Here is a 55,512-nt window from a genome sequence, read left to right on the forward strand (position 1 = left end):
GGACTAATACAAAACGTTTCCAAAAATATTTTAAATGAACTGATGATTTTAACACAGCCGGGTTTTCTGCAGCAGTATTCAGGTACTGGACTGACACCGGATGAGCGGGATATCCGCAGAGCCGCATTAATTCGTGAACGTTTAAAAATGGAGATAGATGGAGGCTGATAGGTATGATGTTCGGCAGATTTACAGAGAGAGCGCAAAAAGTACTGGCACTGGCTCAGGAAGAAGCCGTTAGACTGGGACATAACAATATTGGAACAGAACATATCCTTCTTGGTCTTGTACGCGAAGGAGAAGGAATTGCTGCAAAAGCTTTGAATGCACTTGGATTGGGTTCAGAGAAAATTCAAAAAGAAGTGGAAAGTCTGATTGGCAGAGGCCAGGATATTTCTCAAACCATCCATTACACTCCGCGTGCCAAAAAGGTCATTGAGCTTTCAATGGATGAAGCGCGCAAGCTTGGTCATTCCTATGTAGGAACAGAGCACATCCTTCTTGGGTTAATCCGCGAAGGTGAAGGAGTAGCAGCTCGAGTACTTAATAATCTGGGTGTAAGTTTAAACAAAGCAAGGCAGCAGGTTCTTCAGCTGCTCGGAAGCAATGAGTCCTCTTCCGGCCATCAGGGCGGAGGGATGGCGAATGCCAATACACCTACTTTAGATAGCCTGGCACGCGATTTAACGGTGATTGCACGCGAAGGAAGCCTTGATCCGGTTATCGGACGCGGGAAGGAAATTCAGCGTGTTATTGAGGTGCTAAGCCGCAGAACGAAGAACAACCCTGTCCTTATCGGGGAACCGGGTGTAGGTAAAACGGCGATTGCTGAAGGCCTTGCCCAGCAAATCGTTCAAAATGAAGTTCCGGAAATTCTTCGGGATAAGCGGGTAATGACACTTGATATGGGTACGGTTGTTGCCGGAACGAAATACCGCGGAGAATTTGAGGACCGCCTGAAAAAAGTGATGGATGAGATTCGCCAGGCAGGCAATATCATTCTTTTCATTGATGAGCTTCATACACTGATCGGTGCAGGCGGAGCAGAGGGAGCCATTGATGCTTCCAACATTCTGAAGCCGTCCCTTGCACGCGGTGAGCTTCAGTGCATCGGTGCTACAACTCTTGATGAATACCGTAAATATATTGAAAAAGATGCAGCGCTTGAAAGACGCTTCCAGCCTATTACAGTGGATGAACCGACTGTAGCGGAAAGTATTCAAATCCTGAGCGGCCTCCGCGACCGCTATGAAGCACATCACCGTGTTTCAATCACAGATGAAGCGATTGATGCAGCGGTTAAGCTTTCCGACCGTTACATCTCGGACCGATTCCTTCCGGATAAAGCAATCGATTTAATTGATGAAGCGGGATCTAAAGTGAGACTGCGTTCCTTCACTACACCTCCTAATTTGAAAGAATTAGAGATGAAGCTTGAAGAAGTAAGAAAAGAAAAGGATGCAGCTGTACAGAGCCAGGAATTTGAAAAAGCTGCTTCTTTACGCGATACAGAGCAAAGACTTCGTGAACAGCTGGATGAAACGAAGAAAACGTGGAAAGAAAAGCAGGGCCAGGAAAATTCTGAAGTGACGGTTGAAGATATTGCAATGGTCGTATCCAACTGGACAGGAGTTCCTGTATCACGCCTTGCCCAGACAGAAACAGATAAGCTTCTGAACATGGAGCAGCTTCTGCACTCCCGTGTAATCGGCCAGGATGAAGCAGTAGTCGCAGTAGCCAAGGCTGTCCGCAGAGCGAGAGCCGGCTTGAAGGATCCTAAGCGTCCAATCGGTTCATTCGTTTTCCTTGGACCAACGGGTGTTGGTAAAACAGAACTTGCACGCGCACTTGCAGAATCCATTTTCGGCGATGAGGATGCGATGATCCGCATCGACATGTCCGAATACATGGAGAAGCATTCAACCTCCCGTCTGGTTGGTTCACCTCCCGGATATGTAGGGTATGAAGAAGGGGGCCAGCTGACTGAGAAGGTTCGCCGCAAGCCATACTCCGTAGTCCTTCTGGATGAGATTGAAAAAGCTCACCCGGACGTCTTTAACATCCTGCTTCAAGTTCTTGAGGACGGCCGTTTGACTGATTCAAAAGGAAGAACTGTTGATTTCAGAAATACCATTCTGATCATGACATCCAACGTAGGAGCAAGCGAACTGAAACGGAATAAATATGTCGGCTTTAACGTTCAGGATGAAAGTCAGAACTACAAAGACATGAAGGGGAAAGTAATGGGCGAGCTGAAAAAAGCGTTCCGTCCTGAATTCATTAACCGGATTGACGAGATTATCGTGTTCCATTCCCTGGAGAAGAAACACTTGAAGGAAATCGTTACACTTATGTCCGGCCAGCTTACTAAACGTCTTGCAGAACAGGACCTATCCCTGTCGCTCACAGATGCTGCCATTGAAAAGATCACAGAGGAAGGCGTAGACCTTGAATATGGGGCGAGACCTCTTCGCAGAGCCATTCAGAAGCATGTAGAGGATCGTTTATCTGAAGAGCTTCTCAGAGGCAATATTGATAAAGGGCAAAGCATTACGCTTGACGTAGAAGGCAACGATTTTGTGGTGAAACAAGCAGAAAAATTAAATCAATAGCATGTTGAAGCAGAGGCATACATTTTATTCCGTATGCCTCGCTTTCTATTTTAAACAGAGCTGGAAAAAAGAGAGGTTGGACCATGGCAAAAACGAAAACGAAATTTATGTGCCAGTCATGCGGCTATGAGTCTGCGAAATGGATGGGGAAATGTCCCGGATGCGGCGCGTGGAATACGATGAACGAAGAAACGTTTAAAACAGGCACCGGAACTGGCTCAAGAAGAGCTGCCTTTCAGCATACCGCTCAGACCGCTCAAAAGGCATCTCCCATAACAAAAATTGAAACATCATCAGAACCGCGCATTATGACAAAAATGAAGGAATTGAACCGTGTCCTTGGCAACGGAATTGTAAAGGGCTCTCTAGTTCTGATCGGGGGAGATCCCGGTATCGGGAAATCCACGCTGCTTCTCCAGGTATCCTCCCAGCTCGCTGATTTGGGTAACCGGGTTCTTTATATTTCCGGGGAGGAATCCGTTAAGCAGACAAAGCTTCGAGCGGACCGCCTTGATGTTTCATCAGATGAGCTGCTCGTTTTAGCTGAAACCGATATGGAATTTATCACGAAAGCCATTGATGAATCCGGGCCGGCTTTTGTCGTTATTGATTCCATTCAAACCGTATATCAGAGCGAGATTACCTCTGCACCTGGAAGTGTTTCGCAAGTAAGGGAATGTACAGCAGAATTGATGAGAATTGCGAAGACGAAGGGAATCGCAATTTTTATCGTAGGCCATGTTACAAAGGAAGGCTCCATAGCGGGTCCGCGTCTGCTTGAGCATATGGTGGATGCTGTTCTGTATTTTGAAGGCGAACGCCATCATACATATCGGATTCTCCGTGCAGTAAAAAACCGCTTCGGTTCCACCAATGAGATGGGTATTTTTGAAATGAAGGAAGCGGGCCTTGCTGAAGTTTTGAATCCATCGGAAATTTTCCTGGAGGAGAGGTCAAAAGGGGCTGCAGGCTCAACAGTTGTTGCATCGATGGAAGGAACGAGGCCTGTCCTCGTCGAAATACAAGCATTAATCTCTCCGACAAGTTTTGGAAATCCAAGGAGGATGGCAACGGGGATTGACCATAACCGGGTGCCGCTTTTGATGGCGGTTCTCGAAAAGCGCGTCGGTCTGCTTCTTCAAAACCAGGATGCCTACTTGAAAGTAGCGGGCGGAGTGAAGCTGGATGAACCGGCAATTGATCTCGCTGTTGCAGTAAGCATTGCTTCGAGCTTCCGCGATGTGCCGACCAATCCGATGGATATCATTATCGGCGAAGTGGGTTTGACTGGAGAGGTGAGAAGAGTTTCAAGAATTGAACAAAGAGTTCAGGAGGCCGCCAAGCTTGGCTTTAAGCGGGTGATTTTGCCTGAAGCCAATATCGGAGGCTGGACGCCGCCTGATGGTATTAAGATAATTGGAGTCAAAAGCGTAGCGGAAGCCTTGCAGCATTCACTGGGGGGATGATCAGCATGTTGGATAAGCAGAAGTCTGCCAGATATTTGAAAGATATTTTGAGATTCATAGCTCCAGGAACACCAATCCGCGAGGGGATTGAGAACGTGCTCAGAGCCAAAACCGGCGGATTGATTGTGTTAGGTTACAATGAAAAAGTAAAGGATCTTGTGGACGGCGGTTTTTATATTCATTCTCCTTTTTCTCCTGCTCATCTGTACGAGCTGGCCAAAATGGACGGCTCCATCATTTTAAGTGATTCAGGACAAAAAATTCTTTTTGCCAATGCCCAGCTCGTGCCCGATTCGTCGATTCCCTCATCTGAGACCGGTATGAGGCACAGGACAGCTGAAAGAGTAGCAAAGCAGTCCGGATGCCTCGTAATTGCGATATCCCAGCGCAGAAATGTCATTACCCTTTACCATGGTGAGCATAAATACTCTCTTAGGGATATCGGGGTCATTTTGGTGAAAGCCAATCAGGCAATCCAGACCCTGGAGAAATACAAAACGGTTTTCGATCAATCGATAGCAAGCCTGAATGCACTGGAGTTTGAAGAGCTTGTGACCTATGGAGAAGTGCTGCATGTTCTCCACCGGATTGAAATGGTGCTTCGGATTAAGAACGAAATCATTACGTATGTGAATGAGCTTGGGACAGAGGGCCGTCTGATCCGCCTTCAGATGAGTGAGCTTGTTACGGATATCGAGGGCGAGACGATGCTGCTTATTAAGGACTACAGCTTGAACCGTCTTCAGGATCCCCGCTCCGTTCTTAAACAGCTTCAGGAATTGGCGAATTTTGATTTGCTGGAAGACTCCGTGCTTTTCAAACTGCTTGGCCATCCTCACTATACAAACACAGAGGAGCAGATTTTGCCGAGGGGCTACCGGATTCTCAGCAAGATTCAGCGTCTGCCCCCATCCATTATTGACAATCTTGTGACAAAGTTTCTCAATCTGAAACTTATCTTTCACGCATCCGTAGAACAGTTGGATGAGGTGGAGGGCATTGGTGAAATAAGAGCGAGAAAAATAAAAGAAGGCCTGAAAAGAATGCAGCAGCAGTCTTTGATTGACCGGTAAGGTTTCTAATTATTTGAAAAAGGGTATTAAAGTTTTGTTTAACCAAATGAAATGTCAGTCTATTTTCATTCTTATTACAAATTTTGAAAATATGACGGCTGAACGTTTTAATTCTTGTATTCTGTTTATAATGGTTAAAAGGAGGTGAAGGTATGTTACAGCGAATCGTTCAAATCTTCTTTCTGATTACAGGAGGAGTATTGGGAATCTTTTTTATGCCCGCATTACTAAAACTTATGAATCTACAGGACATACCTTTTTTGAATACACCGTATACACTCGCGATTTTAGGAGCCGTCATTTTCTTCCTGGCAACTTTCTGGCTTGTGGATTACGCTGTTAATTGGATTAAGAAGTGGGAAGAGTCCCTTGTAAAAGCTCCGGTAACAGATGTACTTTTCGGAAGTCTCGGATTGGTTTTTGGACTCATAATTGCTTTTCTTCTTGTTAATGTTATTCCGTTTAAAGATATTCCGTATCTGTTCAGCACGATCATTCCTGTGTTTCTGACCCTGCTGCTTGGCTATCTAGGATTTCAGGTAGGGTTTAAGAAGAAGGATGAACTGATTGGTCTATTCTCATTGCCGGCCCGCATTAATAAGAAAAAGGGAACCAGTGAAGATGAACCAGAGTATGAGGAGAAGAAGCTGAAAATCCTCGATACAAGCGTCATTATTGACGGGAGAATTGCAGATATCTGCCAGACCGGTTTTCTTGAAGGCACCATTGTCATCCCTCAATTCGTACTTGGAGAGCTTCAGCATATTGCTGATTCATCCGATGTGCTGAAAAGAAACAGAGGCCGCAGGGGTCTTGATATTTTAAACCGCATACAAAAGGAATTGGCTATTAAAGTTGAGATTTACGAAGGCGATTTTGAAGAGATTCAGGAAGTGGACAGCAAGCTTGTAAAACTGGCTAAGCTGACTTCAGGTGTTGTTGTAACCAATGATTTCAACTTGAATAAGGTTTGCGAGCTTCAAAATGTAGCGGTATTCAACATTAATGATTTAGCTAATGCTGTGAAGCCGGTTGTTCTTCCGGGTGAAGAGATGAAGGTACAGGTCATCAAAGACGGGAAAGAACACAATCAGGGCGTAGCTTATTTGGATGATGGAACTATGATTGTCGTAGAAGACGGACGCAATTACATCGGCAAGCACATCGATGTCCTTGTAACATCCGTATTGCAGACTTCTGCAGGACGAATGATTTTTGCCAAACCAAAGCTTCTTGAAAAAGCGCTCTAAATAAGGAGAAACGAAATGAACTATGAAGTTGTCATCCCGGCTGCGGGACAAGGAAAGCGAATGAATGCGGGAAAGAATAAGCAATTTATCGAGCTTGAAGGCAAGCCGGTTATTGCCCATACCCTATCCGTTTTTGAAGCAGACCCTTCCTGTACGGGAATCATCCTCGTGATCAACGAGGCAGAGCGGGACGAATTCATGGACATGATTGAGCGCTATTCCTTTTCCAAAATCAAAAAGATGGCAGGCGGCGGCGCCGAGCGTCAAGAGAGTGTATACAATGGGCTAAAACATGCATCGGAACCGATTGTTTTCATTCATGACGGTGCCAGACCCTTCATCGAGTATCCGATTCTGCAGGAACTTGCAGCAGCAGCCGAGCGGGAGGGTGCTGCTACACTTGCCGTACCTGTTAAAGATACGATTAAGCGGGTGGAACAGGGAGAAGTGCTGGAAACAGTTGAACGATCAAGCTTGTGGGCGGTGCAAACCCCACAGGCTTTTCGTCTTTCTGAGATCCTTCATGCCCATGAAGATGCCGAACTGCACCATTATCAAGGAACAGATGATGCCAGTCTGATTGAAAGACTGGATAAGAAAGTACAAGTTATAACAGGGTCTTATGCTAACCTGAAGCTGACTACACCGGAAGATCTGCTCATTGCAGATGCTATTCTTAAACAAAGGAAAGGGGAAAAACTTCATGATACGAATCGGACAGGGATTTGACGTTCACCAGCTTACAGAGGGGCGGCCTTTAATTATTGGAGGAATCGAAATTCCCTATGAAAAAGGGCTGCTTGGACATTCTGATGCAGATGTTCTGCTTCACACAGTAGCGGATGCTGTCCTTGGAGCGATAGGCGAAGGGGATATCGGCAGGCATTTCCCTGATACAGACCCGGAATTTAAAGATGCGGACTCAGCGAAGCTGCTTCAGTATGTATGGAATCTTGTGAAAGAGAAAGGCTATAAACTCGGAAATGCGGACTGCACAATCATTGCTCAGAAACCAAAAATGGCTCCATATATCGGCCAGATGAGGGATCGAATTGCATTTCTTCTGGAAGCAGACCCTTCCCAAGTGAACGTGAAGGCAACAACCACAGAAAAACTCGGATTCACCGGACGCCAGGAAGGAATTGCAGCACAGGCTGCCGTCCTGCTTATTAAGGAATAATCCGCTTTGTGCGGCATTCCAAATAATGATAAGATAAGGGTATTCATTGCGATTTTAGACATTATTGTGAAAGACAATAAGGGATCTGTGGAGGTAAATAAGAATGACAAGTGAAATTCGTGTGCGCTATGCACCAAGTCCGACCGGACATTTACATATTGGCAATGCAAGAACAGCTTTATTTAATTATCTTTTTGCAAGAAGCCAAAACGGAAAGTTCATCATCCGTATTGAAGATACAGATAAAAAAAGAAACATTGAAGGCGGCGAAGAAAGCCAGCTGAAGCATTTGAAATGGCTTGGCATGGACTGGGATGAAAGCATTGATGTAGGCGGAGAGTACGGGCCTTACCGCCAGTCTGAACGGACAGAAATTTATAAGAAGTATTATGAAGAGCTTCTAGAGAAAGATCTTGCCTACAAATGCTACTGCACAGAGGAAGAGCTTGAGCAGGAGCGCGAAGAGCAGACAGCACGCGGAGAAATGCCGCGCTACTCCGGAAAATGCGCGAATCTGACAGATGAAGAACGCGCGAAGCTTGAGGCAGAGGGACGCCAGCCGAGCATCCGTTTCCGTGTTCCAAAAGCACAGGTTATTAAGTTCAACGATATCGTCAAGGAAGAGGTTTCCTTTGAATCAGATGGAATCGGCGACTTTGTTATCGTGAAAAAGGATGGAACGCCTACTTACAACTTCGCGGTTGCGGCTGATGATCACCTAATGGAAATAACCCACATCCTGCGGGGAGATGATCATATTTCCAATACACCTAAACAAATCATGATTTACGAGGCGCTGGGCTGGGATGTGCCTGTATTCGGCCATATGACGCTGATTGTGAATGAGGGCCGCAAAAAATTGAGCAAGCGGGATGAATCCATTATCCAGTTTATTGAACAATACAAGGATCTAGGGTATTTGCCGGAAGCGCTTTTCAATTTTATTGCCATGCTTGGCTGGTCTCCGGTCGGGGAAGAAGAAATCTTCTCCCGCGAGCAATTCACTGAAATCTTTGATCCAAACCGTCTTTCTGTATCTCCGGCTGTTTTTGACACTCAAAAGCTGACGTGGATGAACAACCAATACATGAAGCAGCTCGATCTTGAAACGGTAACAGAGCTTGCGCTTCCTCACCTTGTAAAAGCAGGAAAAGTGAGCGGGAATCCTTCTGCCGAAGAACTGGATTGGGCGAAAAAGCTGATTGCCCTTTATCAGGAGCAAATGAGCTTTGGAGCTGAAATTGTTGAGCTTTCTGATCTATTCTTTAAGGACGAGCTTGAATACAACCGCGAGGCAAGAAGCGTACTTGATGAAGAGCAGGTGCCGGAAGTAATGGCCGCCTTCAAAGAGGAGCTTGAAAAGCTTGATGCCTTCACCGCGGATGAAATTAAGGCATCAATTAAAGCAGTCCAAAAATCAACAGGCCATAAGGGCAAAAAGCTCTTTATGCCAATCCGTGTTGCGGTTACAGGCCAAACTCATGGTCCTGAGCTCCCTCAATCGATTGAATTAATCGGCAAGGATAAAGTTTTATCTCGTCTTGCAAGTTTAATGCGTTAACATTTTGAATAAAATATAATATAGTATAGATAATATTTTAAAACGTTGAAGAGGATAGTAGAGAACGGAATTCCTTTCCAGAGAAAACCTCCATGGCTGAGAGAGGTTGATGTGAAGCTGTTCTTGAATTGCACCTCCTGAGTCTTTTGCCGAACCGTTCAGTAAGCAAAAGCGTTCGCTCCGCGTTAAGGAGTCTAAAGTTGAGGGCAGGATTTTAAAATCGCCCTAAACAGAGTGGAACCGCGCAAAAAGGCGTCTCTGTCCGTATACAGAGGCGTCTTTTTTTATGCCGAAAAATGAGCGGAATCACGTTCTGGTTCTGCATTCAGGTTTTTGGAGGATGCCGGTTTAACCGAACACCATCGCTTCAAGATGCTTATAAATAAAGGGGAAACAGGAGGGGAGACATTGTTCAAGCTGCTGAAGGAAGATGTAGACGTTGTTTTTGATCAGGATCCGGCCGCACGAAGCTATCTGGAAGTCCTTCTGACCTATTCTGGATTGCATGCCGTATGGGCGCACCGGCTTGCCCATGCATTTTATAAGCGGAAGCTGTATTTTGCGGCAAGGGCTATTTCACAGATCAGCCGTTTCTTTACCGGAATTGAAATTCATCCCGGAGCTAAAATCGGTCGGCGTTTTTTCATTGATCACGGCATGGGGGTCGTGATCGGAGAGACATGTGACATCGGGAACAATGTAACGGTTTTTCAAGGGGTAACGCTGGGCGGAACAGGGAAAGAAAAAGGGAAGCGCCATCCGACAATTATGGATAATGCCCTGATTGCAACAGGAGCAAAAGTTCTCGGTTCGATTACAATAGGAGAGAATTCCAAGATTGGAGCGGGATCAGTCGTCCTTCAGGATGTGCCTGATCATTCAACGGTCGTCGGAATACCTGGGCGCGTCGTGATCCGCAACGGCCAAAAAATAAAACGGGATTTGAATCATACGGATCTTCCGGATCCCGTTTCTGATAAATTTAGAACATTAGAAGCTGAAATACTGAAATTAAAAGCTGAACTTGAAATGGTAAAAGAAGGGAAGAACGAAAATGGGCATCAGGCTTTACAACACGCTGACACGCGCAAAGGAAGAATTTGAACCGCTTGAGGAAGGCAAGGTAAAAATGTATGTGTGCGGTCCGACTGTATACAACTACATTCATATTGGAAACGCCCGGCCGGCTATCGTATATGACACCGTCCGAAAATATCTGGAGTTCCGGGGCTACGACGTCCAATTTGTTTCAAATTTCACAGATGTAGACGATAAACTGATTAAAGCAGCCAATGAACTTGGCGAGGATGTCCCGACAATTGCGGAACGCTTTATCGATGCCTATTTTGAAGATGTAACCGCCCTGGGCTGCAGCCATGCGGATGTTCACCCGCGTGTTACCGAAAACATGGATATCATCATTGAGTTTGTAGAAGCACTGATTGAGAAGGGGTTTGCCTACGAGTCCGGAGGCGATGTTTATTATAAGACCCGTGCCTTTGAAGGGTATGGAAAGCTTTCTCACCAGTCGATTGACGAACTCCGTTCCGGAGCAAGGATCGAGGTTGGCGAGAAGAAACAGGATGCTCTTGATTTCGTCCTGTGGAAAGCAGCTAAAGAAGGTGAAATCTCTTGGGATAGCCCGTGGGGTAAAGGCCGTCCTGGCTGGCATATTGAGTGCTCAGCGATGGCACGCAAATATTTGGGCGACAGCATCGATATTCATGCAGGAGGGCAGGACCTTACCTTCCCGCATCATGAAAATGAAATCGCCCAATCTGAAGCTTTCACAGGAAAACCTTTCGCCAAATACTGGCTTCATAATGGATATATCAACATTGATAATGAAAAAATGTCGAAATCTCTCGGAAACTTTGTCCTGGTGCACGATATCATCAAAGAATACGATCCGCAGCTGCTCAGGTTCTTCATGCTTTCCGTACATTACCGTCATCCGATTAACTATTCGGCGGAATTGCTTGAGAACACGAAAAATGCATTTGAGCGCCTTAAAACGTCTTATGCCAACCTGAAGCACCGCAAAGAGAGCAGTGCGAATCTTACCGGGGATAACAGTGAATGGCTCCTTAAAACAAAGGACCTGCGCGAAACCTTTATTAAGGAAATGGACGATGACTTTAACACGGCGAATGGCATCTCTGTCCTATTCGATCTAGCGAAGCTGTCAAACTATTACCTGAAGGAAACGAATACATCCGAGGAAGTCATTGATGCGCTTCTTATGGAATTCAATTCGTTAGCTGAAGTAATTGGGATATCATTTGGTGAACAGGGACTGCTTGACGAAGAGATTGATGCGCTGATTCAAAAACGGATCCAGGCCCGGGCAGATCGTGATTTTGCTTTATCCGATCAAATACGCGACCAGCTAAAAGAAATGAACATCATTTTGGAAGATACAGCGCAAGGAACCAGATGGAAAAGAGGATAACGGAATGCTTGAGCTAGAAAAGATAAAAAACGCGAGGCAGCTGAACAGCCTTGCCCTTGCCTATATAGGAGATGCCGTATATGAAGTATACATACGGCATCACCTTCTTGCTAAGGGACTGGGACGGCCGAACGATTTACACCGCTATGCGAAGGCTTTTGTATCAGCAAAAGCGCAGGCAGAGGCATTAAAAGTTATGAGTGAAGCAGCTTTCTTTTCAGAGGAGGAGCTGGAAGTCCTCCGGCGGGGAAGGAACGCGAAATCTGGCACTGTGCCTAAGAATACAGATATGATGACGTATAAATACAGTACCTCCTTTGAGGCGCTGATCGGATTCCTGTTCTTAGAAAAAAAAGAAGGCAGGCTGCACGAAATTGCTGAAGAAGCCATTAAATTACTGGAAGAGAGGAGGCACAAATGATGAATCATGAAGATTACATTATCGGGCGGAACCCGGTGCTTGAAGCATTAAGGTCAGAGCGGGAAATCAACAAATTGTGGATGGCAGAGAATTCTGTTAAAGGATCAGCCCTTCAAATCACAGGTATCGCGAAAGAAAGAGGCATCATCATCCAAACAGTGCCGAAAAGAAAGCTTGATCAAATGGTAGAAGGAAACCACCAGGGGTTTGTGGCGCAAGTTGCGGCCTATGAGTATGCCGAAATAGATGACATCCTCAAAGCGGCTGAAGAAAAGGGAGAGGCTCCATTTGTCCTGATCCTGGACGAGCTTGAGGATCCGCATAACCTTGGATCGATCATGAGAACTGCAGATGCAGTTGGCGCTCACGGCATCATCATTCCGAAACGGAGAGCGGTCGGCCTGACGGCAACTGTAGCAAAGGCTTCAACAGGAGCCATTGAATATGTGCCCGTTGCAAGAGTAACGAACCTTGCCCGCGCCATTGAAGAACTAAAAGAAAAGGGAGTATGGATTGCCGGAACAGATGCGAAAGGTTCGGATGATTACCGGACATTGGACGGTACCATGCCGATTGGTCTTGTCATTGGAAGTGAAGGAAAAGGAGTCAGCCGCCTGGTGAAGGAAAAGTGCGATTTTCTGGTTAACCTTCCTATGGCTGGACATGTTACTTCTCTGAATGCTTCTGTCGCAGCAAGCCTGCTGATGTACGAGGTATTCAGGAAGCGTCATCCGCTAGGGAGCTAACGGAAATGAACATTCTGCTCGTGGATGGATACAACATCATCGGTGCCTGGCCTGAGCTAAGAGTCTTAAAAAAAGACTACTTTGAACAGGCCAGAGATCTTCTCATTCAAAAAATGGCGGAATACCAGGCTTTCACCAAATACAGGGTTATCATCGTCTTTGATGCACACCTTGTTAAAGGAATTGAAAAGAAACACAGAAATTATCGGGTAGAAGTGATTTTTACGAAAGAAAATGAAACGGCTGATGAAAGAATCGAAAAGCTTGCTTCTGAACTGAATGATATCCGGACACAAATCCATGTAGCCACTTCGGACTATACAGAACAATGGGCCATTTTTGGGCAGGGGGCCTTGCGCAAATCGGCAAGAGAGCTGCTGAACGAAATGGAAGCGATCGAAAAAAGCATCAAGAAAAAAGTGAAGCGCATGGAAAATGAACGGCCTCCTTCGAAAATTTCTTTGTCGGAAGATGTCATAAAAACCTTTGAGAAATGGCGTCGCGGAGACCTGTAATCATATTGCGGTTCCAAATTTTGTGCTGTATAATATGGCTATCTATGTGCGGTCGGGGGGATCGGCTTGAATACACAAATCAGCAAGGGGTATCTCAGCAAGGAAGAATTTCAGTTTCTGGATGATGAGCAGATTGTAGAGTTAGTTCATAATGGAGATAGTGATGCACTGGATTATTTGATTACAAAGTACCGTAATTTTGTCAGGGCCAAAGCAAGATCTTACTTTCTAATCGGTGCTGACAGGGAAGATATCGTTCAGGAAGGCATGATTGGGCTTTATAAAGCCATTCGTGACTTTAAGGAGGACAAGCTTACCTCATTCAAAGCTTTTGCAGAACTGTGCATTACCCGCCAAATCATTACCGCTATCAAAACAGCAACCCGCCAAAAACACATTCCGCTTAACTCCTATGTTTCTCTGGACAAGCCTATTTATGATGACGAATCGGACCGGACATTGATGGATGTCATTTCCGGAGCCAAGATTATGAATCCTGAAGAGCTGTTTATCAATCAGGAAGAGTTTGATGATATTGAAGTAAAGATGGCTGAGCTATTGAGCGATCTTGAAAGAAAAGTGCTGTCTCTTTATCTGGACGGAAGGTCCTATCAGGAGATTTCTGAAGAACTGAACCGCCACGTTAAGTCAATTGACAATGCCCTTCAGCGGGTGAAAAGAAAGCTGGAAAGATATTTGGAACTGCGCGAACTCAGCATGTGACAAATTCGATCCTTTATTGACAGGAAAAACCACGCTATGATACATTTTGTAGGAATATGAAACATGGCGGAAGGTGTCCAGCATGCGAAAAAAAGTAGTTTTAGGCTGTACAGAATGCGGCAGCCGCAACTATACAACGATGAAAAGCACTTCTAACACAACAGAGCGCTTGGAAATGAAGAAATTCTGCGGTACGTGCAATGCACATACGAATCACCGCGAAACGAAATAGGACTTATATCACTCTTGCCAGTTTTTATTTTCCATCGCCTGACAGGCAAAGCTACAAATCGAAGGTCCGACCGGAGCCTGCCATCCTCTTTCAAATTAGAAAGAAAGCCGGAAAGGCCATTTGAGCATTTTCTTTATTTTTGGAGGTAACGAAATGGGACGTATTACTAATTTCTTCGGGGATGTCGGTCGTGAAATGAAAAAAGTAAGCTGGCCAAAAGGCAAAGAGCTTACTAGATATACGATCGTTGTTATCGCAACCGTTGTCTTCGCAGCTGTGTTTTTCGCAGTCGTAGACTTGGGCATTTCTGAGCTAGTTCGATTAATTGTTGGCTGATTGTTGAATAAAACTGGATTTTCCGTGTTATAATAAATGATAATCCACAGCTTTGTTCGAAAAGACCCGTTCAGCGGGTTTTTTAATTTGCAAAAAAGTTGCGCTGCCTGTTTACATATGGGACAAGCACAGCAGATTCATCATATAAAACTGATTAATGCGGGGAGGGAAGGACAAAGGTCCTGACTGTATGGAGAAAAATTGGTATGTTGTTCACACGTATTCCGGATACGAAAATAAGGTAAAAGCGAATCTTGAAAAGCGTGTTGAATCAATGGCAATGCAAGACAAGATTTTCAGAGTCGTAGTTCCTGAAGAGGAAGAAACAGATATTAAGAATGGCAAAAAGAAAGTTGTAAAGAAAAAGGTGTTCCCTGGGTATGTATTGGTTGAAATCGTTATGACAGACGATTCCTGGTATGTGGTCCGGAATACACCAGGCGTAACAGGTTTCGTCGGCTCTGCCGGTTCCGGTTCAAAACCGACCGCTCTTCTTCCTGAAGAAGTAGAAGTCATTCTAAAGCGTATGGGTATGGATGAGCGCCGTGTAGAAATCGACTTTGAAATGAAAGAAACCGTTAAAGTAATTGAGGGGCCATTTGCAAACTTTACAGGTGTCATTGAAGACATCGATCATGACAAGCAAAAGGTTAAAGTTCTTGTGAACATGTTCGGCCGTGAAACACCTGTTGAACTTGAATTCTCTCAAGTGGATAAATTATAATCAGAAAATAACTTGAAATAGATTGGGAAAAGTGATAATATTTCATAAGTCAGTGTGTCTCACTCAAAGTGGGACAGATAACTTGATTTTATTCCTAATCATTCACATAAAGAATGAGGTTATGAGTGGGAGGGCAAGGCCCTATTACCACATCACGGACTTAAGGAGGTGTGTCTCGTGGCTAAAAAAGTTATTAAAATGGTTAAATTGCAAATTCCTGCCGGCAAAGCGAATCCGGCTCCTCCAGTAGGTCCCGCATTGGGTCAGGCTGGTGTGAATATCATGGGATTCTGTAAGGAATTTAACGCACGCACAGCTGAACAAGCTGGGTTGATTATCCCAGTTGAAATCACTGTTTTTGAAGATCGTTCCTTCACATTTATTACAAAAACTCCGCCTGCTGCTGTATTGCTTAAGAAAGCAGCTGGAATTGAGTCTGGTTCTGGTGAACCAAACCGTAATAAAGTGGCTACTGTAAAGCGTGACAAAGTACGTGAAATCGCTGAAACAAAAATGCCTGACTTAAACGCAGCAAGCGTTGAAGCGGCTATGTTGATGGTTGAAGGTACTGCGCGCAGCATGGGAATTGTGATCGAAGACTAATTGATGATGCTTAAGGGTTGCGGGTTTGGATTAACAAGTTCGCAGCCTTTATTCTCGTTTACAGATTTGTGACCTGGATGGATCTGGCTGAAAATGCCCCATCCGAACGCACTGGCCAGGGTTTCCCGGACAGCTGCGCTTTTACCTGTGGGAGGTTATTTCCGCTAAAACCACATAAGGAGGACATTTAAAATGGCTAAAAAAGGCAAGAAATATGTAGAAGCTGCAAAGCTTGTAGACCGTTCTAAAGCATACCCTGTTACAGAGGCTGTCGAACTGGCTAAGAAAACAAACACTGCAAAGTTTGACGCAACAGTTGAGGTTGCTTTCCGTCTTGGAGTAGACCCTCGTAAAAACGACCAGCAAATCCGCGGAGCAGTTGTGCTTCCAAACGGAACTGGTAAAACTCAAAAGGTTTTGGTTTTCGCTAAAGGCGAAAAAGCGAAAGAAGCAGAAGCTGCAGGAGCAGATTATGTTGGAGACTCCGAATTCATCACGAAAATTCAGCAAGGCTGGTTTGAGTTTGATGTAATCGTTGCTACTCCTGACATGATGGGTGAAGTAGGTAAGCTTGGACGCGTATTGGGACCTAAAGGCCTAATGCCGAACCCGAAAACTGGAACTGTAACTTTTGAAGTTGAAAGAGCTGTTAATGAAATCAAAGCTGGTAAAGTTGAATACCGCGTAGATAAAGCTGGTATCATCCACGTACCGATCGGTAAAGTTTCATTCGAAGACAACAAGCTTGTTGAAAACTTCAGAACAATCTTTGACACATTGCTTAAAGCAAAACCAGCGGCTGCAAAAGGCACTTACATGAAGAGTGTTGCAGTAACGTCCACTATGGGCCCTGGAGTTAAAGTTGATTCCTCTAGCTTCTCTGTAAAATAATTATTGACTTCTTATGGAAGTTCGTATATAATTCATTTTGTTATTAAAACGATAACTCAATAAGAGATTTATACCGCAGACAGCAGGTGCCGATCTGGCTTAATTTCCTGCCGAGGTGTGACCATATTGTACAGACTAGCATTTGATTGCTTTGTATAAACGGCGCCTCCATGTCTAGCATGGAGGCTTTTTCATGCGAACACAAACGGTATAATGTCAATCATTCTACAGGAGGTGTAACAATGAGCAGCATTATCGAAACAAAGAAACAAATCGTTGATGAAATCACAACTAAATTCCGCGACAGCAAATCTACAATCGTAGTTGACTACCGCGGACTGACAGTAGGTCAGGTGACTGAACTTCGTAAAACTCTTCGTGAAGCTGGCGTAGAATTCAAAGTTTACAAAAACACGATGACTCGCCGTGCGGTTGAACAAGCTGAGCTTACGGAACTTAACGACGCTCTAACTGGACCGAATGCGATCGCATTCAGCACAGAAGACGTAGTAGCTCCTGCAAAAGTCTTGAACGACTTCGCGAAAAAGAACGAAGCTTTGGAAATCAAAGCTGGTGTTGTTGAAGGTAACGTAGTATCTGCTGAGGAAATCAAAGCTCTTGCTGAACTTCCTTCACGCGAAGGCTTGCTTTCTATGTTGCTTAGCGTTCTTCAAGCTCCAATCCGCAACCTGGCTCTTGTCAGCAAAGCTGTTGCTGAGCAAAAAGAAGAACAAGGCGCTTAAGCCCGTATTACTATAAAAAAACTGATTGAAAAATAAGGAGGAAAATATAATGTCTAAAGAACAAATCATTGAAGCTGTCAAAAGCATGACAGTTCTAGAACTAAACGATCTTGTTAAAGCTATCGAAGAAGAATTTGGTGTTACTGCTGCTGCTCCTGTTGCTATGATGGGTGGAGCTGGAGCTGGCGAAGCTGCTGCTGAGCAAACTGAATTCGATCTTATTCTTGCATCTGCTGGAGCTTCAAAAATCAAGGTTATCAAAGTGGTTCGTGAAATCACAGGTCTTGGACTTAAAGAAGCAAAAGAAATGGTTGACAATGCACCAAAACCAATTAAAGAAGGCATTGCTAAAGAAGAAGCTGAAGAGCTTAAAGCTAAACTTGAAGAAGTTGGCGCTGGCGTAGAAATTAAGTAATTCCTTTCTATATAAGAAAAAGCCCGCTGCTGAAAGCGGGCTTTTTTCTTCCTAAGAAGGCAACATCCTTATTAGAGCGCGGGCTAATTTATGGCAAGCAGCTTCCCCTAAATGATAGAATAAACTCCCAGCTCCTAAAAGGAGGTAACATGATGAGTGATCATTACTACTCTGAGAATCCTACTGTTCAAAGCAATAAGAAAAGCTGGACCTATGATCTGGCTGGCCATTCCTTTACCTTTCGAAGTGATTCAGGTGTATTTTCAAAAAATGAAGTTGATTTCGGATCAAAAGTGCTGATCGAGGCTTTTGAAATGCCGGAAGCAGACGGGAAAATTCTGGATATGGGTTGCGGCTACGGCCCAATAGGCCTCGCGCTTGCGAAAAAATGGCCAAACCGCGATGTAGACATGGCTGATATTAATTCCAGAGCCGTTGAACTTGCGAAAGAAAATGCGGAACTAAATCAAATTTCAAATGCCGAAATTTTTCAAAGCAATTTGTTCGAGCATGTAAAAGGAAAAGAATATGCAGCGATCCTGACAAACCCGCCTATCAGAGCCGGGAAGAGTGTGGTTCATGAAATTCTTGAAAAAAGCTATGAATATCTTCGCGCCGGCGGAGAACTCTGGGTTGTGATTCAGAAAAAACAGGGAGCTCCATCTGCAGCTGCAAAACTGGAAGAGCATTTTGATGAAGTAGACGTCGTGCAGAAGAAAAAAGGCTACTATATTATAAGGGCTAAAAAAGATTGACTCGTATTTTTTGGCATGTTAATATTATAAAATGCCAATGTTTAAATTTCTGCAAATGTCTAAAATACATAACGAATGTATAAATTTAGCATATGTGGGAAAACTTATAGAATCTGTTCGTTAAAAAAAGTGTGGTTTTCTTAACAGAAACCCTTTTTTGTTTTGTTATTTACTTGTAAAAGCAGAAGTTGCTAGGATAACTAGTTTGATGCTTTTTACAGATCCAATATGCATGAACTGAGGGGTGAATCAGTTGACAGGTCAACTAGTTCAGTATGGACGGCACCGCCAACGCAGAAGTTATGCACGCATTAGCGAAGTATTAGAATTGCCGAATCTCATTGAGATTCAAACCGCTTCTTATCAGTGGTTTCTTGATGAGGGTCTCAGAGAGATGTTTTATGATATCTCTCCAATTGAGGATTTCACTGGCAACCTCTCGCTAGAGTTTATTGATTACAGCCTTGGTGAGCCGAAGTACTCCGTGGAGGAGTCTAAGGAACGCGATGTAACCTATTCTGCTCCGCTGCGCGTGAAAGTCCGTTTGATCAACAAAGAAACAGGCGAAGTAAAGGACCAGGACGTTTTCATGGGAGATTTCCCGCTGATGACGGAAACTGGAACGTTCGTCATCAATGGAGCTGAGCGTGTTATCGTATCTCAGCTAGTGCGTTCGCCAAGTGTATATTTCAGCGGTAAAGTCGACAAAAATGGTAAAAGAGGCTTTACAGCAACAGTCATTCCAAACCGTGGTGCTTGGCTGGAGTACGAAACCGATGCTAAAGATGTCGCATATGTACGGATAGATCGTACTCGGAAACTGCCAGTTACGGTTCTTTTGCGTGCCCTAGGGTTTGGCTCTGATCAAGAAATCACCGATTTGTTTGGTGAAAACGAGTACCTGCGCAACACTCTTGAAAAAGATAACACGGAGACTACGGAAAAAGCGCTTCTTGAAATCTACGAACGCCTTCGTCCGGGAGAGCCTCCTACAGTTGATAACGCGAAAAGCTTGCTGGAGTCCCGCTTCTTCGATCCGAAGCGCTATGACCTTGCTAGTGTTGGACGCTATAAAATTAACAAAAAGCTTCATATTAAAAACCGTCTTTTCAATCAGCGTCTTGCAGAATCACTGGCAGATCCTGAAACAGGCGAAATTATTGCTGAGAAGGGTGCGATCATTGACCGCAGAACCCTCGACCGCATAATTCCCAATCTTGAGAGCGGTGTAGGCTTCAAAACAGTGAACCCTGCAGGCGGAGTTGTAACGGAAGAAACAACTCTACAATCTATTAAAATCTACTCTCCAAATGATCCGGAAGGCGAACAAGTCATTAATGTGATTGGAAATGCTTATGTAGAAGAAGCAGTTAAGAACATTACGGCTGCTGATATTTTATCTTCCATCAGCTATTTCTTTAACCTTCTGCACGGAGTAGGCGACACAGATGATATCGATCACCTTGGTAACCGCCGTCTGCGTTCAGTTGGCGAATTGCTTCAAAACCAATTCCGTATCGGTCTTTCCCGTATGGAGCGTGTCGTTCGTGAGCGTATGTCCATCCAGGATACAAATACAATCACTCCTCAGCAGCTTATTAACATTCGTCCTGTTATTGCGAGCATTAAAGAGTTCTTCGGAAGCTCTCAGCTTTCTCAGTTCATGGACCAGACGAATCCGCTTGCTGAGCTTACCCATAAGCGCCGTCTTTCTGCACTCGGACCCGGTGGATTGACTCGTGAGCGTGCTGGCTTTGAAGTCCGTGACGTTCACTACTCCCACTACGGCCGTATGTGTCCGATTGAAACGCCCGAGGGACCAAACATCGGTTTGATCAACTCCTTGTCCAGTTACGCGAAGGTTAACCGTTTCGGATTCATTGAAACGCCTTACCGCCGTGTTGATCCTGATACAGGAAAAGTAACTGCGCGCATCGATTATCTGACTGCAGATGAAGAAGATAACTATGTTGTAGCACAGGCGAATGCCCGTTTGGACAACGACGGTACATTCCTTGATGACGGAATCGTAGCACGTTTCCGCGGTGAGAATACCGTTGTAGCCCGCGATCGCGTGGATTACATGGATGTATCTCCTAAACAGGTTGTATCTGCTGCAACAGCATGTATTCCTTTCCTTGAAAATGATGACTCCAACCGTGCTCTAATGGGAGCGAACATGCAGCGTCAGGCTGTGCCTTTGATGCAGCCGGAAGCTCCGATTGTCGGAACAGGAATGGAGTACGTTTCAGGAAAAGATTCAGGTGCTGCTGTAATCTGTAAGCATCCAGGTATCGTAGAGAAAGTAGAAGCGAAAAACGTTTACGTTCGCCGCTATGAAGAAGTAGATGGCAAGAAAGTTAAGGGCAACCTTGATAAATACAGCATGCTGAAATTTATCCGTTCCAACCAGGGAACTTGCTACAACCAGCGTCCGATCGTAAGTGAAGGCGATGAAGTAGTAAAAGGTGAAATCCTTGCTGACGGACCATCTATGGAAAAAGGCGAACTGGCTCTTGGCCGCAACGTTATGGTTGCGTTCATGACATGGGACGGCTACAACTATGAGGATGCCATCATCATGAGTGAGCGTCTTGTAAAAGACGATGTTTACACTTCGATTCATATTGAAGAATACGAGTCCGAAGCACGTGATACGAAGCTTGGACCTGAAGAAATCACAAGAGATATTCCAAACGTAGGGGAAGATGCACTACGCAACCTTGACGAACGCGGAATCATCCGCGTCGGTGCAGAAGTAAAAGACGGCGACTTGCTAGTTGGTAAAGTAACACCTAAGGGTGTAACGGAGCTCACAGCTGAAGAAAGACTTCTTCACGCAATTTTTGGCGAGAAAGCACGCGAGGTTCGTGATACATCCCTAAGAGTACCGCATGGCGGTGGCGGAATCATCCTTGATGTGAAAGTCTTCAACCGTGAAGACGGAGATGAATTGCCGCCGGGTGTTAACCAGCTCGTACGCGCTTATATCGTTCAGAAGCGTAAAATTTCTGAAGGAGATAAAATGGCCGGACGACATGGTAATAAAGGGGTTATCTCCCGCATCCTTCCGGAAGAAGATATGCCATATCTTCCAGACGGCACACCGGTAGATATCATGCTTAACCCGCTTGGTGTACCATCCCGTATGAACATCGGGCAGGTCCTTGAGCTTCACTTGGGAATGGCTGCACGCTACCTTGGCATTCATGTTGCATCACCGGTATTTGATGGTGCGCGTGAGGAAGATGTATGGTCTACGCTTGAAGAAGCAGGGATGGCGAGAGACGCTAAAACAGTCCTTTATGATGGACGTTCAGGCGAACCGTTTGATAACCGTGTATCCGTTGGAATCATGTATATGATCAAACTGGCCCACATGGTTGATGACAAACTCCATGCCCGTTCTACAGGACCATACTCACTTGTTACACAGCAGCCTCTTGGAGGTAAAGCTCAATTCGGCGGACAGCGTTTTGGAGAGATGGAGGTTTGGGCGCTTGAAGCTTATGGAGCTGCCTATACACTTCAGGAAATCCTGACGGTTAAGTCGGATGACGTCGTAGGACGTGTGAAAACATACGAAGCCATCGTAAAAGGCGAAAATGTTCCAGAGCCGGGCGTTCCTGAATCCTTCAAAGTATTGATTAAGGAACTTCAAAGCTTAGGTATGGACGTTAAGATTCTCTCAGGCGATGAAAAAGAAATTGAAATGAGAGATACCGAGGACGATGAAGATCCTCAAGGCTCCGATAGCTTGTCTTTAGGAGACGAAATGGAAGAAGCAGCTGTCACTACTGAAAAAGAGAAGGACGCTGTTACGAAAGAATAGATAGATTGGAAATGGCTGCAAAGCAGCAGGCGCGCTATACAGCCTGCAGCCTTAGGGTGAAAAACCGGGCTTTAGCGTCCGGTCTCACCCTGAGGCGGATGCTAAAGCCTTTACTATTGGTCCTTAATGCCGCACTGCAAGCAACGAAAGAATAGTCACTCTTCAGGATATAAGGGTATAACCTGAAGATGAAAAGGGAGGTAGGCCCCTTGCTAGATGTTAATAATTTTGAGTACATGAACATCGGACTTGCATCACCCGATAAGATCCGTTCCTGGTCATTCGGTGAAGTGAAAAAGCCGGAAACAATCAACTACCGTACGCTTAAGCCAGAGAAAGACGGTTTGTTCTGTGAACGTATTTTCGGACCTCAAAAGGACTGGGAATGCCATTGCGGAAAATACAAACGTGTCCGTTACAAAGGTGTAGTCTGCGATCGATGCGGAGTTGAAGTAACACGCGCGAAAGTCCGCCGCGAGCGCATGGGACACATTGAGCTTGCAGCTCCTGTATCCCACATTTGGTATTTCAAAGGAATCCCGAGCCGTATGGGCCTTGTTTTAGACATGTCCCCGCGTGCTCTTGAAGAAGTAATCTATTTTGCTTCCTATGTTGTAACAGACACAGGAGATACTCCTCTTGAAAAGAAACAGCTTCTTTCCGAGAAAGAATATCGTGCATATCGTGATAAATACGGCAGCACATTCCATGCCGGAATGGGTGCAGAAGCTATCAAAAAGCTTCTTATGGACATCGATCCGGATAAAGATGTAGAACAGCTGAAAGAGGATTTAAAAACAGCGCAAGGACAGCGCCGTACCCGTGCCATCAAGCGTCTTGAAGTGCTTGAAGCATTCCGCGGATCCGGGAACAATCCTTCTTGGATGATCCTTGATGTCCTGCCTGTCATTCCTCCAGAGCTTCGTCCGATGGTGCAGCTTGACGGCGGCCGTTTTGCGACTTCCGATTTGAATGATCTTTATCGCCGGGTAATTAACCGTAACAACCGTCTGAAGCGTTTGCTCGATCTTGGAGCTCCAAGCATCATCGTTCAAAACGAAAAGCGTATGCTTCAAGAAGCTGTGGATGCATTGATCGACAACGGACGCAGAGGCCGTCCGGTTACCGGTCCTGGTAACCGTCCATTAAAATCTCTTTCTCATATGCTTAAGGGGAAACAAGGACGTTTCCGCCAAAACTTGCTCGGTAAGCGTGTTGACTATTCAGGCCGTTCAGTTATCGTAGTTGGACCGAACCTGAAAATGTATCAGTGCGGATTGCCTAAAGAAATGGCTCTTGAGCTATTCAAGCCATTTGTAATGAAGGAGCTTGTGGAAAAAGGTCTTGCCCACAACATTAAGAGTGCGAAACGTAAAATCGAACGCGTGCAGCCTGAGGTTTGGGACGTTCTCGAATCCGTAATCAGGGAGCATCCCGTTCTATTGAACCGTGCTCCTACTCTTCACAGACTTGGTATCCAGGCATTTGAGCCGACTCTTGTGGAGGGACGCGCAATCCGCCTGCATCCTCTTGTATGTACGGCATACAACGCGGACTTTGACGGAGACCAAATGGCTGTTCACGTACCGCTATCGGCTGAAGCTCAAGCGGAAGCACGTATCCTAATGCTTGCAGCCCAGAACATCCTGAACCCTAAGGATGGGAAGCCGGTTGTTACTCCATCTCAGGATATGGTTCTCGGTAACTACTACCTGACAATGGAGCGTGAAGGTGCTGTCGGTGAAGGAATGATTTTCAAAGACACGAATGAAGCACTTATTGCTTACCAAAACGGCTATGTACATCTTCATACCCGTGTTGCAGTAGCGGCTTCATCCCTAGATAATCAAACATTCACAGATGCTCAGAGGAAACAGCTTCTTATAACAACTGTAGGGAAGCTTGTATTCAATGAAATCCTTCCAGATTCATTCCCTTATATGAATGAACCGACTAAAGGCAACATTGAAGAAAAGACTCCGGAGAAATACTTCGTGGATCCTAACGTGGACGTGAAGGAACACATTGCGAAGCAGGAAATGATTCCTCCGTTCAAAAAAGGCATCCTTGGAAGCATCATCGCTGAAATCTTTAAAAAGTTCCAAATCACAGAGACTTCAAAAATGCTTGACCGTCTGAAAGATTTGGGATTCAAATATTCTACAAAAGCAGGTATTACGGTTGGTGTAGCAGATATCGTCGTATTGCGTGAAAAAGAAGAGATTCTGACTGAAGCGCAGGCGAAGGTAGATAACGTTCTTAAACAGTTCCGCCGCGGTCTAATTACAGAAGAAGAGCGCTATGAGCGTGTCATCTCTATCTGGAGTGCTGCGAAGGATACGATCCAAGGCAAACTGATGAAAACTCTGGATACGCGCAACCCGATCTTCATGATGAGTGACTCTGGAGCCCGTGGTAACGCATCTAACTTTACACAGCTTGCCGGAATGCGCGGTCTGATGGCCAACCCGGCTGGACGAATCATCGAACTTCCGATCAAATCCAGTTTCCGTGAAGGTCTAACGGTATTGGAATACTTTATCTCTACCCATGGTGCGCGTAAAGGTCTTGCCGATACAGCCCTTAAGACTGCCGATTCAGGTTACCTGACTCGCCGTCTCGTTGATGTTGCTCAGGATGTTATCATTCGTGATGACGACTGCGGAACTGACCGCGGACTTCTTGCAGAAGCAATCAAAGAGGGTACAGAGGTAATTGAAAAACTTGAGGAACGTCTAATTGGACGTTATGCCCGCAGAAACATTCACCATCCTGAAACAGGAGCTCTTCTTGTTGAGGAAAATGAACTGATCACTGAAGATCTTGCTCTTCAAATCGTTGAGTCAGGAATTGAACAAGTCATGATCCGTTCTGCATTTACTTGTAATACACGCCATGGTGTATGTAAACGATGCTACGGCCGCAACCTGGCTACCGGTTCCGATGTAGAAGTTGGAGAAGCAGTCGGCATCATTGCTGCACAATCCATCGGGGAGCCGGGAACACAGCTTACAATGCGTACGTTCCATACAGGCGGAGTTGCAGGGGATGACATCACTCAAGGTTTGCCGCGTATCCAGGAGCTATTTGAAGCTCGTAACCCTAAAGGTCAGGCTACGATTTCGGAAATTGACGGTGTTGTAACCCAAGTAAATGAAATTCGTGAAAAACAGCAGGAATTGGTTGTACAGGGTGATGTAGAATCACGTACGTATACAGCCCCTTACAATGCACGTCTGAAAGTAGCGGAAGGCGATACAGTTAAGCGCGGACAGGAGCTTACTGAAGGTTCGATCGATCCGAAAGAACTTCTGAAAGTAAAAGATACTCAAGCCGTGCAGGAATACCTCCTTCGTGAAGTTCAAAAAGTATACCGTATGCAAGGGGTAGAAATTGGCGATAAACACGTAGAGGTTATGGTTCGCCAAATGCTTCGCAAAATCAGAGTTATTGACGCTGGAGATACAGATGTATTGCCTGGAACTCTTCTGGACATTCATCAGTTCACAGACGCCAATAAAAAAGTCCTTATTGGAGGCAAACGTCCTGCTACAGGCCGTCCAGTCCTTCTGGGTATCACGAAAGCATCTCTTGAAACGGACTCCTTCTTGTCTGCAGCATCCTTCCAGGAAACAACTCGTGTCCTGACAGATGCCGCGATTAAAGGAAAACGTGACGAGCTTCTCGGACTAAAAGAGAATGTAATCATCGGTAAACTGGTTCCTGCCGGTACAGGTATGAACCGCTACCGTAAAGTACAGCCAATCTCTCAAGTTCAATCGAGCCAAGACACGGTTACCGTAGATTAATATGAGAGATGGATGCCTTCAGAGCTTTCTTCGGAAACTCTGTTGACATCCATCTCTTCCAATGTTAAGATATTCAAGGTGCTCGATTCTACCTGTTGCTTTGGAGGATATACTTCAATGTCTTATGAAAAAGTATCACAGGCAGCAAACATTATTGTTGGTACAAAGCAAACGCTGAAGGCACTTCAGCAAGGTTCCGTCAAAGAGCTTCTCATTGCGGAGGACGCCGATCCACGAATTACATCTGCCGTTGCTCAGATGGCCGCGGATAAGAACGTTTCTGTAATAAAAGTAGACTCCATGAAAAAGCTTGGAAAAGCTTGCGGAATTGAAGTTGGCGCCGCAGCTGTAGCCATTACCTAATAAAGCAAACGCGTTTTTACCTGAGTAATCAAGTAAAGACTTTGTTTTTGCCCAAATATGAACCACCTGGATGTGTGGGTTTAGAATTTGAGAAGGGAGGAAAAAACATGCCTACTATTAATCAATTAATCCGCAAGGGACGCGTAAGCAAGATTGAAAAATCTAAGTCTCCTGCATTGAACAAAGGTTACAACAGTTTCAAAAAAGAGCACACAAACGTATCTTCACCTCAAAAACGCGGTGTATGCACACGTGTTGGTACAATGACTCCGAAGAAGCCGAACTCCGCGCTTCGTAAATATGCCCGTGTACGCTTGACTAACCAAATCGAGGTTACAGCTTACATTCCTGGTATCGGACATAACCTTCAAGAGCATAGTGTTGTTCTTATCCGTGGCGGACGTGTAAAGGATTTACCGGGAGTACGTTACCACATCGTTCGCGGTGCGCTTGACACTGCTGGTGTTGATGGCCGTATGCAAGGTCGTTCCAAATACGGAACTAAACGTCCTAAAGCTCCAAAAAAATAAATTAAAACCAATAGAATCACTTCGTGAAAGGAGGAAAAAAACATGCCTCGTAAAGGTCCTGTTACAAAAAGAGACGTATTGCCAGATCCGCTTTACAATTCCAAACTTGTTACTCGTTTGGTAAACCGCATTATGGTTGACGGTAAAAGAGGAAAAGCACAAACCATTCTTTATTCTGCACTTGATACTATCAAGGAGCGCAGCGGTAAAGAGCCAATGGAAGTGTTCGAACAAGCACTTAAAAACATCATGCCAGTTCTAGAAGTTAAAGCCCGCCGTGTAGGTGGAGCAAACTACCAAGTACCAGTAGAGGTGCGTCCTGACCGCCGTACTACTCTTGGACTTCGCTGGTTAGTAAACTACGCTCGTCTTCGTGGAGAAAAAACCATGGAAGAGCGTCTTGCTAACGAGATTCTTGACGCAGCCAACAACACTGGTGCTGCTGTTAAGAAACGCGAAGATACGCACAAAATGGCAGAAGCGAACAAAGCATTCGCTCACTACCGCTGGTAAGATCGAAATAAAAAACCCACTAATCCTCTTTATAGGAAGGAGAAGTTACTAAGATGGCAAGAGAGTTCTCCTTAGAAAACACTCGTAATATCGGGATCATGGCTCACATCGACGCTGGTAAAACGACGACTACAGAACGGATCTTGTTCTACACTGGACGTATCCATAAAATTGGTGAAACTCATGAAGGAGCTTCACAAATGGACTGGATGGAACAGGAGCAAGAACGCGGAATCACGATTACATCTGCAGCTACAACTGCATCATGGAAAGGCTACCGCGTTAACATCATCGATACACCGGGACACGTAGACTTCACTGTTGAGGTTGAACGTTCCCTGCGCGTACTTGATGGTGCCGTAGCTGTTCTTGATGCACAATCCGGAGTTGAGCCTCAAACTGAAACAGTTTGGCGCCAAGCTACTACTTACGGCGTACCTCGTGTAGTGTTCGTAAACAAAATGGATAAAATCGGTGCGGATTTCCTTTATTCCGTAAAAACGATGCATGACCGCCTGCAAGCGAATGCTCATCCGATTCAGCTTCCTATCGGTGCTGAAGATAATTTTGAAGGAATTATCGATCTAGTAGAAAACGTTGCATATTTCTACGAAGATGACTTGGGAACTCGTTCCGAAGCTGTAGAAATTCCAGAAGATTATCAAGAACTTGCTGAAGAATGGCGCAACAAGCTGATTGAGGCAGTAGCAGAACTTGATGAAGAATTGATGATGAAATATCTTGACGGTGAAGAGCTAACGGTTGATGAGATCAAAGCTGCAATCCGTAAAGGTACTTGCGATGTTGAATTCTATCCGGTTATTTGCGGATCAGCTTTCAAAAACAAAGGTGTGCAATTGATGCTGGATGCTGTACTTGAATACCTTCCTGCACCAACTGACGTACCAGCTATCAAAGGAATTCTTCCGGATTCTGAAGAGGAAGTAATTCGTAAATCCAGTGACGATGAGCCGTTCTCCGCTCTAGCGTTCAAAGTAATGACAGATCCATACGTAGGAAAGCTTACTTTCTTCCGTGTGTACTCTGGAGTACTTAACTCTGGTTCTTACGTACAAAACTCCACGAAGGGCAAGCGTGAGCGTGTAGGACGTATCCTGCAAATGCATGCTAACTCCCGTGAAGAAATCTCTACTGTATACTCTGGAGATATCGCAGCTGCAGTAGGATTGAAAGATACAACAACTGGTGATACTCTATGTGATGAAAAGAGCCTTGTAATCTTGGAATCCATGGATTTCCCAGAGCCGGTTATCTCTCTTTCAGTTGAGCCGAAATCTAAAGCTGACCAAGACAAAATGTCTACAGCTTTGACAAAGCTATCTGAAGAAGATCCGACATTCCGTGCTCATACTGATCCTGAGACTGGACAAACCATCATCTCCGGTATGGGTGAGCTTCACCTTGATATCATCGTTGACCGTATGCGTCGCGAATTCAAAGTAGAAGCTAATGTTGGTGCTCCACAAGTTGCATACCGTGAGACTTTCCGCGGTTCAGCTAGAGTCGAAGGTAAGTTTGCACGCCAATCTGGCGGCCGCGGACAATTCGGACACGTTTGGATCGAATTCGAACCAAACGAAGAAGGAAAAGGCTTCGAATTCCAAAACAAGATCGTCGGTGGAGTTGTTCCACGTGAATACGTACCAGCTGTTCAAGCAGGTCTGCAGGATTCAATGAAAAACGGTGTTCTTGCAGGATATCAGCTAATCGACGTTAAAGCATCACTTGTTGATGGATCATACCATGATGTTGACTCCAGTGAAATGGCGTTTAAAGTTGCAGCTTCACTTGCTCTTAAAAACGCTGTATCCAAATGTAATCCGGTTATCCTTGAGCCTGTTATGAAGGTTGAAGTAGTTATCCCGGATGAGTACATGGGAGATATCATGGGCGATATCACTTCTCGCCGTGGACGCGTTGAAGGTATGGATGCACGCGGTAACGCTCAAGTTGTTCGTGCAATGGTTCCACTTTCTGAAATGTTTGGCTATGCAACTGCGTTGCGTTCAAACACACAAGGACGCGGAGTATTCTCTATGCACTTCGATCACTACGAAGAAGTTCCTAAATCCATTTCTGAAGAAATCATCAAAAAAAATAAAGGCGAGTAATTGATTTTACACCTTTATTGAAGTATAACTACTTATGTATCCTCAGAAGGCGGGTACAATCCTGCTTTCTGAATAAAAATAACTAACTCTATTATCTAAGGGAGGCATTTCGAATGGGTAAAGAAAAATTCGACCGTTCCAAAACACATGCCAATATCGGTACAATTGGACACGTTGACCATGGTAAAACAACTCTAACAGCTGCAATCACAACTGTACTTGCTAAGCGCAGTGGTAAAGGTGCAGCGATGGCTTATGATATGATCGATGCTGCTCCAGAAGAGCGCGAGCGCGGAATCACAATCTCAACTGCACACGTTGAGTACGAAACTGAAACTCGCCACTATGCACACGTTGACTGCCCAGGACATGCTGACTATGTTAAAAACATGATCACTGGTGCTGCACAAATGGATGGCGGAATCCTAGTAGTATCTGCTGCTGACGGCCCAATGCCGCAAACTCGTGAGCACATCCTTCTTTCTCGTCAAGTAGGTGTTCCTTACCTAGTTGTATTCATGAACAAATGTGATATGGTTGATGACGAAGAATTGCTTGAACTAGTTGAAATGGAAGTTCGTGACCTTCTTTCTGAGTACGATTTCCCTGGCGACGACATTCCAGTAATCAAAGGTTCTGCTCTTAAAGCTCTTGAAGGAGATGCTGAGTGGGAAGAGAAAATCGTTGAACTAATGAACGCAGTTGACGAGTACATCCCAACTCCAGAGCGCGATATCGAAAAACCATTCATGATGCCTGTTGAGGATGTATTCTCTATCACTGGCCGTGGAACTGTTGCAACTGGACGTGTTGAGCGTGGACAAGTTAAAGTCGGTGACGTTATCGAAATCATCGGTCTTGCTGAAGAGCCAAAATCAACAACTGTTACAGGTGTTGAAATGTTCCGTAAACTTCTTGACTATGCTGAAGCTGGAGACAACATCGGCGCACTTCTTCGTGGAGTAGCTCGTGAAGATATCCAACGTGGACAAGTTCTTGCTAAGCCAGGAACAATCACTCCACACACAAAGTTCAAAGCAGAAGTTTATGTTCTATCTAAAGAAGAGGGTGGACGTCACACTCCATTCTTCACTAACTACCGTCCTCAGTTCTACTTCCGTACAACTGATGTAACTGGTATCTGCAACCTGCCTGATGGTGTAGAAATGGTTATGCCTGGAGACAACATCGAAATGACTGTTGAACTAATCTCTCCAATCGCAATCGAAGAAGGTACTAAGTTCTCTATCCGTGAGGGTGGACGTACTGTAGGTGCTGGAGTAGTTGCTACAATCACTGAGTAATCAGTGTTTGAAAAAACGAGCGAGAAATCGCTCGTTTTTTTTATGTCTTCTAACGATTACGAAGAGACCAATTTTTTTTTGAAGCATCCGGTGGAGATCCGCATCATTCGATTCACAGAAAGAGAAAAGTGCAGCAGTATTAAAAATCCAGACGCACTTGATTTTTCGCCTAGAAAAAGGTATAATATCTGAGGTGCGTAAAAGACAAAGAAATATTAATTTCTTCTTGCAACTGACGCTCTTTTTTTATATAATAGTGAATGTTGGTCTTTGACTGCGATGATGTGAGAGGTTGCTGACACACCCGGCCGCTTTGCCATGGCGAGTGTGTGAGGGAAATTCTTACTGAGAACTGTCTATATTAAGTAGGCGAAAAGGAGGGAAAATAATGGCAAAACAAAAAATTCGTATTCGTTTGAAAGCTTATGATCACAGAATTCTTGATCAATCTGCCGAGAAAATCGTAGAAACAGCGAAACGTTCAGGTGCTAACGTATCTGGTCCGATCCCGCTTCCGACTGAAAAGTCCATCTACACAATTCTTCGTGCGGTGCATAAGTACAAAGACTCTCGTGAGCAATTCGAGATGCGTACACACAAACGTCTAATCGACATCATTAACCCAACACCACAAACTGTTGATGCGTTAATGCGTTTGGATTTACCATCCGGTGTCGATATCGAAATCAAACTTTAATGTTCATTATTATATAGTAGAAAAAAATAGGAGGTGTGACGAATGACCAAAGGAATCTTAGGTAGAAAAATCGGTATGACGCAAGTATTTGCTGAAAACGGCGATCTTATCCCAGTTACAGTTGTAGAGGCTGCTCCAAACGTAGTTCTTCAAGTGAAAACGGCTGAAATCGACGGTTACGAAGCAGTTCAGGTTGGTTTTGATGACAAACGTGAAAAACTTGCTAACAAACCGCTAAAAGGTCACGTTGCAAAAGCAAACACTGCGCCTAAGCGCTTCATTAAGGAATTTCGTGGAGTAAGCGCAGCAGACTACGAAGTTGGTCAGGAAGTCAAAGTAGAAGTATTCTCCGCTGGAGATACAGTAGATGTAACAGGAACTTCAAAAGGTAAAGGATTCCAAGGTTCTATTAAACGCCACGGACAATCCCGCGGACCAATGTCCCACGGTTCACGCTACCATCGCCGCCCAGGTTCAATGGGTCCTGTTGCTCCAAACCGCGTATTCAAAAACAAACTTCTCCCTGGACGTATGGGTGGAGAGCGCGTAACAGTACAAAACCTTGAGATCGTTAAAGTTGATGCAGAACGCAACCTTCTTTTGATCAAAGGTAACGTACCTGGTCCAAGAAAATCTCTAGTTACTGTAAAATCTGCAGTAAAATCCAAATAACTTTTCCGAGAAAGGAGGAAATGGATTATGCCAAAAGTTACTATGTTAAACCAAAGCGGAGCTAACGCTGGTGAAATCGAACTGAACGATTCTATCTTCGGTATCGAGCCAAACCAAGCTGTTCTTTTCGAAGCGGTTATCATGCAAAGAGCTTCCTTAAGACAAGGAAATGCTAAAGTAAAAAATCGTTCTGAAGTTCGTGGCGGAGGACGCAAACCTTGGCGCCAAAAAGGAACTGGACGTGCTCGTCAAGGTTCTATCCGTTCACCGCAATGGCGCGGAGGAGGAGTAGTTTTCGGACCGACACCTCGTTCTTATGCTTACAAACTACCTAAAAAAGTACGCCGTCTGGCTATCAAATCTGCTTTGTCATCTAAAGTACAAGACAGCAAAATCGTTGTTCTTGAGGATCTGACACTGGATGCTGTAAAAACAAAGGAAATGGCTTCTATCCTAAAAGCTATTTCAGTTGAGAAAAAAGCATTGATCGTTACTGCTGATGTTAATGAGAAAGTTTCGCTTTCTGCACGTAACATCCAGGGCATCACTGTTGTTGCAGCTGACGGTATCAACGTTCTTGACGTACTTAACCATGAAAAGCTAATTATGACGAAAGCTGCGGTGCAAAAAGTAGAGGAGGTGCTTGCATAATGAAAGATCCTCGTGATATTATTAAGCGCCCCGTGATCACTGAAAATTCTACTGACATTATGGCTGACAGAAAATATACGTTTGAAGTAGACGTAAGAGCTAACAAAACGGAAGTTAAAGATGCTGTAGAAGCAATTTTCGGTGTGAAAGTAGCGAAAGTCAATGTTATGAATTACAAAGGTAAATTCAGACGCGTTGGCCGTTACAGCGGACTTACAAATCGCAGAAGAAAAGCAATCATTACATTGACTGCTGACTCTAAAGAAATCGAACTTTTTGAAGTTTAATATATAAGTGAAGGAGGGAAATTGAGATGGCGATTAAAAAATACAAACCGACCTCCAACGGTCGTCGTGGTATGACAGTATCTGATTTTGCAGAAATCACTACTGATAAGCCGGAAAAATCCTTGCTTGCTCCGTTGAGCAAAAAAGCTGGACGTAACAACCAAGGTAAAATCACGGTTCGTCATCAAGGCGGAGGCCATAAGCGCCAGTATCGTATTATCGATTTTAAACGCGACAAAGATGGTATACCAGGACGCGTTGCTACAATCGAGTATGATCCAAACCGCTCTGCAAACATTGCGTTAATTCATTACGCTGATGGAGAAAAGAGATACATTCTTGCTCCTAAAAACCTTAAAGTTGATTTGGAAATTATGTCAGGAGCAGAAGCTGACATTAAAGTGGGTAATGCACTTCCACTTCAAAACATTCCAGTTGGTACAGTAGTACACAACATCGAGCTTAAACCTGGTAAAGGCGGACAGCTTGTACGTTCTGCAGGAACATCTGCACAAGTCCTTGGTAAAGAAGGAAAATACGTACTAGTTCGTTTGAATTCCGGAGAGGTTCGCATGATTCTTGCTACTTGCCGCGCTACAATCGGTCAAGTTGGTAACGAGCAGCACGAACTTATCAACATCGGTAAAGCTGGACGTTCCCGTTGGTTAGGCAAACGCCCAACTGTTCGTGGATCTGTAATGAACCCTAACGATCACCCGCACGGTGGTGGTGAAGGTCGTTCACCTATCGGTCGTAAATCACCTATGTCTCCATGGGGTAAACCGACTCTTGGTGCTAAAACACGTAAGAAAACGAATAAATCCGATAAATTTATCGTACGTCGTCGTAAAAAATAACGTGACTGAACTACGGTTCATCCGAACCGTAGCGCAATCACGAAGGGAGGTACTCGCATGGGTCGCAGCTTGAAAAAAGGACCTTTCGTGGATGATCACTTGATGGTTAAAGTGGAAAAATTGAATGAAACTGAAAAGAAACAAGTTATTAAAACTTGGTCTCGCCGTTCTACAATTTTCCCTCAATTCATCGGTCACACGATCGCTGTATATGATGGACGCAAACACGTTCCTGTTTATGTAACGGAAGATATGGTTGGCCACAAGTTAGGTGAATTTGCACCTTCTCGTACTTATAAAGGCCACGGTAACGATGATAAAAAAACAAGACGCTAATGAGAGGAGGCATTTAAATGCAAGCTAAAGCTGTCGCTAGAACAGTTCGTATTGCTCCTCGTAAAGCACGTTTGGTAATGGACTTAATTCGAGGAAAGCAAATCGGTGAAGCAGTTGCAATCCTTCGTCTCACACCGAAGGCAGCTTCTCCAATTATTGAAAAAGTACTAAACTCTGCAGTTGCTAACGCTGAGCACAACTACGAAATGGACATTAACAGCCTTGTAATTTCCGAGGCATTCGTTGACGAAGGTCCAACACTTAAGAGATTCCGCCCGCGTGCAATGGGTCGTGCGAGCGCAATTAATAAACGTACTAGTCATATCACTATTATCGTATCAGAAAAGAAGGAGGGATAAGCTGTGGGTCAAAAGGTAAATCCAGTCGGTCTTCGTATCGGTGTGATTCGTGATTGGGAATCAAAATGGTACGCTGGCAAAGACTACGCTGATCTTTTACACGAAGATATTAAAGTTCGTGAATATATCAACAAACGCCTAAATGATGCATCTGTTTCCAAAGTGGAAATCGAGCGTGCTGCTAACCGCATTAACGTAACAGTCCACACTGCTAAGCCAGGTATGGTTATCGGTAAAGGTGGTACTGAAGTTGAAGCGCTTCGCAAAGCTCTTAACTCACTTACTGGTAAACGCGTGCACATCAACATTCTTGAAATCAAAAGAGCTGATCTTGATGCTAAATTAGTAGCTGACAACATCGCTCGCCAGCTTGAAAACCGTATTTCTTTCCGTCGTGCTCAAAAGCAAGCATTGCAACGTTCAATGCGCGCTGGTGCAAAAGGAATTAAAACAATGGTTTCCGGACGTCTTGGCGGAGCTGATATCGCTCGTTCAGAACATTACAGTGAAGGAACTGTTCCACTTCACACACTTCGCGCTGACATCGATTACGGTACAGCAGAAGCAGACACTACTTACGGTAAACTAGGTGTCAAAGTATGGATCTATCGTGGAGAAGTTCTTCCTGTTAAGAAGAAATCCGAGGAAGGAGGAAAATAATATGTTATTGCCTAAACGTGTTAAGTATCGCAGAGAGCATCGCGGAAAAATGCGCGGACGTGCAAAAGGCGGTGCGGAAGTACACTTTGGTGAATACGGTATTCAAGCTTTGGAAGCTTCTTGGATCACTAACCGTCAAATCGAGGCAGCTCGTATTGCGATGACTCGTTACATGAAACGTGGCGGTAAAGTATGGATCAAAATTTTCCCTTCCAAACCTTATACTGCTAAGCCTCTAGAAGTCCGCATGGGTTCCGGTAAAGGTGCTCCTGAAGGATGGGTAGCTGTAGTTAAACCGGGTAAAGTTTTGTTTGAGATTGCGGGTGTTCCTGAAGAAGTTGCTCGCGAAGCATTGCGTCTTGCGTCTCACAAACTGCCAATTAAAACGAAATTCGTTAAGCGCGAGGAAATTGGTGGTGAATCAAATGAAAGCTAATGAAATCCGTGATTTAACCACTGCAGAAATCGAACAAAAAGTAAAATCACTTAAAGAAGAGCTTTTCAACCTTCGTTTCCAGCTTGCTACTGGCCAGCTTGAAAACACTGCTCGCATCCGTGAAGTACGTAAAGCCATCGCTCGTATGAAGACTGTAATTCGTCAAAGAGAGATCGCTGCTAATAATCGATAAACCCGAGAGGAGGTTTGCAAAATGAGTGAACGCAATCAACGTAAGGTTTACACTGGCCGTGTTGTGTCCGACAAAATGGATAAAACAATCACTGTACTGGTTGAGACTTACAAAACTCATTCTCTATACGGCAAACGCGTAAAGTACTCTAAGAAGTTCAAAGCGCATGACGAAGAAAACCAAGCTAAAATTGGCGATATCGTAAGAATTATGGAAACTCGTCCGCAATCTGCGACAAAACGTTTCCGTCTTGTAGAAATCGTTGAAGAAGCTGTTATTATCTAATAAATGTTCGGATAGTTAATTCCGAAGGGAGGTAACGTGAATGATTCAACAAGAATCTCGCTTAAAAGTTGCTGACAACTCTGGTGCTCGTGAAGTACTGACAATTAAAGTCCTTGGCGGATCCGGACGTAAGACAGCTAACATTGGTGATGTAATCGTGTGTACGGTTAAACAAGCAACACCAGGAGGCGTTGTTAAAAAAGGAGACGTAGTTAAGGCTGTAATCGTTCGTACTAAGAGCGGTGCTCGCCGTACTGACGGTTCTTACATTCGTTTCGACGAAAATGCTTGTGTAATCATCCGTGATGACAAAAGCCCGCGCGGTACGCGTATTTTCGGACCTGTTGCTCGTGAGCTTCGCGAAAACAACTTCATGAAGATTGTTTCTCTAGCTCCAGAAGTTCTTTAATTAAATTTGATTGCCTTAATAAGGAGGTGCGGACAAGATGCATGTAAAAAAAGGTGATAATGTAATGGTTATCTCTGGTAAGGATAAAGGCAAGCAAGGTAAAGTGCTTGAAGCTTACCCTAAGAAAGACCGTGTGCTAGTTGAAGGTGTGAATGTTGTAAAAAAACACTCTAAACCAACACAAACAAACACTCAAGGCGGAATCGTGAGCCAAGAGGCGCCAATCCATGTATCCAACGTAATGCTGATCGACCCTAAAAGCGGCGAGCCAACTCGTATCGGTTATAAATTGGTTGACGGCAAGAAAGTACGTGTTGCAAAAAAATCTGGTGAATCTCTAGATAAATAGTAACTAAGGAAGGGAGGTCTATCATATGAACCGCCTTAAAGAAAAATTTGTAAAAGAAACAACTCCAGCTCTAATGAGCAAGTTTAATTATAAATCCGTAATGGAAGTACCTAAACTTGAAAAAATCGTCATCAATATGGGTGTGGGTGATGCAGTAGCTAACTCGAAGTCTCTTGACAACGCTGTTGAAGAGCTTACTGCGATCGCTGGTCAAAAGCCAGTTATCACTCGCGCAAAGAAATCAATCGCCGGTTTCCGTCTTCGTGAAGGTATGCCGATCGGTGCGAAAGTAACTCTTCGCGGCGAGCGCATGTATGAATTCCTAGACAAATTGGTATCTGTTTCTTTACCACGTGTACGTGACTTCCGTGGAATCTCCAAAAAAGCATTCGACGGACGCGGTAACTACACTCTAGGTGTTAAAGAACAATTGATCTTCCCTGAGATTGATTATGATCAAGTTACTAAGGTTCGCGGTATGGATATCGTTATTGTTACAACTGCTAAAACAGACGAAGAAGCTCGTGAACTACTTACTCAGTTTGGAATGCCATTCCAAAAATAATCGTAAAGGGAGGCGAAATCGTGGCAAAAAAATCTATGATCGCGAAACAAAAACGCTCTCCAAAGTTTAATGTTCAAGCATATACTCGATGCGAACGCTGCGGACGTCCACATTCTGTGATTCGCAAATTTAAACTTTGCCGTATTTGTTTCCGTGAACTTGCTTATAAAGGTCAAATTCCTGGCGTTAAGAAAGCTAGCTGGTAATACCCCATAACGGGAAGGAGGTTATTTAACAATGGTTATGACAGATCCGATTGCAGATTTGCTTACTCGCATCCGTAATGCGAATATGGTACGTCATGAGAAGCTGGAAGTTCCTGCTTCTAAAATCAAAAAAGAGATTGCTGAAATCTTGAAACGTGAAGGTTTTGTCCGTGACGTTGAATACGTTGAAGACAACAAACAAGGTGTTATCCGCATCTTCCTTAAATATGGTTCGAATAACGAGCGCGTTATTACTGGTCTGAAACGCATCAGTAAACCTGGTCTTCGTGTTTACGCGAAAGCTACTGAAGTACCTCGTGTACTTAACGGCTTGGGAATCGCTATCATCTCAACTTCTCAAGGTGTCATCACTGACAAAGAAGCCCGCGCTAAACAAGCTGGCGGAGAAGTATTAGCATACGTTTGGTAATAAGTTAAAAAGAATGGAGGTGTAAATTATGTCTCGTGTCGGTAAAAAACTGCTTGAGATTCCATCTGATGTTACAATCAAAATGAACGAGAACACGGTTACGGTTAAAGGTCCTAAAGGTGAATTGACTCGTACTTTCCACCCGGACATTACGATTTCCATTGAGGAAAACATTCTAACTGTATCACGTCCTTCCGATCATAAAGACCACCGTGCACTTCACGGTACAACTCGCAGCATTATTGGAAACATGGTTGAAGGTGTTTCTAAAGGCTTCGAAAAAGGATTAGAACTAGTTGGTGTAGGTTACCGTGCTTCTAAATCCGGAAACAAATTGATTCTAAACGTTGGTTACTCTCACCCTGTTGAGATCACACCAGAACAAGGAATCGAAATCGAAGTGCCTTCTCAAACGAAAATTATCGTTAGAGGTACTGACAAAGAGCGCGTTGGAGCAATTGCTTCCAACATCCGTGCGACTCGCCCGCCTGAGCCTTATAAAGGTAAAGGAGTTCGATATGAAGGTGAATTTGTACGCCGTAAAGAAGGTAAAACTGCGAAGTAATGCCGCTTAATGGCTAAGAAAGGAGTGACCCTGATGATCACAAAAGCTAGCAAAAATTCTGTGCGTAAAAGAAGACATGCTCGTGTACGTGCGAAACTTTTCGGAACTGCTGAAAGACCTCGTCTAAACGTGTTCCGTTCTAATAAACACATTTATGCTCAACTGATCGACGATACAAACGGTGTAACAATCGTTAGTGCTTCTTCCATGGAGAAAGATTTAAATCTTGATTCTACTGCAAACCTTGAAGCAGCTCAGAAAGTTGGAGAGCTTGTTGCAAAACGTGCTGTTGATAAAGGTCATAAATCAATCGTATTTGATCGTGGAGGATACCTATACCATGGTCGTATCAAAGCTCTTGCTGACGCTGCACGCGAAGCTGGACTTGAATTTTAATAGGAAAAGGAGGGAAACACAGTATGCGTCGTAATGACTCAGTTAAATCAGAGTTTGAAGAACGTGTAGTTACCGTTAACCGCGTTGCTAAGGTTGTTAAAGGTGGTCGTCGCTTCCGTTTTGCTGCACTTGTTGTTGTAGGCGACAAGAATGGCCGAGTTGGATTCGGTACAGGTAAAGCGCAAGAGGTGCCAGAAGCAATCCGTAAAGCAATCGAAGATGCGAAAAAGAATCTTGTAACAGTACCTATGGTTGGTACAACAATTCCACACGAAGTAATCGGACAATTCGGTGCTGGAAACATTCTTCTGAAGCCAGCTTCAGAAGGTACCGGAGTAATCGCCGGCGGACCAGTACGTGCGGTGCTTGAACTTGCAGGTGTAGGTGACATCCTATCTAAATCCCTTGGTTCAAACACACCAATCAACATGGTTCGTGCAACACTTGAAGGCTTAAAGCAGCTTAAGAAAGCAGAACAAGTTGCTAAGCTTCGTGGAAAAACCGTAGAAGAACTGTTAGGATAAGGGGGGAAAGATAATGGCAAACAAATTAGCGATCACCCTTACTCGCAGTGTAATCGGCCGTCCGGAAACTCAGCGTGTAACAGTTAAAACACTTGGTTTGCGCAAAATGCACCAAACTGTGGTACATGAAGACAACGCTGCTATTCGCGGTATGATTAATAAAGTATCTCACTTGGTTAAAGTAGAAGAACAATAATTGTATTTGTTCTATAAATAAGGAGGTGTCCTGATGAAACTTCATGAATTAAAACCAGCAGAAGGATCTCGTCGCGAACGTAACCGTTTGGGCCGTGGTATCGGTTCTGGTAACGGTAAAACGTCTGGTAAAGGTCATAAAGGTCAAAATGCCCGTTCTGGCGGAGGTGTTCGTCCTGGATTCGAGGGTGGTCAAACTCCATTATTCAGACGTTTGCCTAAACGCGGATTCACGAACATCAACCGTAAAGAATACGCAGTTGTTAACCTTGAAAGGCTGAACCGTTTCGAAGAAGGTACAGAAGTAACTCCTGAACTTCTTCTTGAAACTGGCGTGCTTAGCAGCACAAAAGCTGGCGTTAAGATTCTTGGCGAAGGTAAAATTGAGAAGAAGCTCACTGTTAAAGCGAACAAATTCTCCTCTTCCGCTAAAGAAGCAATCGAAGCTGCCGGCGGTACAGCTGAGGTGATCTAATGTTCAAAACAATCTCCAATTTCATGCGCGTGGGTGACATAAGAAATAAAATTATTTTCACTCTTTTAATGCTTATTGTATTCCGTATCGGAACATTCATTCCTGTACCGGGTGTAGACACTAAAGCCCTGGCTGCAATGGATCAGCAAATGAGCGTTTTCGGAGTAATGAACACTTTTGGCGGGGGAGCACTATTTAACTACTCCATTCTTGCAATGGGTATTATGCCGTATATCACCGCCTCCATTATTGTTCAGCTCCTTCAAATGGACGTTGTACCGAAGTTTACGGAATGGTCTAAGCAGGGTGAGGTTGGCAGACGTAAATTGGCTCAATTTACGAGATATTTCACGATTGTTCTTGGGTTTATTCAAGCAATTGGGATGTCCATCGGGTTTAACAACCTAAGCGGCGGTCAATTGATTCAAAACCCTAGTATTACTACCTATCTTCTGATTGCAGTAGTCCTTACAGCAGGAACTGCTTTCTTAATGTGGTTAGGAGAGCAGATTACGGCTAAAGGTGTTGGGAATGGTATTTCCATCATTATCTTTGCCGGTATCGTTGCGGCGATCCCTACTACTCTTAATCAAATTTATGCTCAGTTGTTTACTGATGCGGGAGATCAGCTGTTCTTGCGGATTGTGATTGTTATTCTGCTCGCTATTGCTGTTCTTGCTATTATTGTTGGAACAATCTATGTGCAGCAGGCACTCCGCAAAATTCCAATTCAATACGCTAAAAGGGTATCAGGTTCAGGTCCGCAGGCGGGCGGTCAATCCACTCACTTGCCGCTGAAAGTGAACCCGGCTGGTGTAATTCCTGTAATCTTCGCGGTTTCATTCTTGATTACACCGCCGACGATTGCTAATTTCTTCGGTAAAAACGATGTGACCAATTGGATTACCACCAATCTCACAACGACTCATCCGATTGGAGCTTCCATCTATGTGGCTTTAATTATTGCTTTTACGTATTTCTATGCGTTCGTTCAGGTTAATCCTGAGCAAATGGCTGATAACTTAAAGAAACAAGGCGGTTATGTTCCAGGGATTCGTCCAGGAAAAAGCACACAGGAATATTTAACAAAAGTTTTGTATCGTTTAACGTTTGTTGGAGCAATTTTCCTTTCAATCATTGCTGTTCTTCCTACTCTATTCATCGCATTTGCAGGTCTTCCTCAATCCGCACAGATTGGCGGAACAAGCTTGCTGATCGTGATCGGAGTTGCGCTTGAAACAATGAAAGGGCTGGAAAGCCAGCTTGTAAAACGAAATTACAAAGGCTTTATTAAACAGTAAGGTAATGGGACGCAGCTGCGCCCATTCCCTTTATATAGAGACTGAGGGGGAAATCGGATGAATCTAGTATTAATGGGTCTGCCCGGTGCCGGTAAAGGAACTCAGGCAGAACAAATCACAGAGGAATATCAAATCCCTCATATCTCGACTGGAGATATGTTTCGAGCGGCAATGAAGGAAGAAACTGAATTAGGACTGCAGGCAAAATCTTTTATTGATAAAGGCGAACTTGTACCTGATGAAGTGACGATCGGTATTGTCAGAGAAAGATTGGGCAAAGATGATTGTGAAAAAGGTTTCTTGCTTGATGGTTTTCCTCGTACTGTTGCACAGGCAGAGGCGCTGGAAACGATTCTCTCTGATCTTGGTAAAAAGCTCGACCACGTTATCAACATTGATGTGGATAAGAGCATTCTTATGGAACGCTTGACTGGCCGCCGCATTTGTAAAAATTGCGGAGCTACTTACCACCTTGTCTTTAACCCCCTGCAAAGACAGGCGTTTGTGACAAATGTGGAGGAGAGCTATACCAGCGGGCAGACGATAATGAAGAAACGGTTTCAAACCGTTTGGAAGTTAACGTCAAACAAAGCAAGCCGCTTCTTGATTTCTATAGTGAAAAAGGCTATGTGAGAGAGATTAACGGACAGCAGGATATCAGCAAAGTTTTTGCTGATATTAAAGCCTTGCTTGGGGGATCAGCTGAATGATCATTTGCAAGACTCCGCGTGAGATTGAAATCATGAGGGAAGCTGGCCGGATCGTTGCACTGACCCATCAGGAATTAAAGAAACATGTACAGCCCGGTATTACTACCAAAGAATTGGATAGTATTGCCGAAAAGTTTATACGCATGCATGATGCAATTCCTTCCTTCAAGGGGTATAATGGATTCCGCGGAAGCATTTGTGCTTCTGTCAACGAAGAGCTCGTTCATGGTATCCCGGGTGACCGGGTATTAAATGAAGGAGACATTATCAGCATCGATATCGGTGCAAAGTATAATGGCTATCACGGTGACTCAGCCTGGACATATCCGGTAGGCGCCATTTCCGAAGAAACGCAAAAGCTGCTGGACGTTACAGAAGAGTCTTTATATAGAGGGCTGAATGAAGCCAAGCCAGGAGATCGTCTTTCGAACATCTCCCATGCTATCCAGCTCTATGCTGAGAGCGAAGGGTTTTCAATCGTCAGAGAATATGTTGGGCACGGTGTAGGACTGGAACTTCACGAAGATCCTCAAATTCCTCACTTTGGACCGCCGGGCAAAGGCCCTAGGCTGAAACCTGGCATGGTTCTGGCAATTGAACCAATGGTCAATGCAGGAACACGATATGTTAGAACCTTGCAGGATAACTGGACTGTTGTAACAGTAGATGGTAAGATGTGTGCTCATTTCGAACATACAATTGCTATCACGGAAACCGGCTTTGAGATCCTTACAAAAGCTTAAAAGCAAATGAAGGCGATGACGCTTTAACAGACTGCAGACGGAAGCAGAACTCCGGAAGTTTGAGTCTCGTTATAGTGGCAGATGGAGACAAACGGACGTTTCATTCTCCCCAGAACACATCCACCACTTTAAGTTCTTTAATTGCGTATCTCCGGAAGTTCAGAGCAGTGTATAAAATGATATAGCGATCAGCTATATGGAATTTGCCAGCTTGGCAAATTGCTGATTTGATGAAGGGAGAACAACTTAATGGCTAAAGATGATGTAATTGAAGTTGAAGGTACCGTTCAAGAGACGCTGCCTAATGCAATGTTTAAAGTTGAACTTGAGAACGGTCATACAGTCTTGGCACATGTCTCAGGCAAGATCCGCATGCACTTCATCCGTATTTTACCTGGAGACAAAGTTACGGTAGAATTGTCCCCGTATGATTTGACACGCGGAAGAATAACGTACCGTTTCAAATAAAAGCACTCCGAACTATCAAGGAGGTTGGAAAACACATGAAGGTTAGACCGTCCGTGAAACCGATTTGCGAAAAATGTAAAGTTATTCGCAGAAAAGGAAAAGTCATGGTTATTTGTGAGAATCCAAAGCATAAACAAAAACAAGGATAAAACATAAGGAGGTGCACTGACAAATGGCTCGTATTGCTGGTGTAGATATTCCACGCGAAAAACGCGTTGTAATTTCATTAACATACATTTTCGGAATTGGCCGTACTACAGCTCAAAAAATTCTTGCTGAAGCAGGAGTTTCTGAGGATACTCGTGTGCGTGATCTTACTGAAGATGAACTTGGAAAAATCCGTGATGTAATTGATAAGCTTAAAGTTGAAGGGGACCTTCGCCGTGAAATTTCCCTAAACATTAAACGTCTTATCGAAATCGGAAGCTTCCGCGGTCTTCGTCACCGTCGCGGTTTGCCTGTTCGCGGACAAAACACTAAAAACAATGCTCGTACACGTAAAGGCCCACGCCGTACTGTTGCGAACAAAAAGAAATAAGGTAAAGGAGGTTAAAGCTCTATGGCTCAACGTAAAACAAACACTCGTAAACGCCGTGTGAAAAAGAATATTGAAGCTGGTATTGCGCATATCCGCTCAACATTTAACAATACAATCGTTACGATCACTGATACTCACGGAAACGCAGTATCTTGGTCCAGCGCAGGTGCTTTAGGATTCAGAGGTTCACGTAAATCTACTCCTTTTGCTGCGCAAATGGCTGCTGAAACTGCAGCAAAAACTTCCATCGAACATGGTTTGAAAACTTTGGAAGTAACTGTTAAAGGTCCTGGTGCCGGACGTGAAGCTGCAATTCGTGCTCTTCAAGCTGCTGGTCTAGAAGTAACAGCTATCAGAGATGTTACTCCAGTTCCTCATAATGGCTGCCGCCCGCCAAAACGTCGTCGTGTGTAAATTTTCTGTATAGAATTCGTTTCCCTGTCTATAATGGGTTATGATACAGTATATAATTAAAAGCAGAATTTCCCAATTCTGCTGTTGTGCACAATCGGGACATTACAATGGGGAATTTCGGTTAGGTTTAGCATGCTAGATCTTTAGCCGGGGTTTCGACGTTTTGAAGGAGGGTTTTATTGAATGATTGAGATTGAAAAACCAAAAATCGAAACGGTTGAAATCAGCGAAGATGCCAAATACGGTAAATTCGTCGTCGAACCACTCGAGCGCGGGTATGGTACTACTTTGGGTAACTCCTTACGTCGTATTCTATTATCCTCACTCCCTGGTGCTGCTGTAACATCGATCCAAATTGACGGTGTACTGCATGAATTTTCGACGATTGAAGGCGTCGTAGAAGATGTTACATCCATTATTTTAAACGTTAAGAAGCTTGCTCTTAAAATCTATTCAGAAGAAGAAAAAACACTTGAGATTGATATTCAAGGAGAAGGTGCTGTCACGGCAGCAGATATCACTCATGATAGCGATATTGAAATCCTGAACCCTGATCTTCATATCGCAACTTTGGCGAAAGATGCCACGCTTCGAATGAGATTGACTGCAAGAAGAGGACGCGGATACAATCCTGCTGTAGCTAACAAACGTGAAGATCAGCCGATTGGCGTTATCCCGATCGATTCTATCTATACACCAGTTGCCCGCGTATCCTATCAAGTTGAAAATACTCGTGTAGGACAAGTGGCTAACTTTGATAAGCTAACACTTGACGTCTGGACTGATGGAAGCAATGGTCCCAAAGAGGCAGTAGCCTTAGGTGCCAAAATTTTGACTGAGCATCTTAATATTTTTGTTGGCTTAACTGATGAAGCCCAAAATGCTGAGATTATGGTTGAAAAAGAAGAAGATCAAAAAGAGAAAGTATTAGAGATGACAATTGAAGAGTTGGATCTCTCCGTGCGTTCTTACAACTGTCTGAAACGTGCTGGAATCAATACAGTACAAGAACTTGCGAACAAAACAGAAGAAGATATGATGAAAGTTCGCAATCTTGGACGAAAATCTCTTGAAGAAGTTAAAGCGAAACTAGATGAACTTGGATTAGGTCTACGCAAGGACGACTGACCAACTCACTAGTCATTTGTGTGTTAAACACACACAAAGCCTATTCAAAGGAGGGGACATCACATGCCATACAGAAAATTGGGCCGTACTAGCTCACAACGTAAAGCTATGCTTCGTGACTTGGCTACTGATCTAATTATCAACGAGCGCATCGAAACAACTGAAGCTCGTGCAAAAGAGCTGCGTTCCGTTGTTGATAAAATGATTACTCTAGGAAAACGCGGAGATCTTCATGCTCGCCGTCAAGCTGCATCATTCGTTCGTAATGAAGTTGCTGAAATGGTAGTAGTAGGTCAAGATAAAAACGGAAAAGACAAAGAAAAAGCGAAATATGCTTTGGAAAAACTTTTCACTGATATCGCAGGCCGTTATGGAGAGCGCCAAGGCGGATACACTCGTATCATGAAACTTGGACCTCGTCGCGGAGACGGAGCTCCAATGGTTATCATTGAGCTTGTGTAAGTAATGTAAAGAGGGCGGGACAGCTTTAATAGCTGATTTGCCCTTTTTTACGATGAAGACCGGCACCATTTGGTTTTCATAGGCGGATAAACAATGGAAACGTTGTAAGGAGCCGAATACGACTGAGAACATGGCGGGCAGATTCTGTCCGCCTATCCCAGTTAGTAGTGTTTTTTTTTATTTTCAGAGAAGTTTTGATTGTGAGAGGAGAAGAACAGGCTATGCGCAAGGAAATTGCTAGAGTAGAGAATGTAACCTTTTCCTATCCTGATCGCGAAAAACCTGCTTTAGATGAGGTGTCCTTAAACATCTATGAAGGTGAATGGCTGGCGATTGTCGGTCATAATGGATCTGGAAAATCGACTCTTGCCCGGATATTGAATGGACTTTTGCTGCCATCCAAAGGGAAAGTGAAGATTGCAGGTACTGAGCTTTCAGAGGAAACCATCTGGGATGTACGCAAAAAGGTCGGGATGGTGTTTCAAAACCCCGACAATCAATTTGTTGGAACCACCGTTAAGGATGATGTGGCTTTTGGTCTGGAAAACAACGGAATCCCCCGGGAAGAGATGTTAAAACGGGTGGATTGGGCGACAAAGCAAGTCAAGATGGATGCTTTTCTCGATCAAGAGCCGCACCATCTGTCTGGCGGTCAAAAACAGCGTGTTGCAATCGCTGGCGTGTTGGCCGTTAAGCCTCAAATTATGATCTTGGATGAAGCAACATCCATGCTCGATCCAGCAGGGCGTAAAGATGTGATGGACACTGTTCGTCTCTTAAATGATCAAGGGGCTGTTACAGTCATCTCAATTACTCACGATCTTGAAGAGGCTTCAAAGGCCGACCGGATCATCGTTATGAATAAGGGGAAGAAGCTTAAAGAGGGGAAACCCGAGATTATTTTTTCAATGGGGGAAGAGCTCTCGAGAATCGGTCTTGATCTTCCGTTTCCTTACAAGCTGAGTCTGGAACTGCGTAAAGCTGGAATTCCGCTTCAGCATAATCACTTAACTGAACAAGGATTGGTGGATGAGCTATGGACATTACAGTAAAAGGTCTAGAGCATACGTACAATCCGAGGACCCCTTTTGAAAAACGTGCGATTTATAACATGGATCTTCATATTAAATCCGGTTCGTACACAGCCATCATTGGTCACACCGGTTCAGGGAAATCAACCCTCCTTCAGCATTTAAATGGTTTGCTCAAGCCGACAGCCGGCTCTATTACTATAGGGGATCGAACAATAAAGGCAAAAGAGAAAGCGAAGCATTTAAAATCCGTCCGGAAAAAGGTTGGCATTGTGTTTCAGTTTCCTGAGCATCAGCTTTTTGAAGAAACGGTCGAAAAAGACATTATGTTCGGACCGATGAATTTCGGCGTTTCGGAAGAGGCTGCAAGAGAGAGAGCCAGAGAAATGTCCAGATTGGTTGGTTTGCCTTCCGAGGTTCTCGATCGGTCTCCTTTCGATTTAAGCGGAGGGCAAATGAGAAGGGTGGCCATTGCAGGGGTGCTTGCAATGAATCCGGAAGTCATTGTGCTGGACGAGCCTACAGCGGGGCTTGACCCTAAGGGCCGGCATGATATTATGGAACTTTTTTATCGGCTGCATCGCGAAAAAGGTCTGACAACGATTCTAGTCACTCACAGCATGGAGGATGCCGCCAGATATGCAGAGGAGCTGATTGTACTTCATCAAGGGACCATTCATCTGAAAGGGACACCTCAGGAAGTGTTCTCCTCATCCGGAAAAATTACGGAAGCAGGATTAAGGCTGCCGGAGACCATCCAGTTTAAATATGCTCTGGAATCCAAGCTTGGCATTAGAATAGAAGAAACTCCGCTTACGATTCAGGAGACGGTTCAAGCTCTCCGGTCCTTTTATGTAAAGGAGGGAGACAAATGAACGGCATGATTATAGGGAAATATGTGCCTGGTCATTCCTTTGTTCATAAGCTTGATCCAAGATCAAAGCTGCTGCTGGTCTTTTTGTTTGTATTTATTGTGTTTCTTGCAAACAATGCCGTTACGTATGCCATTTTAGGTTTATTTACAATCCTGGTCATTTCCCTGACCAAGCTGCCGCCTAGATTTCTGGCTGCAGGATTAAAGCCGATTTTATGGATTATTCTCTTCACCTTTATTCTTCATATTTTGGTTACAAAACAGGGTCCTGTTCTTTTTCAATTCTCATTTATTTCGATTCATGAGGAAGGACTCAGGCAGGGGATCTTTATCTCACTGCGTTTTCTTTTTCTGATCTTAATTACGACCTTGCTCACACTTACGACTACTCCGATTGAAGTAACGGATGGGATGGAGAATCTTCTGCACCCATTCAAAAAGATGGGGCTTCCTATCCATGAGCTTGCTTTAATGATGTCGATCGCTCTCCGTTTCATTCCAACGCTGACGGATGAAACCGATAAAATTATGAAGGCGCAGATGGCAAGGGGAGTTGACTTCTCTTCAGGGCCGCTGACGAAGCGTGTCCAGTCCATTGTCCCTTTGCTAGTCCCTTTGTTTATCAGCGCCTTTAAAAGAGCCGAGGAGCTTGCTACGGCGATGGAAGCGAGAGGATACCAGGGCGGAGAAGGAAGAACGAAATACAGGCAGCTGAAATGGGACAGACAGGACTCGATGATCATGGTCCTGCTTCTGATTTTGTCCGTTCTGCTGCTGCTGTTCCGTTCGTAGGTGTACAGGATGAGAATTAAAATGATAATCGCATATGACGGAACCGATTTTAACGGCTATCAGATTCAGCCTGATGCAAGAACTGTTCAGGAAGAGCTGGAAGGCGCATTATCGAAGCTCCATAAAGGAGCGAAGATAAAAGTGTCCGCTTCCGGCAGAACCGATGCGAAGGTCCATGCAAAGGGACAGGTCATCCACTTTGATACGCCTCTCAGCATTCCAATGGAGAAGTGGCCTAAAGCTCTCAATGCGATGCTTGCGAAGGATGTGAGGGTGCTGGAAGCTTCTGAGGCACCCGAGAGCTTCCATGCGCGCTTTGATGCCTGCGGGAAGGAATACAGGTATGTAATTGACCGCTCCAGCGTTCAGGACGTATTTTTGAGAAACTATGCGTATCATTATCCGCATCCATTAAACATAGAAGCTATGAAATTGGCTTCACGGCATTTTTTAGGGACACATGATTTTACCGCCTTTTGTTCAGCTAAAACGGAGGTCGAGGACCGTGTCCGCACGATCGAATCGATTGAGTTCAATGAAGAAGGCGATAAACTTACGATGTCGATCAAGGGCAGCGGCTTTTTGTACAATATGGTCCGGATTATTACGGGAACGCTTCTGAATGCGGGCACCGGAATGACCCAGCCCGAAGAGATTTCTGACATGATTTTTTCCAGGGACCGGACGAAAACTGGAAAAACAGCGCCTGGCCATGGGCTATATTTATTTAAAGTCTTCTATGACAACTAAACCAGGTGTAACATTGTCTTGACATTGCGGTATTACTGAGATAAACTATCATATGGTATGTATTTCATCCCCACGATAAAGCCCCGGAAAGCTCATCGTGTTTTGAAATAAAAATGGAACTAACGTTTATGGAAAGATATTAGGAGGGAAAATTTAATGCGTACAACGTATATGGCGAAAGCTAGCGAAGTTGACCGTAAGTGGTACGTTGTAGATGCAGCTGGCAAGACACTAGGTCGTCTTTCTACTGAAGTAGCATCTATTCTTCGCGGCAAACACAAGCCGACTTTTACACCACATGTAGACACTGGAGATCACGTAATCATCATCAACGCTGAGAAAATTGAACTGACTGGTAAGAAATTGACTGATAAAATTTACTACCGTCACAGCCAATTCCCTGGCGGACTTAAATCTAGAACAGCTCTTGAAATGCGTACAAACTACGCTGAAAAAATGCTTGAGCTAGCGATCAAAGGAATGCTTCCTAAGAATTCTCTTGGCCGTCAAATCTTCAAAAAATTGCACGTTTACACGGGTGCTGAGCATCCACACCAAGCACAACAGCCTGAAGTTTACGAACTTCGCGGTTAATTAATAAGGAGGTTATCAATTTGGCACAGGTTCAATATTACGGTACTGGCCGCCGCAAGAGCTCCGTTGCTCGTGTACGCCTAATTCCAGGCGAAGGCAAGATCGTTGTTAATAAACGCGACATTAAAGACTACATCCCATTCGCAGCTCTAATCGAGGACGTAAAACAGCCGCTTAACTTGACTGAAACTGGTTCTTCTTACGACGTACTAGTCAGCGTTAACGGCGGAGGATTTGCTGGCCAAGCCGGCGCAATCCGCCACGGTATCTCTCGTGCTTTGCTTCAAGCAGACCCTGAGTTCCGTACAACTCTTAAACGCGCTGGTCTATTGACTCGTGACGCTCGTATGAAAGAGCGTAAAAAATACGGACTTAAAGGCGCACGCCGTGCACCTCAGTTCTCAAAACGTTAATTTGCGTTTTCAAAGACTCCTATGCCATTTGGCTGGGAGTCTTTTTTTATCGTGAAATAAGGCGCGATCCTCGTTAAAGTGATCTAAGTGCAATAAATCTGCGTAAGTACAGGCCGTTTTTCTTACATAACTATTTTTATGCAATTTCCTTCTAAGGAATGATTGAGCAAGCCTGTATGATTCGTTACAGTGGAAGATGAGGTGAGGAGATATGGGAGAAACGCTGGAAGCGATCCGCAAGTCTATTAGGGAAAATAAATGGACAAGGCCAACTGCAGGCCATGCAGATGGATACGTTCAAACCAATTTGGTCATTTTAAAAAAGGATCTTGCTTACGATTTCCTTTTATTTTGCCAAAGAAACGAGAAGGCCTGTCCTATATTGGATGTCACGGACGCAGGATCTTATATCCCGGCCATGAGTGCGCCGGATGCGGATCTTCGGACCGATCTGCCGAAGTATAGGGTTTACCGGAATGGGGAGCTTGTGTCAGAACGTGATCATATAACAGATCTTTGGGAGGATGACTTTGTTGCTTTCCTTCTCGGCTGCAGCTTCACGTTTGAAAAAGCACTCCTTGATTATGGGGTTCCGGTCAGGCATATTGAGGAGAATGTAAATGTACCGATGTACAACACAAATCTCCCTTTGAATAGGAGCGGGATTTTCAAAGGTTCAATGGTAGTCAGCATGCGGCCAATTCCTGCGAAAGACATTGCGAAAGCGGTGCAAATTACAGCAAGATCGCCGAAGTCCCACGGTGCCCCTGTTCACATAGGGAATCCAGAGGAAATTGGCATTCCGGATATTTCTTCACCGGACTTTGGAGATGCTGTGACCATTAAAGAAGGAGAAGTTCCTGTTTTCTGGGCATGCGGAGTGACTCCTCAGGCGGCAGCTATTGCCTCAAAGCCTGTTTTAATGATTACACATGCTCCGGGCCATATGTTCATCACAAATTTGAAGGATACAGATGTCACGATTTAAGGCAGAAGGGGCTCGGGAAGCCTCTTTTTTTTGGATTTTTTCCTTCGCGGATTGCAGATACTATCTGCAAAGGGGGGTCCGCGATATGGGCACAATGGTTTTTCTTAAAGATAAACGAAGAGAGAAACAGATGAAATATGAGCGAAGCATGCTAAGGGAAGTGTCGATTAAAGAAATTAAAAAAGGAATTCATATTCACTTTGCTTCATTCTTTCATTACGGACTTTTATCAAAGTGGAGTATTGAGGAAGGTTGTGCGGATTTTGCCATTGAGGCGTTTCTGCAGGGAGCTAAATACAGCAAGTTTGGATATAAGGGAGAATCGATTACCCACGTGCAAAGCCGCTCTGGAAAAGAGGATAAGCGGCTGACGGCCGATTTCTATGATTACCTGATCAGCTGGGGGTGTCCGAACGAAAGCACAGTGTGCCACGAGTCCCTATACCTGGCTTCTGAGTGTTTTATGCAGCACTGGTGGAAAGAAGGCTTTACAAGAGGGCAGAAGCGATATAAATTGCGGCTCAATTAATCATAATCCCTCAACCTGTCCCATATATTGAACTAGATATGGCGGCAGGGGGGAACAGGTGTGAAGAAGCTTAAGTGGGCAGCCTTTGCAGCGGGGTTTATACTTTTGATGCTGCTGTTTCAATTTCAATTTACGAATGATGATTCATGGGAATCATGGAATTTGCCATTGGCAGGGAAGGTCATTTATTTGGACCCTGGCCACGGCGGGCCTGATGGGGGAGCGGTCGGAACAAGTATGCTTGAAAAAGACGTTACCCTTGAGATGGCTAAAAGAGTAAGGGATTATTTGCAGGAGCAGGGCGCACTTGTCCTCTTGACGAGAGAAACTGATATAGATTTATCATCCATGGGCACAAAAGGTTACAGCCGCAAAAAAGCAGAGGATTTGCGCAACCGGGTCGAAATGATCAACTCCTCCTCGGCTGATATGTATTTGAGTTTGCACCTGAACGCTCTGCCGGACCGTCAATGGAGGGGAGCGCAAACTTTTTATGACGGGAAGTTTGATGAAAACGGAAAAATGGCCAAGTTCATTCAGGATGAACTGAGGAAAAACCTCGAAAATACAGATCGGAGAGCAAAACCCATTCAAGGGATCTACCTGGTCAAATATACAAATAAGCCGGGAGCGCTTGTCGAGATCGGATTTTTATCAAACGGGGAGGAAGAAAAGCTTTTTTCTGATCCAAAATACTTAGATAAAGTGGCAGGTTCTGTTTATAAAGGAATTTTACGATATTATACTGACAAGAGCGAGCCTCCTGAATAAGGAGGCTCTTGTGCATCGCGCATGTTTTTCCGATGCATTTAATCAGATCAATCTAATTGGATATGTTATACTGATGTAAACGAATTCAAAAAGGGTGAAGAGAATGCTGCAGGAAGATAAATTAAGACAAGCCGCTGAAGAAATTGAAGAACCTTTTTTACATATACCGCTCAAAGATGTAGATGGAATTAAGGAACTGAAGATCAAGCCTGAAAAAAATCATGTCAGCTTGAAAGTCGCTATTGCCAAAATGAACACGCCTGAACAGATGAAGCTGCAGCAGGAGCTGGTGGCTAAATTGAAGGCTGCTGGTGCGGAAACGGTCGGCCTCAGGTTTGAAGAACTGCCGGCAGAAGTGGTCGCTTCTCTGCAGCCGAAGCAGGAATCTGCTCCAGGCTTATTATCCGGAAGTGCAGAGCCGACGTTTATTGCAATTGCGAGCGGAAAAGGCGGCGTTGGGAAATCAACCGTTTCCGTCAACCTGGCCGTTGCACTCGCACGCCTGGGCAAAAAAGTAGGACTGATTGATGCTGATATTTACGGCTTCAGTGTACCGGACATGATGGGGATCACAACCCGCCCGGTGCTCCGCGGCGATTCCATAATCCCGGTTGAACGGTTCGGAGTTAAAGTGATATCCATGGGCTTTTTTGTGGAGGACAATGCGCCGGTTATCTGGAGAGGGCCGATGCTTGGCAAAATGCTGAACAACTTCTTTCAGGAAGTAGAGTGGGGGGATTTGGACTACCTGCTGCTTGATTTGCCTCCGGGTACAGGAGATGTTGCTCTTGATGTTCATTCCATGCTTCCTTCCTGTAAGGAAATTATCGTTTCCACTCCACATCCAACAGCTGCCTTTGTTGCTGCGAGAGCGGGAGCAATGGCACTCAGAACCGATCATGAAGTCATCGGTGTGGTGGAAAATATGGCTTACTTTGAAAGCAAGGCCACAGGCGAAAAGGAATATGTATTCGGTAAAGGCGGCGGTGATAAGCTGGCAGAGGAATTAAACGTACCGATCCTGGGCCGTATACCGCTGCGGCAGCCGGATTGGAACGAAGCAGAGTTTGCTCCTTCTGTATATGGGGAGGACCATCCGACAGGTAAAATTTACAGGGATATGGCAGAAAAAGTTTCAAGCCTCCTCCCATCAGGCATAAACTAACAGAAGGCGCCCGGGTTCATGAACCCGGGCGCTTTTAGTGTTATTATTGCTGTCCGCCGGAACCTCCGCCGCTTTCGCCTGAACTTCCCCCGGAAGCACCACCCTGTTCCTGTCCTCCGGAACCGTCTGACTGCTGCCCCATTTGCTGTGCAGCTTTTAATAAAGCATCCTGCATTTTGGTTTTATATAAAGGACTGGTTAATGTTTCGGTAATGACTTCCTGGATATATTTCCGGGACTCCTGGCTTTTAATAACCGTGCCGATCTGTTTTTCCATCTCTGGATTCTGCAGGATCTCAATCATCATTTTTTGATAGTCCGGGTCTGTCATCAATTGTTTAATGACTTTTTCGTGTTCCTTTTGAAGACTTTGGGCAAATGCCTCGGAGAATTTAGGATCCTCAAAAATTTTAGTCCAGAATTCCATCCCTTGTTTAGAGGTAAGTGTTTTAGTGATGGTTTCAGAAACCATCTTTTGGTCCATAACCAGATTTTGTTTCATCTGGTCGTCCTTCAGAACTTCCTGCAATGCGGTTTTGCCTTCGTCCGTTTTCAGTATATCGACAACCATTTTTTTCGTTTTTTCGTAATCCATTTCACTTGCGCCCTCCGCTTTAGGAGCACAGCCATTCATTCCGATAGCAAGCGCACTAATCATGAGGAGCAATATAAGTTGTTTCATGGTCTAAGGGCTCCTTTCACAAGTTCCTATTCTTAATATGAAATAAGCGGCGTTTTTTATAACTGAAAAATATTCCCTGTATAGCAATTTTTAAGGAGGCTTGGTAAAATCAAAGCAGATAAGGGGATGGGGGAAGATAGATGAAAAGCAGGGATTGGGTTCGGTTTTTCTTTTCCAGCTTGCTCGTCGGTGCGATTGCAGCGATTGCTTCAGGCTTTATATTGAACTGGGATCAGCAGGCAGGATCGTTTCAGGAATTCCAGATCGATGAAATTCTCGCATCGTTCATTTGGTTCATTGGGGTAGGGCTGATGTTCAGCATTATCAGTCAAATGGGCTTTTTTGCATACTTGACGCTGCACCGGTTTGGTATGGGGATTTTCGGTTCCGTATGGAATGCGGTTCAGCTTGTATTAATTGCATTTGTCCTA

70 protein-coding genes, 2 pseudogenes and 2 other annotated features (2 of these 74 running past the window's edge) are annotated in these 55,512 nt (G+C 44.5%); of the genes and pseudogenes, 71 read left to right on the plus strand and 1 reads right to left on the minus strand.

Features of this window, described 5'->3' with window-relative positions; translation table 11 throughout:
* The 70 genes and pseudogenes from mcsB to J9317_RS00950 all read left to right on the plus strand — a co-directional run.
* Window positions 1–168 carry the final stretch of a protein-arginine kinase McsB gene (gene mcsB, locus J9317_RS00610; RefSeq protein ID WP_211555695.1) on the plus strand. It extends 906 nt beyond the left edge of the window, so 168 of the gene's 1,074 nt are visible here — the last part of the coding sequence; the start codon falls outside the window, past its left edge; it ends in the stop codon at window positions 166–168.
* A gap of 5 nt (window positions 169–173) precedes the next feature.
* Complete coding sequence (clpC, locus tag J9317_RS00615) at window positions 174–2,612, plus strand: ATP-dependent protease ATP-binding subunit ClpC (protein WP_211555697.1); 2,439 nt, start codon at window positions 174–176, stop codon at window positions 2,610–2,612.
* An 83-nt stretch (window positions 2,613–2,695) separates the two neighbouring features.
* On the plus strand, window positions 2,696–4,078 hold the full coding sequence (gene radA, locus J9317_RS00620) for a DNA repair protein RadA (RefSeq protein ID WP_211555699.1): 1,383 nt from the start codon (window positions 2,696–2,698) through the stop codon (window positions 4,076–4,078).
* Window positions 4,079–4,083: 5 nt separating this feature from the next.
* Entirely contained in the window at window positions 4,084–5,151 is a 1,068-nt protein-coding gene (gene disA, locus J9317_RS00625; RefSeq protein ID WP_035406713.1) for a DNA integrity scanning diadenylate cyclase DisA, read from the plus strand.
* Window positions 5,152–5,303: 152 nt separating this feature from the next.
* A complete protein-coding gene (locus J9317_RS00630) occupies window positions 5,304–6,401 on the plus strand; it encodes a PIN/TRAM domain-containing protein (protein WP_211555701.1) in 1,098 nt (365 codons plus the stop codon).
* A gap of 15 nt (window positions 6,402–6,416) precedes the next feature.
* Complete coding sequence (gene ispD / locus J9317_RS00635) at window positions 6,417–7,130, plus strand: 2-C-methyl-D-erythritol 4-phosphate cytidylyltransferase (RefSeq protein WP_211555703.1); 714 nt, start codon at window positions 6,417–6,419, stop codon at window positions 7,128–7,130.
* Window positions 7,105–7,581: a 2-C-methyl-D-erythritol 2,4-cyclodiphosphate synthase gene (gene ispF, locus J9317_RS00640; protein WP_211555705.1), complete on the plus strand. Its 477-nt coding sequence runs from the start codon at window positions 7,105–7,107 to the stop codon at window positions 7,579–7,581. Before ispD ends, ispF begins: the two co-directional genes overlap by 26 nt.
* Before the next feature lie 103 nt (window positions 7,582–7,684).
* Entirely contained in the window at window positions 7,685–9,142 is a 1,458-nt protein-coding gene (gltX, locus tag J9317_RS00645) for a glutamate--tRNA ligase (protein WP_211555707.1), read from the plus strand.
* Between the two features lie 36 nt (window positions 9,143–9,178).
* Window positions 9,179–9,405 (plus strand) — a binding site (T-box leader).
* A 109-nt stretch (window positions 9,406–9,514) separates the two neighbouring features.
* Window positions 9,515–10,246 carry a serine O-acetyltransferase gene (gene cysE / locus J9317_RS00650; RefSeq protein ID WP_211562015.1) on the plus strand — a complete coding sequence of 244 codons (732 nt, stop codon included), beginning with the start codon at window positions 9,515–9,517 and terminating at the stop codon, window positions 10,244–10,246.
* A complete protein-coding gene (gene cysS, locus J9317_RS00655; protein WP_211555709.1) occupies window positions 10,197–11,594 on the plus strand; it encodes a cysteine--tRNA ligase in 1,398 nt (465 codons plus the stop codon). The genes cysE and cysS overlap by 50 nt, the downstream gene beginning before the upstream one ends.
* A gap of 4 nt (window positions 11,595–11,598) precedes the next feature.
* Window positions 11,599–12,015: a Mini-ribonuclease 3 gene (locus J9317_RS00660; protein ID WP_211555711.1), complete on the plus strand. Its 417-nt coding sequence runs from the start codon at window positions 11,599–11,601 to the stop codon at window positions 12,013–12,015.
* On the plus strand, window positions 12,015–12,761 hold the full coding sequence (rlmB, locus tag J9317_RS00665; RefSeq protein ID WP_211562016.1) for a 23S rRNA (guanosine(2251)-2'-O)-methyltransferase RlmB: 747 nt from the start codon (window positions 12,015–12,017) through the stop codon (window positions 12,759–12,761). The genes J9317_RS00660 and rlmB overlap by 1 nt, the downstream gene beginning before the upstream one ends.
* Before the next feature lie 5 nt (window positions 12,762–12,766).
* Window positions 12,767–13,276 (plus strand): NYN domain-containing protein, encoded by a 510-nt coding sequence (locus J9317_RS00670; protein WP_211555713.1) that lies wholly within the window; start codon window positions 12,767–12,769, stop codon window positions 13,274–13,276.
* Window positions 13,277–13,342: 66 nt separating this feature from the next.
* Window positions 13,343–13,999, plus strand: coding sequence for an RNA polymerase sporulation sigma factor SigH (gene sigH, locus J9317_RS00675; RefSeq protein ID WP_211555715.1), 657 nt, complete (start codon window positions 13,343–13,345; stop codon window positions 13,997–13,999).
* Window positions 14,000–14,081: 82 nt separating this feature from the next.
* The gene (gene rpmG / locus J9317_RS00680; RefSeq protein ID WP_035406742.1) at window positions 14,082–14,231 is read left to right on the plus strand and encodes a 50S ribosomal protein L33; all 150 of its coding nucleotides are present in this window, start codon (window positions 14,082–14,084) and stop codon (window positions 14,229–14,231) included.
* Window positions 14,232–14,384: 153 nt separating this feature from the next.
* Window positions 14,385–14,567: a preprotein translocase subunit SecE gene (gene secE, locus J9317_RS00685; RefSeq protein WP_035406745.1), complete on the plus strand. Its 183-nt coding sequence runs from the start codon at window positions 14,385–14,387 to the stop codon at window positions 14,565–14,567.
* A 190-nt stretch (window positions 14,568–14,757) separates the two neighbouring features.
* Window positions 14,758–15,291 (plus strand): transcription termination/antitermination protein NusG, encoded by a 534-nt coding sequence (gene nusG / locus J9317_RS00690; protein WP_211555716.1) that lies wholly within the window; start codon window positions 14,758–14,760, stop codon window positions 15,289–15,291.
* Window positions 15,292–15,468: 177 nt separating this feature from the next.
* The gene (gene rplK, locus J9317_RS00695; protein ID WP_035406751.1) at window positions 15,469–15,894 is read left to right on the plus strand and encodes a 50S ribosomal protein L11; all 426 of its coding nucleotides are present in this window, start codon (window positions 15,469–15,471) and stop codon (window positions 15,892–15,894) included.
* A gap of 192 nt (window positions 15,895–16,086) precedes the next feature.
* Window positions 16,087–16,785: a 50S ribosomal protein L1 gene (gene rplA, locus J9317_RS00700; protein ID WP_211555718.1), complete on the plus strand. Its 699-nt coding sequence runs from the start codon at window positions 16,087–16,089 to the stop codon at window positions 16,783–16,785.
* Window positions 16,786–16,840: 55 nt separating this feature from the next.
* Window positions 16,841–16,987: a sequence feature (ribosomal protein L10 leader region), on the plus strand.
* 40 nt (window positions 16,988–17,027) lie between these two features.
* On the plus strand, window positions 17,028–17,528 hold the full coding sequence (gene rplJ / locus J9317_RS00705) for a 50S ribosomal protein L10 (RefSeq protein WP_035406758.1): 501 nt from the start codon (window positions 17,028–17,030) through the stop codon (window positions 17,526–17,528).
* Between the two features lie 49 nt (window positions 17,529–17,577).
* Window positions 17,578–17,943 (plus strand): 50S ribosomal protein L7/L12, encoded by a 366-nt coding sequence (rplL, locus tag J9317_RS00710; RefSeq protein ID WP_211555720.1) that lies wholly within the window; start codon window positions 17,578–17,580, stop codon window positions 17,941–17,943.
* 152 nt (window positions 17,944–18,095) lie between these two features.
* Complete coding sequence (locus tag J9317_RS00715) at window positions 18,096–18,698, plus strand: class I SAM-dependent methyltransferase (protein ID WP_211555722.1); 603 nt, start codon at window positions 18,096–18,098, stop codon at window positions 18,696–18,698.
* A gap of 253 nt (window positions 18,699–18,951) precedes the next feature.
* Window positions 18,952–22,530: a DNA-directed RNA polymerase subunit beta gene (gene rpoB, locus J9317_RS00720; protein ID WP_211555724.1), complete on the plus strand. Its 3,579-nt coding sequence runs from the start codon at window positions 18,952–18,954 to the stop codon at window positions 22,528–22,530.
* 209 nt (window positions 22,531–22,739) lie between these two features.
* Window positions 22,740–26,339: a DNA-directed RNA polymerase subunit beta' gene (rpoC, locus tag J9317_RS00725; protein WP_211555726.1), complete on the plus strand. Its 3,600-nt coding sequence runs from the start codon at window positions 22,740–22,742 to the stop codon at window positions 26,337–26,339.
* Window positions 26,340–26,456: 117 nt separating this feature from the next.
* Complete coding sequence (locus tag J9317_RS00730; protein ID WP_211555727.1) at window positions 26,457–26,702, plus strand: 50S ribosomal protein L7ae-like protein; 246 nt, start codon at window positions 26,457–26,459, stop codon at window positions 26,700–26,702.
* 107 nt (window positions 26,703–26,809) lie between these two features.
* On the plus strand, window positions 26,810–27,232 hold the full coding sequence (gene rpsL, locus J9317_RS00735; protein ID WP_035406776.1) for a 30S ribosomal protein S12: 423 nt from the start codon (window positions 26,810–26,812) through the stop codon (window positions 27,230–27,232).
* Window positions 27,233–27,274: 42 nt separating this feature from the next.
* Window positions 27,275–27,745, plus strand: coding sequence for a 30S ribosomal protein S7 (gene rpsG / locus J9317_RS00740; protein ID WP_123913221.1), 471 nt, complete (start codon window positions 27,275–27,277; stop codon window positions 27,743–27,745).
* A gap of 53 nt (window positions 27,746–27,798) precedes the next feature.
* The gene (gene fusA / locus J9317_RS00745) at window positions 27,799–29,877 is read left to right on the plus strand and encodes an elongation factor G (RefSeq protein ID WP_211555730.1); all 2,079 of its coding nucleotides are present in this window, start codon (window positions 27,799–27,801) and stop codon (window positions 29,875–29,877) included.
* 113 nt (window positions 29,878–29,990) lie between these two features.
* A complete protein-coding gene (gene tuf / locus J9317_RS00750) occupies window positions 29,991–31,181 on the plus strand; it encodes an elongation factor Tu (RefSeq protein ID WP_211555731.1) in 1,191 nt (396 codons plus the stop codon).
* A 388-nt stretch (window positions 31,182–31,569) separates the two neighbouring features.
* Entirely contained in the window at window positions 31,570–31,878 is a 309-nt protein-coding gene (gene rpsJ, locus J9317_RS00755) for a 30S ribosomal protein S10 (protein WP_029282834.1), read from the plus strand.
* 42 nt (window positions 31,879–31,920) lie between these two features.
* Window positions 31,921–32,550 (plus strand): 50S ribosomal protein L3, encoded by a 630-nt coding sequence (gene rplC / locus J9317_RS00760; protein WP_035406789.1) that lies wholly within the window; start codon window positions 31,921–31,923, stop codon window positions 32,548–32,550.
* Between the two features lie 27 nt (window positions 32,551–32,577).
* A complete protein-coding gene (gene rplD, locus J9317_RS00765; protein WP_035406792.1) occupies window positions 32,578–33,201 on the plus strand; it encodes a 50S ribosomal protein L4 in 624 nt (207 codons plus the stop codon).
* Window positions 33,201–33,488, plus strand: coding sequence for a 50S ribosomal protein L23 (rplW, locus tag J9317_RS00770; RefSeq protein ID WP_035406795.1), 288 nt, complete (start codon window positions 33,201–33,203; stop codon window positions 33,486–33,488). Before rplD ends, rplW begins: the two co-directional genes overlap by 1 nt.
* A gap of 26 nt (window positions 33,489–33,514) precedes the next feature.
* The gene (gene rplB, locus J9317_RS00775; protein ID WP_035406798.1) at window positions 33,515–34,345 is read left to right on the plus strand and encodes a 50S ribosomal protein L2; all 831 of its coding nucleotides are present in this window, start codon (window positions 33,515–33,517) and stop codon (window positions 34,343–34,345) included.
* A gap of 57 nt (window positions 34,346–34,402) precedes the next feature.
* Window positions 34,403–34,681: a 30S ribosomal protein S19 gene (rpsS, locus tag J9317_RS00780; protein ID WP_035406800.1), complete on the plus strand. Its 279-nt coding sequence runs from the start codon at window positions 34,403–34,405 to the stop codon at window positions 34,679–34,681.
* 17 nt (window positions 34,682–34,698) lie between these two features.
* Window positions 34,699–35,040 carry a 50S ribosomal protein L22 gene (gene rplV / locus J9317_RS00785; RefSeq protein ID WP_035406804.1) on the plus strand — a complete coding sequence of 114 codons (342 nt, stop codon included), beginning with the start codon at window positions 34,699–34,701 and terminating at the stop codon, window positions 35,038–35,040.
* A 3-nt stretch (window positions 35,041–35,043) separates the two neighbouring features.
* The gene (gene rpsC / locus J9317_RS00790) at window positions 35,044–35,700 is read left to right on the plus strand and encodes a 30S ribosomal protein S3 (RefSeq protein ID WP_035406807.1); all 657 of its coding nucleotides are present in this window, start codon (window positions 35,044–35,046) and stop codon (window positions 35,698–35,700) included.
* Window position 35,701: 1 nt separating this feature from the next.
* A complete protein-coding gene (rplP, locus tag J9317_RS00795; RefSeq protein WP_211555734.1) occupies window positions 35,702–36,136 on the plus strand; it encodes a 50S ribosomal protein L16 in 435 nt (144 codons plus the stop codon).
* On the plus strand, window positions 36,126–36,329 hold the full coding sequence (gene rpmC / locus J9317_RS00800; RefSeq protein ID WP_035406812.1) for a 50S ribosomal protein L29: 204 nt from the start codon (window positions 36,126–36,128) through the stop codon (window positions 36,327–36,329). The genes rplP and rpmC overlap by 11 nt, the downstream gene beginning before the upstream one ends.
* Window positions 36,330–36,350: 21 nt before the next feature.
* The gene (gene rpsQ / locus J9317_RS00805) at window positions 36,351–36,614 is read left to right on the plus strand and encodes a 30S ribosomal protein S17 (RefSeq protein ID WP_035406815.1); all 264 of its coding nucleotides are present in this window, start codon (window positions 36,351–36,353) and stop codon (window positions 36,612–36,614) included.
* 40 nt (window positions 36,615–36,654) lie between these two features.
* Window positions 36,655–37,023 carry a 50S ribosomal protein L14 gene (rplN, locus tag J9317_RS00810; protein WP_035406818.1) on the plus strand — a complete coding sequence of 123 codons (369 nt, stop codon included), beginning with the start codon at window positions 36,655–36,657 and terminating at the stop codon, window positions 37,021–37,023.
* Window positions 37,024–37,060: 37 nt separating this feature from the next.
* A complete protein-coding gene (rplX, locus tag J9317_RS00815; protein WP_035406821.1) occupies window positions 37,061–37,372 on the plus strand; it encodes a 50S ribosomal protein L24 in 312 nt (103 codons plus the stop codon).
* A gap of 25 nt (window positions 37,373–37,397) precedes the next feature.
* On the plus strand, window positions 37,398–37,937 hold the full coding sequence (rplE, locus tag J9317_RS00820) for a 50S ribosomal protein L5 (protein ID WP_035406824.1): 540 nt from the start codon (window positions 37,398–37,400) through the stop codon (window positions 37,935–37,937).
* 20 nt (window positions 37,938–37,957) lie between these two features.
* Entirely contained in the window at window positions 37,958–38,143 is a 186-nt protein-coding gene (locus J9317_RS00825; protein ID WP_082883739.1) for a type Z 30S ribosomal protein S14, read from the plus strand.
* A gap of 31 nt (window positions 38,144–38,174) precedes the next feature.
* Window positions 38,175–38,573, plus strand: a complete 399-nt coding sequence (gene rpsH, locus J9317_RS00830; RefSeq protein WP_123913230.1) for a 30S ribosomal protein S8 — start codon at window positions 38,175–38,177, stop codon at window positions 38,571–38,573.
* 28 nt (window positions 38,574–38,601) lie between these two features.
* Complete coding sequence (gene rplF / locus J9317_RS00835) at window positions 38,602–39,138, plus strand: 50S ribosomal protein L6 (RefSeq protein ID WP_211555736.1); 537 nt, start codon at window positions 38,602–38,604, stop codon at window positions 39,136–39,138.
* A gap of 33 nt (window positions 39,139–39,171) precedes the next feature.
* Window positions 39,172–39,534 (plus strand): 50S ribosomal protein L18, encoded by a 363-nt coding sequence (gene rplR, locus J9317_RS00840; protein ID WP_035406832.1) that lies wholly within the window; start codon window positions 39,172–39,174, stop codon window positions 39,532–39,534.
* Window positions 39,535–39,557: 23 nt separating this feature from the next.
* Complete coding sequence (gene rpsE / locus J9317_RS00845) at window positions 39,558–40,058, plus strand: 30S ribosomal protein S5 (RefSeq protein WP_211555738.1); 501 nt, start codon at window positions 39,558–39,560, stop codon at window positions 40,056–40,058.
* Window positions 40,059–40,071: 13 nt separating this feature from the next.
* Complete coding sequence (gene rpmD / locus J9317_RS00850) at window positions 40,072–40,254, plus strand: 50S ribosomal protein L30 (RefSeq protein ID WP_035406839.1); 183 nt, start codon at window positions 40,072–40,074, stop codon at window positions 40,252–40,254.
* A 33-nt stretch (window positions 40,255–40,287) separates the two neighbouring features.
* A complete protein-coding gene (rplO, locus tag J9317_RS00855; RefSeq protein ID WP_211555740.1) occupies window positions 40,288–40,728 on the plus strand; it encodes a 50S ribosomal protein L15 in 441 nt (146 codons plus the stop codon).
* Window positions 40,728–42,029, plus strand: a complete 1,302-nt coding sequence (gene secY, locus J9317_RS00860; protein WP_211555742.1) for a preprotein translocase subunit SecY — start codon at window positions 40,728–40,730, stop codon at window positions 42,027–42,029. Before rplO ends, secY begins: the two co-directional genes overlap by 1 nt.
* 72 nt (window positions 42,030–42,101) lie before the next feature.
* A pseudogene (locus J9317_RS00865) lies at window positions 42,102–42,545 on the plus strand (nucleoside monophosphate kinase); the annotation flags it as partial.
* Window positions 42,513–42,739 (plus strand): annotated as a pseudogene (locus J9317_RS20465) (adenylate kinase); the annotation flags it as partial. The pseudogenes J9317_RS00865 and J9317_RS20465, both read left to right, overlap by 33 nt.
* Window positions 42,736–43,482, plus strand: a complete 747-nt coding sequence (map, locus tag J9317_RS00870) for a type I methionyl aminopeptidase (protein WP_211555744.1) — start codon at window positions 42,736–42,738, stop codon at window positions 43,480–43,482. The pseudogene J9317_RS20465 and the gene map, both read left to right, overlap by 4 nt.
* A 249-nt stretch (window positions 43,483–43,731) precedes the next feature.
* Window positions 43,732–43,950: a translation initiation factor IF-1 gene (gene infA / locus J9317_RS00875; protein ID WP_028390440.1), complete on the plus strand. Its 219-nt coding sequence runs from the start codon at window positions 43,732–43,734 to the stop codon at window positions 43,948–43,950.
* A gap of 35 nt (window positions 43,951–43,985) precedes the next feature.
* The gene (gene rpmJ, locus J9317_RS00880; RefSeq protein ID WP_003156543.1) at window positions 43,986–44,099 is read left to right on the plus strand and encodes a 50S ribosomal protein L36; all 114 of its coding nucleotides are present in this window, start codon (window positions 43,986–43,988) and stop codon (window positions 44,097–44,099) included.
* A gap of 23 nt (window positions 44,100–44,122) precedes the next feature.
* Window positions 44,123–44,488: a 30S ribosomal protein S13 gene (rpsM, locus tag J9317_RS00885; protein WP_211555746.1), complete on the plus strand. Its 366-nt coding sequence runs from the start codon at window positions 44,123–44,125 to the stop codon at window positions 44,486–44,488.
* A 21-nt stretch (window positions 44,489–44,509) separates the two neighbouring features.
* A complete protein-coding gene (rpsK, locus tag J9317_RS00890; RefSeq protein WP_035406857.1) occupies window positions 44,510–44,902 on the plus strand; it encodes a 30S ribosomal protein S11 in 393 nt (130 codons plus the stop codon).
* Between the two features lie 183 nt (window positions 44,903–45,085).
* On the plus strand, window positions 45,086–46,030 hold the full coding sequence (locus J9317_RS00895) for a DNA-directed RNA polymerase subunit alpha (RefSeq protein WP_035406861.1): 945 nt from the start codon (window positions 45,086–45,088) through the stop codon (window positions 46,028–46,030).
* Between the two features lie 63 nt (window positions 46,031–46,093).
* The gene (gene rplQ, locus J9317_RS00900; protein ID WP_211555748.1) at window positions 46,094–46,492 is read left to right on the plus strand and encodes a 50S ribosomal protein L17; all 399 of its coding nucleotides are present in this window, start codon (window positions 46,094–46,096) and stop codon (window positions 46,490–46,492) included.
* 221 nt (window positions 46,493–46,713) lie between these two features.
* Window positions 46,714–47,544 (plus strand): energy-coupling factor ABC transporter ATP-binding protein, encoded by an 831-nt coding sequence (locus J9317_RS00905; RefSeq protein ID WP_211555750.1) that lies wholly within the window; start codon window positions 46,714–46,716, stop codon window positions 47,542–47,544.
* On the plus strand, window positions 47,529–48,398 hold the full coding sequence (locus tag J9317_RS00910; protein WP_211555752.1) for an energy-coupling factor ABC transporter ATP-binding protein: 870 nt from the start codon (window positions 47,529–47,531) through the stop codon (window positions 48,396–48,398). Before J9317_RS00905 ends, J9317_RS00910 begins: the two co-directional genes overlap by 16 nt.
* Window positions 48,395–49,189 carry an energy-coupling factor transporter transmembrane component T family protein gene (locus J9317_RS00915; RefSeq protein ID WP_211555754.1) on the plus strand — a complete coding sequence of 265 codons (795 nt, stop codon included), beginning with the start codon at window positions 48,395–48,397 and terminating at the stop codon, window positions 49,187–49,189. The genes J9317_RS00910 and J9317_RS00915 overlap by 4 nt, the downstream gene beginning before the upstream one ends.
* Window positions 49,190–49,198: 9 nt before the next feature.
* The gene (truA, locus tag J9317_RS00920; protein WP_211555756.1) at window positions 49,199–49,939 is read left to right on the plus strand and encodes a tRNA pseudouridine(38-40) synthase TruA; all 741 of its coding nucleotides are present in this window, start codon (window positions 49,199–49,201) and stop codon (window positions 49,937–49,939) included.
* Window positions 49,940–50,095: 156 nt separating this feature from the next.
* The gene (gene rplM, locus J9317_RS00925; protein WP_035406876.1) at window positions 50,096–50,533 is read left to right on the plus strand and encodes a 50S ribosomal protein L13; all 438 of its coding nucleotides are present in this window, start codon (window positions 50,096–50,098) and stop codon (window positions 50,531–50,533) included.
* Window positions 50,534–50,553: 20 nt separating this feature from the next.
* The gene (rpsI, locus tag J9317_RS00930) at window positions 50,554–50,946 is read left to right on the plus strand and encodes a 30S ribosomal protein S9 (RefSeq protein WP_035406879.1); all 393 of its coding nucleotides are present in this window, start codon (window positions 50,554–50,556) and stop codon (window positions 50,944–50,946) included.
* 211 nt (window positions 50,947–51,157) lie between these two features.
* On the plus strand, window positions 51,158–51,934 hold the full coding sequence (locus J9317_RS00935) for a putative hydro-lyase (protein ID WP_211555758.1): 777 nt from the start codon (window positions 51,158–51,160) through the stop codon (window positions 51,932–51,934).
* 85 nt (window positions 51,935–52,019) lie between these two features.
* Window positions 52,020–52,463: a DUF2521 family protein gene (locus J9317_RS00940; RefSeq protein WP_211555760.1), complete on the plus strand. Its 444-nt coding sequence runs from the start codon at window positions 52,020–52,022 to the stop codon at window positions 52,461–52,463.
* Between the two features lie 108 nt (window positions 52,464–52,571).
* Entirely contained in the window at window positions 52,572–53,234 is a 663-nt protein-coding gene (gene cwlD / locus J9317_RS00945) for an N-acetylmuramoyl-L-alanine amidase CwlD (protein WP_211562017.1), read from the plus strand.
* A 103-nt stretch (window positions 53,235–53,337) separates the two neighbouring features.
* Window positions 53,338–54,399, plus strand: coding sequence for an Mrp/NBP35 family ATP-binding protein (locus J9317_RS00950; RefSeq protein WP_211555762.1), 1,062 nt, complete (start codon window positions 53,338–53,340; stop codon window positions 54,397–54,399).
* A gap of 43 nt (window positions 54,400–54,442) precedes the next feature.
* On the opposite strand, the gene gerD is transcribed toward J9317_RS00950, so the two are convergent.
* Complete coding sequence (gerD, locus tag J9317_RS00955; RefSeq protein WP_211555764.1) at window positions 54,443–55,081, minus strand: spore germination lipoprotein GerD; 639 nt, start codon at window positions 55,079–55,081, stop codon at window positions 54,443–54,445.
* Between the two features lie 140 nt (window positions 55,082–55,221).
* Between gerD and J9317_RS00960 the strand changes: the two genes are divergently transcribed.
* Window positions 55,222–55,512: the 5' end (the start) of a KinB-signaling pathway activation protein gene (locus J9317_RS00960; protein ID WP_211555765.1), read on the plus strand. The gene runs 336 nt beyond the window's last position; only the first 291 of its 627 coding nucleotides appear in the window; its start codon is at window positions 55,222–55,224; its stop codon lies off the right edge, out of view.

This window comes from Metabacillus flavus (genome assembly GCF_018283675.1).
Taxonomy (GTDB): Bacteria; Bacillota; Bacilli; order Bacillales; family Bacillaceae; genus Metabacillus_B; species Metabacillus_B flavus.

Coding starts and splice junctions, on each gene's coding strand:
- J9317_RS00660 (WP_211555711.1), top strand. CDS start 11,599: ATGCTTGAGCTAGAAAAGATAAAAAACGCGAGGCAGCTGAACAGCCTT.
- rpsG (WP_123913221.1), top strand. CDS start 27,275: ATGCCTCGTAAAGGTCCTGTTACAAAAAGAGACGTATTGCCAGATCCG.
- rplA (WP_211555718.1), top strand. CDS start 16,087: ATGGCTAAAAAAGGCAAGAAATATGTAGAAGCTGCAAAGCTTGTAGAC.
- J9317_RS00915 (WP_211555754.1), top strand. CDS start 48,395: ATGAACGGCATGATTATAGGGAAATATGTGCCTGGTCATTCCTTTGTT.
- J9317_RS00950 (WP_211555762.1), top strand. CDS start 53,338: ATGCTGCAGGAAGATAAATTAAGACAAGCCGCTGAAGAAATTGAAGAA.
- J9317_RS00905 (WP_211555750.1), top strand. CDS start 46,714: ATGCGCAAGGAAATTGCTAGAGTAGAGAATGTAACCTTTTCCTATCCT.
- map (WP_211555744.1), top strand. CDS start 42,736: ATGATCATTTGCAAGACTCCGCGTGAGATTGAAATCATGAGGGAAGCT.
- rlmB (WP_211562016.1), top strand. CDS start 12,015: ATGAATCATGAAGATTACATTATCGGGCGGAACCCGGTGCTTGAAGCA.
- rpmJ (WP_003156543.1), top strand. CDS start 43,986: ATGAAGGTTAGACCGTCCGTGAAACCGATTTGCGAAAAATGTAAAGTT.
- gerD (WP_211555764.1), bottom strand. CDS start 55,081: ATGAAACAACTTATATTGCTCCTCATGATTAGTGCGCTTGCTATCGGA.
- rplF (WP_211555736.1), top strand. CDS start 38,602: ATGTCTCGTGTCGGTAAAAAACTGCTTGAGATTCCATCTGATGTTACA.
- rplQ (WP_211555748.1), top strand. CDS start 46,094: ATGCCATACAGAAAATTGGGCCGTACTAGCTCACAACGTAAAGCTATG.
- rpmC (WP_035406812.1), top strand. CDS start 36,126: ATGAAAGCTAATGAAATCCGTGATTTAACCACTGCAGAAATCGAACAA.
- J9317_RS00935 (WP_211555758.1), top strand. CDS start 51,158: ATGGGAGAAACGCTGGAAGCGATCCGCAAGTCTATTAGGGAAAATAAA.
- cysE (WP_211562015.1), top strand. CDS start 9,515: ATGCTTATAAATAAAGGGGAAACAGGAGGGGAGACATTGTTCAAGCTG.
- rplN (WP_035406818.1), top strand. CDS start 36,655: ATGATTCAACAAGAATCTCGCTTAAAAGTTGCTGACAACTCTGGTGCT.
- J9317_RS00715 (WP_211555722.1), top strand. CDS start 18,096: ATGAGTGATCATTACTACTCTGAGAATCCTACTGTTCAAAGCAATAAG.
- rplX (WP_035406821.1), top strand. CDS start 37,061: ATGCATGTAAAAAAAGGTGATAATGTAATGGTTATCTCTGGTAAGGAT.
- rplJ (WP_035406758.1), top strand. CDS start 17,028: ATGAGCAGCATTATCGAAACAAAGAAACAAATCGTTGATGAAATCACA.
- rplE (WP_035406824.1), top strand. CDS start 37,398: ATGAACCGCCTTAAAGAAAAATTTGTAAAAGAAACAACTCCAGCTCTA.
- rplL (WP_211555720.1), top strand. CDS start 17,578: ATGTCTAAAGAACAAATCATTGAAGCTGTCAAAAGCATGACAGTTCTA.
- secY (WP_211555742.1), top strand. CDS start 40,728: ATGTTCAAAACAATCTCCAATTTCATGCGCGTGGGTGACATAAGAAAT.
- rpsH (WP_123913230.1), top strand. CDS start 38,175: ATGGTTATGACAGATCCGATTGCAGATTTGCTTACTCGCATCCGTAAT.
- tuf (WP_211555731.1), top strand. CDS start 29,991: ATGGGTAAAGAAAAATTCGACCGTTCCAAAACACATGCCAATATCGGT.
- rpsL (WP_035406776.1), top strand. CDS start 26,810: ATGCCTACTATTAATCAATTAATCCGCAAGGGACGCGTAAGCAAGATT.
- J9317_RS00895 (WP_035406861.1), top strand. CDS start 45,086: ATGATTGAGATTGAAAAACCAAAAATCGAAACGGTTGAAATCAGCGAA.
- J9317_RS00730 (WP_211555727.1), top strand. CDS start 26,457: ATGTCTTATGAAAAAGTATCACAGGCAGCAAACATTATTGTTGGTACA.
- rplB (WP_035406798.1), top strand. CDS start 33,515: ATGGCGATTAAAAAATACAAACCGACCTCCAACGGTCGTCGTGGTATG.
- cwlD (WP_211562017.1), top strand. CDS start 52,572: ATGCTGCTGTTTCAATTTCAATTTACGAATGATGATTCATGGGAATCA.
- clpC (WP_211555697.1), top strand. CDS start 174: ATGATGTTCGGCAGATTTACAGAGAGAGCGCAAAAAGTACTGGCACTG.
- rplW (WP_035406795.1), top strand. CDS start 33,201: ATGAAAGATCCTCGTGATATTATTAAGCGCCCCGTGATCACTGAAAAT.
- rpmD (WP_035406839.1), top strand. CDS start 40,072: ATGGCAAACAAATTAGCGATCACCCTTACTCGCAGTGTAATCGGCCGT.
- gltX (WP_211555707.1), top strand. CDS start 7,685: ATGACAAGTGAAATTCGTGTGCGCTATGCACCAAGTCCGACCGGACAT.
- rpmG (WP_035406742.1), top strand. CDS start 14,082: ATGCGAAAAAAAGTAGTTTTAGGCTGTACAGAATGCGGCAGCCGCAAC.
- secE (WP_035406745.1), top strand. CDS start 14,385: ATGGGACGTATTACTAATTTCTTCGGGGATGTCGGTCGTGAAATGAAA.
- disA (WP_035406713.1), top strand. CDS start 4,084: ATGTTGGATAAGCAGAAGTCTGCCAGATATTTGAAAGATATTTTGAGA.
- rplP (WP_211555734.1), top strand. CDS start 35,702: ATGTTATTGCCTAAACGTGTTAAGTATCGCAGAGAGCATCGCGGAAAA.
- rpsJ (WP_029282834.1), top strand. CDS start 31,570: ATGGCAAAACAAAAAATTCGTATTCGTTTGAAAGCTTATGATCACAGA.
- rplM (WP_035406876.1), top strand. CDS start 50,096: ATGCGTACAACGTATATGGCGAAAGCTAGCGAAGTTGACCGTAAGTGG.
- ispF (WP_211555705.1), top strand. CDS start 7,105: ATGATACGAATCGGACAGGGATTTGACGTTCACCAGCTTACAGAGGGG.
- J9317_RS00630 (WP_211555701.1), top strand. CDS start 5,304: ATGTTACAGCGAATCGTTCAAATCTTCTTTCTGATTACAGGAGGAGTA.
- infA (WP_028390440.1), top strand. CDS start 43,732: ATGGCTAAAGATGATGTAATTGAAGTTGAAGGTACCGTTCAAGAGACG.
- fusA (WP_211555730.1), top strand. CDS start 27,799: ATGGCAAGAGAGTTCTCCTTAGAAAACACTCGTAATATCGGGATCATG.
- rplD (WP_035406792.1), top strand. CDS start 32,578: ATGCCAAAAGTTACTATGTTAAACCAAAGCGGAGCTAACGCTGGTGAA.
- rpsE (WP_211555738.1), top strand. CDS start 39,558: ATGCGTCGTAATGACTCAGTTAAATCAGAGTTTGAAGAACGTGTAGTT.
- truA (WP_211555756.1), top strand. CDS start 49,199: ATGAGAATTAAAATGATAATCGCATATGACGGAACCGATTTTAACGGC.
- radA (WP_211555699.1), top strand. CDS start 2,696: ATGGCAAAAACGAAAACGAAATTTATGTGCCAGTCATGCGGCTATGAG.
- rpsS (WP_035406800.1), top strand. CDS start 34,403: ATGGGTCGCAGCTTGAAAAAAGGACCTTTCGTGGATGATCACTTGATG.
- rpsQ (WP_035406815.1), top strand. CDS start 36,351: ATGAGTGAACGCAATCAACGTAAGGTTTACACTGGCCGTGTTGTGTCC.
- rplV (WP_035406804.1), top strand. CDS start 34,699: ATGCAAGCTAAAGCTGTCGCTAGAACAGTTCGTATTGCTCCTCGTAAA.
- rplO (WP_211555740.1), top strand. CDS start 40,288: ATGAAACTTCATGAATTAAAACCAGCAGAAGGATCTCGTCGCGAACGT.
- J9317_RS00670 (WP_211555713.1), top strand. CDS start 12,767: ATGAACATTCTGCTCGTGGATGGATACAACATCATCGGTGCCTGGCCT.
- J9317_RS00910 (WP_211555752.1), top strand. CDS start 47,529: ATGGACATTACAGTAAAAGGTCTAGAGCATACGTACAATCCGAGGACC.
- J9317_RS00940 (WP_211555760.1), top strand. CDS start 52,020: ATGGGCACAATGGTTTTTCTTAAAGATAAACGAAGAGAGAAACAGATG.
- rpsK (WP_035406857.1), top strand. CDS start 44,510: ATGGCTCAACGTAAAACAAACACTCGTAAACGCCGTGTGAAAAAGAAT.
- rpsM (WP_211555746.1), top strand. CDS start 44,123: ATGGCTCGTATTGCTGGTGTAGATATTCCACGCGAAAAACGCGTTGTA.
- rplR (WP_035406832.1), top strand. CDS start 39,172: ATGATCACAAAAGCTAGCAAAAATTCTGTGCGTAAAAGAAGACATGCT.
- cysS (WP_211555709.1), top strand. CDS start 10,197: ATGGGCATCAGGCTTTACAACACGCTGACACGCGCAAAGGAAGAATTT.
- rplC (WP_035406789.1), top strand. CDS start 31,921: ATGACCAAAGGAATCTTAGGTAGAAAAATCGGTATGACGCAAGTATTT.
- ispD (WP_211555703.1), top strand. CDS start 6,417: ATGAACTATGAAGTTGTCATCCCGGCTGCGGGACAAGGAAAGCGAATG.
- nusG (WP_211555716.1), top strand. CDS start 14,758: ATGGAGAAAAATTGGTATGTTGTTCACACGTATTCCGGATACGAAAAT.